Consider the following 55,267-nt stretch of genomic DNA (forward strand, 5'->3'; position numbering starts at 1 on the left):
GGATCAAACTCTCCGAAGAAATGTTTGAACTAGCACATGGATGTGCTGACATCGACGTTGTCACAGGACGTGACGTTCTTAGTCGATGTTCCTTACTCTACTAATAAAAAGAATTAACGTTGACGTTTGTTTTGTTCAGTTTTCAAAGTTCACATCTACATACCAAAAACAACTATATTAGAATAACATTTTTAATTGTTTTAGTCAATACTTTTTTCACTTCGCACCAAAGCGACGTTTTTAATAATAATATGCTTTTATGACAAAGTCAATACATATTATAAAAAATCCCCTTATACATTTTGTATATAGGATATGGTCAATTGTCCAATGAACTCTATATATCGTCTACTTTTCAACCTTGTTTCTTTACATAGACTAGCTGAGTTTTGATAATAATGGTTTTCGTATTGACAACCTCATTGAATTCTGTTGAACCATTAAATTGGATCTAGATAAAAAGCGACTCGTAAACAAAATGGACCTTTCGCTAAATAACCGGCTTTAAACCATTTAACGCAAAGGTCCATTTTGTAAAGTGATTTAAAGCACCAAAGGGTGCTTTAAATCACTTTACATTCGACAATATTGAATCACTTTTTTCACTGCCGCTTCTGCCTGGTCAATACAATCCGGCAGCCCTAAACCTTCATATGAGCTTCCGGATAGAAACAATCCTGGCAGCTCTGATTTAAGATGCTTGTTGATGCTCTCAAGTCTTTCTTTATGGCCGACTGTGTACTGAGGCATAGCGTGCTTCCATCTGGAAACGATAGAAAACTCGGGCTTCATGGCAATATCCATAATTCGATCCAAGTCATCCATTACCACCTTTACAATCTCATCATCGGATTGATCCACAATAGCTTCATCGCCAGCCTTCCCAACATAACCGCGCAGCAGCACTTTTCCATCAGGTGTTGTATGCGGCCACTTTTTATGCGTCCATGTACAGGCCGTAATGGTGTAATCGCTGTTACGGGATACAACAAAGCCTGTTCCATCAATATCGTTTTTAATTGCTTCTTTAGGAAAAGCAAGTGCTACCGTTGCTACAGATGTGGACGGCATATTTTTCAATGAATCGAGAGCTGCATAATGGGACAGCATCGACTGTGCAGCCAAGTGCGGAGACGTCACAATGACACTATCCACTTCCATCGTCTTACCGTTACTCATGGTTAGCCAATACTTGTTGCCTCCGCGTGTAACTTTTTCCACTCGTATTCCTTTCATGACAGCGGTGCTGTCCAACTTTTCTTCAACGGCCTCCACCAATGATTGCAAGCCGCTTTTTAATGTTAAAAAGGCCCCTTTTTTCTGCCGTTCAGACTTTGCTTTCGGCTGAAGAGCTTTCATTTTTTTCATTCCGACAATGACGCTGCCGTGCTTTTGTTCTGCATGATAGAATTGCGGGAATGTCGACATTAAGCTAAGCTGATCGATGTCACCTGCATAAATGCCGGATAAAAGCGGCTCAATTAAGTTTTCAACCACTTCGTCTCCTAGACGGCGGCGGAAAAATTGGCCAAGTGACTGATCTCCTTTTACATTTGTGCGGGGCATCACAAAGTCAGCAGCGGCACGCACTTTTCCAAGCGGTGAAAATAGACCGGTTGTAACAAACGGGGAGATTTCTGTTGGGACACCCATAACGGCCCCTTCAGGTATACGATGAAGTTTATCTTTCACTAATACATACGATTTACCTGTTGAGTTGTTGACAAGTTCCTCTTGAAGCCCTACTTCTTTTACTAATCTTGACGCACTTAACTTTCTTTCCAGAAAAGAGTCAGGCCCCCGCTCAATAACAAATCCATCGCGGCGAACGGTTTGGATTTTCCCCCCCAGCCGGTGACTCGCTTCGATTAATGTATATTCAAGAGGCAGCCCCTTTTCCTTGATCTCTTTTTGCAAATAATAAGCAACTGCAATACCAGTGATTCCTCCACCGATAATAACAACCTTTTTATTTTCCTGCTTCACGTTACATCGCCTTCTCTTATTAGATTAAAGAAAGAAGAAAAAATGAACCGTCATGAGAAACTCAGTAAAATCAAGGGTTAATTGACGGCCCATTTCAGTTAAAAACAAGATTACCTTCCTTTTCGGGACTTATGGATCAGCCTGTTCACCTTCTTATTGATTTTCCAATGTTTTTAGTACGACCGTTGCCATTGCATCAATAAACTCGGGATGGGCATTTGGCATTTCCGGACGATAGTAGTTAGCGCCAATCTCATCTGTTACAACTTTGCATTCGTAATCGTTATCATAAAGCACTTCCAAATGATCTGCTACGAAGCCCGCAGGAACGTATACAAATGATTGATATCCGTGATTCTCATACAGCTCTCTCGTTAAATCCTGTACATCCGGTCCAATCCAAGGCTCCGGTGTATTACCGGCACTTTGCCACCCGATCACATAGTTTTTCACATCGGCTGCTTCTGCAATTAGGTCCGCTGTCTCTTGAAGCTGCCGAGGATATGGGTCACCCGCTGCAATAATCTTTTCAGGCAGACTATGTGCTGAAACAATTAATATTGCTTTCTCGCGTTCTTGCTCGGACATGGAGAGGAATGTGTCTTTGACACGTTTTGCCCAATACTCCACGAATTTCGGTTCATCATACCAGCTTTCAACGGAGTAAATCACTGGACCTCCAAGCTTTTCTGCTGTTTCTTTTGCACGCCCATTATATGACTTCACGCTGAGGGTCGAAAAGTGCGGTGCCAACACAATGCTAACAGCTTCTTGAATACCGTCTTTATGCATTTGCTCCACGGCATCTTCCACAAACGGTTCAATATGCTTTAAACCCAGGTATGCCTTAAATTCAATATCATCCTGCACTTCGTTTAAGCGCTGTTCCAGACTTTCTGCTTGCTCCTGTGTAATTTTTGCAAGAGGTGAAATTCCTCCGATTGCTTCATAACGACTTCTTAGATCCTCTAACATTTCAGGAGACGGTCGGCGTCCGCGGCGAATATGTGTATAGTAACGCTCCAAATCCTCTTCTTTGTATGGAGTACCGTATGCCATCACAAGCAAACCCATTCTTTTTTTTATCATCTTTCTACACCCCGTTTATCTTGTTCATGTCTTGCCCTCATTTTGCCATGAACTGAAAATTAAATTCAAAGATAAAAGCTCTCACAAACCGTGACAATTTCTTGTCGCCAATTCATCCAGTTATTGGAGAGAGGTTTTATTTTTTTTGAGATGCGGAATATTCGTGAACAAATGCCGTCAATCGTTTTAATGTCTCTGGATTTACTTGCGGGAATACGCCATGGCCAAGATTGAATACATAACCTGGATGTGCCATTCCCTGATCTAGAATCGCTTTTGCACGTTCTTCAATGACTTCCCATGGAGCAAGAAGAACGGCTGGATCAAGATTACCTTGGACAGCTTTCGTAATGCCCATTTCTCTCGCTTCTTGTATTGGCAGACGCCAATCAAGCCCTACGACATCAAGCGGAAGGTCATGCCACTCTTTTGCGAGATGACTTGCGCCTACTCCAAACATAATAAGCGGGACATTCTTTTCTCTTAATTCAGAGAATATGCGCTCCATCACCGGCTTAATAAAATAGCGATAATCCGTTACATTTAATGCTCCAACCCAGGAGTCGAAAATCTGAATGGCTTTTGCTCCTGCGTCGATTTGTGCCTTTACATATGTAATGGTCATGTCTGCCAGTTTGTCCATTAATGCAAACCACGCTTTTGGCTCAGCATACATGAATGCCTTTGTTTTGTTATAGTTTTTGGAAGGGCCGCCTTCAATCATATAGCTTGCCAGTGTAAACGGTGCACCGGCAAAACCGATAAGCGGAACATTTAACTGTTCTCTTGTCAGCAGTTTAATTGTGTCCAATACATACGGTACATCTTCTTCAGGCGAAATTTCACCCAGCTTTTCGACATCCGCCAATGAACGAATTGGGTTGGCAATAACCGGTCCGATTCCTGTTTTAATATCTACATCTACCCCAATCGCCGGAAGCGGAGACATAATATCTTTATAAAGAATGGCTGCGTCTACATCATACTGCTCAACAGGAAGACGTGTCACATAAGCACACAACTCCGGTTGATGAGTAATTTCAAATAATGAATACTTTTCTTTTAATTCGCGATATTCCGGCTGCGAACGGCCTGCCTGACGCATATACCACACAGGAACATAATCTGTTTTTTCACCTCGACAGGCTTTTAAAAACGTATCGTTTATTCTTCGATGATCCATGACCCTCACCTTTCCCCCATTTGTATCATCTATACGCAATTATAGTATGCTTTCATTTTTCGAATTAGGCTCCAATTGAAACTATACCGATTATTTCTCCTGTTGTATAGGTTCCGGCGGAAAATGTCAAAAAATCGCCATCAGCACTCAATGTGCCGTTTCCTCGCTGAGAAAGGCCGGGACCACTTCATTGGATTTATCGCCTTGTTGTTTTGTAAGCTGATTATATGGGACAATGTAAAATGACGGAATGTTTAGGACATTGATTCGCTCTACATCATACCGCCCTTCTCCTTTCGCTTTCCCGATTAGGCGCGCCCTTCCATCTTTGAGCTCGTACACATGATACACCACCCGTTTATCTTCTGAAGGTGTCCATGTTAAACGAACCGTAAATAATCCGAGTGGTTTAAAAATAATATCGCTTTTTAAATCATCGATGGCCTGAAGATAAATGGGCTCAGGCAAATCTTTGACATTTGATGGCGGATTAAAAGCTGAAGCATGGTTTAAGGAAGACTTCGTTAAAATGTCTTTAAACAACTTCGTTGGATAGGAACTTCCCTTTGTTAAATAGTGTTGTTTATCAGTTTTATCATATCCCATCCAAACGGCCCCCACTACATTGTCCGTATAACCGACAAACCATGTATCTTTTGACGCCCCTTTTACGCTTGTATAAGAAGTTGTACCCGTTTTGCCGGCAAGAGCTCCTTGAAAGTTACCGCTCTTCGCTGTCCCATCTTTCACGACCGCTTCAAGCATTCTTGTCATATACCACGCTGTCTGCTTTGAAAATACTTTCTCTTCTTTTGGCTCTGCTTCTACAACCACTTTCCCCTGGCGGTCTTCCATTTTTTCAATAAAAAACGGGTCAATCGTTTTCCCGCCCGCTGAAAAAGCGCGATATGCAGACACAAGTGATATCGGGGATACTCCTTCTCTTAATCCTCCTAATGCCAGGGCTAAACCGTTATCCTGGATATGCAGACCTAACCGATTCAAATATTGTTTACTTACATCAATCCCCAGCTCATTCAAGGCCCACACGGCTGGAGCATTTTTCGACCGCTTCAGCGCATCATACAACGTGATTTTTCCGCTATATCGATCATCTACATTTCGAGGCGCGTATTCTCCGTACTTAAGCGGCTGGTCCTCTAATAAAGAATACGGTTTAAACTTTTTTTCTTGCAATGCGGGTCCGTAAACGGCAAGAGGCTTTATGGTTGATCCAGGCTGACGCTTAATATTGACGCGATTCAATCCTTTTTGTACATAATCTCTTCCGCCAATGACCGACAGAACACCGCCCGTTTCATGGTTCATTAAGATAAAAGCTCCTTGAACGGTTTTGTCCGTGCCCGGAAAATAAGAACCGGCTTTAAACAATTCATAGGCCGTTTTTTGGACATCCCGGTTCATTGGAACCGTAATTTTATAGCCCCCTCTTAATAACTCTTCATTTGAAATAGCGAACTTCTTTTCTGCCTCCTCCATCACCATATCAAGGTAAGTCAAAAAGGCTGGTTCTTTTACTTGCTGCCGTACATTCAATGCCAATGTCCGCCCTTGCAATCTGACCGCCTGTTCTGTCGTTAAATAACCGGCTTTGTTCATTAAATCCAATACAACATTCCGCCGTTCCAAGCTTTTTTGAGGATGCAAAATCGGCGAGTACGCCCCCGGAGCTTTTGGCAGGGATGCCAACAAGGCACCTTGTTCCACTGTCAGTTCAGATACACCTTTATTGAAATACAGCTTGGATGCTGCTTGAATGCCATATGCTCCGTGCCCAAAATAAATTTGATTCAAATACATTTCCAATATTTTCTGCTTGCTGTAGCGTTTCTCCAGATTTAATGCGATGATGACTTCCTTCGTTTTCCGCAGCCATGTTTTATCATTCGACAAAAAAACGTTTTTGGCTAATTGTTGCGTAATGGTGCTTCCACCTTCCACTTTACCTCCTGCTAATAGATCTTTATATAATGCACGTCCAACCGCTTTTGCATCAATCCCGTGATGTTCATAAAAACGGACATCTTCTACAGCGATAAACGCTTGCTGAACATGTTTGGGAATTTGTTTGATAGGTACAATATCGCGGTTCTCCACATATAACCTTGTAATCTCTTTATTATTTTCATCTACTAACTTCGTGGCTGAATTCATGACAAATTTTTTCTCATCAATGACATATCTCCCCAAAAACAAAATCATGATATATCCAATCAACGCAAATAAAATGATGGCGATAATAGATAAACCTGCAACCATCCCTTTTTTGCTCATCTTAATCACCTCTCGTTTCATCAGGATGATAGAAGGGTAAAACTAAATATACTACAGTCCACCCAAGACCTTGAGTACTCGGTTGATTTTCATCCATTAAATTACTGATGCTTTCACGTCTTTTAATAAGTAAAAAAGGAGAACATATATATATCAATCTCTGTTCATTTTTTAGCATCAGTTTTCACCCGTTATGCTATCTATAGCTTTTCTGCTTCCATATCTTATAATTTAGTATGAAGATAAATGGGAGAATGTATACAAAAAGAAGACGTTTATACGTGGAAAAGAGAGGGATTATCATGAACGTTTTTGTCACATTTGGAACGGCTGACTATTTACAAAAAGTAAAAGAACAGTATCCTGCAGAGAAAATGGTCTTAATGCAAAGTCCGAATAATGCGTTGCTCCTTCATGAAACGGAAGGAAAGACAGTATTTAACCAAGGAAAATATTATGAAGCAATCAATGCTGTCGGAGATATCCAACACGGCGGATTTGCTGTATTGAATAACATCCCGGTTCGAGATGAAGGCAGGCCTATCTTTGAATACCAATTCAATCAGCGAGCCGGCTTAATCGAAAAAGAGCCTGGATTTGCGGCCATTCGCGTACTGCGTCCCATGGATAGTGATACATATGTGATTTTAACAATGTGGGACAAAGAAAATTCCTTTAAAAATTGGCAGCAATCAAAAGCCTATGAAAAGGCGCATCAAAAAAGAGAAACTTCTGAAGGAATCGACCAGCAAAAGTCCATCTTCTCCGGCCCTTCCTACGTCACTACCTATCGCGTCATTTCCGAAGAGTAAAGCAAGAATCTTGTTCGAATGGGTTGACAAAGGTTCTCATATAAGCCTCCGCACACTTGTGCTGTCTTGTCATATTGTATAGTACAGTGACCTATTAGGAGGGATTTTTTATGGGAATCGAGCTGACGGCCCTTCATTGGATATACGTTAGTTTCATCGTTCTCATTATCGGCTTTATGGTCATGAGAAGAGATACAAGTCTCGTCTGTATAGTGGGCATTTTTTTATTAGCCATTACTGCCAGCGCTTCCTTGAGCAGTGCAATAAGCGATATTTTCAACAGTTTTATTTATGCTCTAACCGAACTTCTTCCTACCATTCTCGTTATCTCCATCATCGTCGCCATGAGTAAAGCGCTGACCGCAACAGGTGTGAACGATGTCATGATTTCCCCTTTTGCCCGCTTCATCAAAACTCCCGCATTAGCATATTGGATTACCGGTTTATTGATGATGGGCATTTCCTGGTTTTTCTGGCCTTCTCCTGCCGTAGCCTTATTAGGAGCCGTTCTTCTCCCTGTTGCTCTTCGTGTTGGCCTTCCTGCGTTGGGGGTAGCGATGGCAATGAACTTATTCGGACACGGGATTGCTTTATCGGGTGACTTTGTGATCCAGGCGGCCCCAAAGCTGACGGCGGATGCAGCAGGGTTACCCGTCAATGAAGTCGTGTCTGCAAGTATTCCGCTCGTCTTTATAATGGGAACAGTCACAACGATTGTCGCTTTCATCATGTTAAGAAGTGACATGAAAAAAGGAAAACTTTCAGCTGACTCTATTGAAGCAGTTTCTTCTTCTTATAAAGACGCTAAGCTTTCCCTTTCTCTTTCAGCACAACGCTTTATCGCCCTTGTCATTCCTCTTTTATTTACGCTCGATGTGCTGGCCATGTTCATGCTCAACTTACAAGGGGGAGATGCAACTGCATTAATCGGCGGTACATCTGTCTTTATTCTGATCCTTATTTCACTGATCGCGTATAAGGGAAAAGGATTAGAAAAAACGACTAGTTATTTAATTGAGGGATTTCAATTTGGCTTTAAAGTATTCGGACCGGTCATTCCAATCGCAGCGTTTTTCTATTTAGGAGATGCCGGATTTCAAGCCATCATCGGTGATTTCCTTCCAAAAGGGTCTCATGGAATTGTGAATGATTTAGGAATAGCACTCGCTTCCGTTGTTCCACCAAATGCACAAATCGGAGCCGTTACATTAACAGGAATCGGGGCCATCACAGGACTTGACGGATCAGGATTTTCAGGTATTTCACTTGCCGGATCTATTGCCCAACTATTCTCTACCGCTATTGGTGCCGGGGCTGCAACACTGACAGCACTCGGACAAATCGCAGCCATTTGGGTCGGAGGCGGTACTCCAACGCACACACTATACATATAGTCTCTCTGCTCATTAAAAACAAAAGAGCACAGCTGTTTAAGTCGTGTTGGTAGCACTTCTTAAACCGTCCGCCTACTCTCACTAGGCAAACACTTGCTGTACCCTTAGGTGTAGTTTATTACATCACGGGTTTCTTAGCAACGGTTTGCTTACATAGGGCCGTTGCTTTTTTGTTTCCAAAAGGAGACAGAGTGATGAAGAAGCGTATTGATGTTATTGCAAATGAAGAATCTTTCAACAATCTTTCCTCTTTCACAGATGTAGAGGATCTGAACAAGACAATTCGCAAATATAAAGAATTAATAAAAGCAGCTGTTAAGCGTTCTGATGTACAAGCTAGACTTATTGCCCTATTAGAACTTTTGAAGCGTCACAGCTGCAAGCAAATCGGCGTGAGTTATATGTGTAAAAATACGATTGCAGATAAAATGGAGCTTTCTTATAAAACCATTCAGCGTCTTATAAAGAAATTAGAGGATTTCGGCATGATCCGGCAGATTGCCATGAAGCGTAAAAAAGATATGTTGCAGACAGCAAATGCTATTGTCATTCAGCCCGTGGAAGATAATATGTCCGACAAGACTTCTCCTAAAAAGTTCAAGAAGTGTCCGACCATTAAGACAACTACTTATTCTTTAAAACAAAAGATTAATAATAAACGTAAAGCCGTGTCTTTATCATCACATGTGGATAATTCTGTTGATAACAAAGAACCCAACTTTGTAGCTCATTGGGTTCCAGAACGTTTTATTGGTTTAGTTAGCTGTTTTTACAAAAAGGCTGAAACTATCCAAGAGTTTTGGAGAGTAGTTAAGCAATGCAATAAAGTCGTAAACCATGTGGATGGAGAAAGAGCCTTTTCCGAAGAACAAGAACTGCACATTGCTATCACAGCGTTCAAGGAGTTTGTGATGAAAGTTAAGTCTGGCAAAAAGATGAACAAGGGTATCTTTGCTTATTTCAATGGGATTGTAAACAAATTAATGGACAAGTTTTACTTCGATTCGGACTTTATGTGCGATTAGATGTAGCAAGTAAATTTTAAAGTGGATTAAAGCGTGAGGGTTTTTAAGGTATGTAAAAAAGCCCCTCTCAATTTTGAGAAGGGCTATTCTTTTACTAAAGCTGGATGAACGAAATATTGAGGTGAAATACCCTCAAAATTATTAAAATCGAAGTTTTTCCAATTAATTTTATTTGCGGTCACTCGATCTAATCCTACCTTCACAACTGTGCCAACCTTTTCATTTCCATACTGATCCACCAAAGGCAATTGCCATATTAGTGTTACTTCAGCTATATCTTTGTTTTTAAATAACGGCTCCATTAAACCTTTGGTTTTTATTAGAATGCTTTCTCTTGTAAGATTCTCTGTTAGACTTTCATCTGCATGAAGAGTAGCAACAACAATTTTATCCCCTTCCTGCTGAGTCCCGATGTGATCATTTATTTCTAAATTAATAATACGCTTTGCCTTCATGTTCGTTTTCTTGCCGACTTCCTTATCGATTATAGATGTCACAATTTCCTCAAGCGCTTTTGGTTTTTCCTCCTTCTGCACTTCTTTCGGTTGAGCAGCCACAGGTTGCGCTTCTTGCTTTTCCTCTTTCGGCTGCCCTGCCGTTTCTTTTGAAGGTTCCGAGGCTACTCCAAATATCACAAACCCAATTATAGAAACTGCAAAGGCAACACCTGCACGAATAAACGCCTTTTTAGCATTTTCTTTTTTCTTTACTAATCCTATCAGTCCTTTAACTATGTAAATTACAAACACTACAATAGCTATAAGACTGATTATTAACCCTAGGTTATCCAACGTTATCCCCCTCTTTTGTTTTATACTATGTAGTTACTAATATGGAAAAAGTTTTCAATACCAGAATATCATGCGCAGGAAAAACGTTCCATAAAAAATGAAAGAGCCCCTCTTTAAGAGAAGGGCTTTTCATGTTAAATCCTTTTCTTCATACCGCACTGGCGACACTCTCTAATAAATTCAAAGTTCTTTACTGTACTTTTAAATAACGCATTCCCGCAATTGTCGCAACGGCCGCCGACTTTATCTGGCAAATCTTTATAATCGTATATCTTGTTTAAATCAATGTTTGCGTAGCTATCCATTATGATGATCCCCCAGTTGAAATGATGCTCTTTTATGATATCAAAAATAACAAAATAAAAAAGCCTTACTTCCTCAAATTAGGTTTATAAAGAACCATTTCATTTTACTGAAATTCTCTTTCAAAAAGTATTGCTTTACTGAAGATATAATTATCTATTAATCTATAAAAAACCTAGTAAAATATTACCAATGGTATTAAAATAAAATCATTGTCCTCGTAGTTAGTATCGGTTTGAATCAGACAGTAATTCCCATAGAAAATCAGATGCTGTCAGTGATTTGGATAAAAAACACAACAGAAGAAGAATTTTATCGTTAAAATAATCAAATTATTCTGGAGGCCTTAATTATGAGTACTACATCATATTTTAAGCAAACAAACACTTTTATCACGACAAATCTATCTTTACGTAAGCCGCAAAGACTAGCTCATAAAAAATTAAAAGAATCGTTTAAAGGTGAGAATTTTTCTCACAAATTAATTGTCCTGCCTACCGGAACAGGTAAAACAGGATTGATGGGGATAGCCCCTTTCGATATTAGTGATGGTCGTGTTTTAATCGTCACTCCAAGTTTGGTTATTCGAGAAGGAATCTCTGATGAATTCGATACACGTACTCAATTCAACTTTTGGACTGAACGAAATGTAATTATTAATGATGATCACCTTCCTACTGTTTATCGTTATGCTGGTCATAGTGGCACAGCCGGAGATAAAGCGCGTGTAAGAAAGTATCTAGAAAATGCAAATATTGTCATCGCTAATATTCATAAAGTGTACAGTTCTACTTCCACCAAAACGTTAACAAAGATGCTAGATCCTGATTTCTTTGACATGATTATTATTGATGAAGCTCACCACTCGGCTGCTGAATCATGGCAAAAAACGCTAGAGCACTTTAATGCAAAAAAAATTGTCAAATTAACAGCTACACCCACCAGAAACGATTATAAAGAAATTGAAGGTGAATTAGTGTATGAGTATTCAATGGCTGACGCTATTAATAACAAATACATTAAGAACGTTATGACTGAAGATTATACAACAGAAAAGCTTCATTTCGTAGTAAATGGTGAAGAAGTGGATAAAGAAACCGCCTTAGATTTAATGGATAAAAAATGGGTTAGTAGATCCGTTGCTTATTCTCTAGAGTGCAGTAGAACAATTGTCGCAATGAGTATTGAAAAATTGAAGGAGAAAAGACAAAACGGAAATGCTCATCATCAAATCATTGCTGTAGCTTGTAGTGTGGAACATGCCAAACAAATTATGGAATTATATCAGGAGTTTGGATATCGCGCTGATTATGTAACAAGCGAACGACCGACAGAAGAATGCGAAAAGGTTATTGTTGAATTTAAAAAAGCTCAAATAGACGTATTAGTTAACGTAAATATGCTTGGAGAAGGATTTGACCATCCTAATATCAGTATTGCTGCTATCTTCCGTCCTTTCCGTTCTCTTCCTCCCTATGCCCAATTTATTGGCCGGGCTTTAAGAAGAATACAAGGAGAAAATATGATTGATGAGGTTGATAACGTAGCTCATGTGGTATATCATAAAGAATTGGATTTAGACAGCTTATGGGATTACTACACTGGCCAAAAAACAAAAGCTCGAATTCGTGAAGCAATTGAGCGAGAATATCATGAACAATTCCCGAGCCGTGACGTTGGAGAAATTAGAACTGAAGGTGCTGTTGTTTCCACTACAAGAGAATTCCTCAGTGATGGAATTGGTTTAAAATACAAAGGCACCTTACAACAAATCATTCGCGATAGAGAAAAACAATGGGAAGATACCGCAGCTGGCATGCGTAATATTGGTATCCCAGAGGAACAAATTACAGACTTCATTAAACTCCAAAAACAAAAACTTGAAGGAGAAATCACGGCTAGACAAGATAAGCTCAGGGAAGAATTAATCCGAGAAGAACTTCATGAAGCACATAAAGAACACATTGCACAAATGGTAGAGGCTTTATTTGAGCAAACAGGAATTGACCCGAAGGGTGTAGAATTACCCAATAACACTACAAGTGCTATATATAAGTCAACAAAAACAAATGATGGATATATAATGAGATATATTCATACTAATTTAAAACAGAAGCTTAAACGTGGGATTGATGAATGGGAAACTTATGATTTCGAGCAAGCTCGTTCAACATTACCTGTAATAATTCAAAAACTCAAAGAAAAAATAGAAAGGATAGATGATTAAAAATGCGTGATACTCTTGAACGTGTCGCTGATTTATTAATGTATTCTGGTCCAAGTATATCTGATGTGATAAAAAACGCTATATTGGATGGGCATGATTTCGAAACTTTACAATTGGGTAAACAGACGGTAGTTCAGGTCACTTCTGAAATTCCATACGATATTAAGGTTTTGGATTCATACTTCTTTAATAATTGCGGACAACTTATCAAGCATATTGTAAAAGTTAACAATAAAGAAAAAATTGTTTTTGACAAATATAGTGAAGCAACAGCATTATTAACTACGTTAGAATGCCCAAATTCCTTGGTATCATAACAATAAAAAGCCTATTATGGGCTTTTTATTTTACTACCATATACGAACGTTCATTCGTATAATTAATTGAGGTGATTCGTTTGGAACGTGTAGGCATCTATCTGCAGAAGCCACGGATTGATATAGAGGATGAAACGCGTGGTGAAGGTGAAACACTCGCCAAATATAAGATGCCCTTACTCCATTGGAGCAAGGGCCATTGTTATGCTTCTTTAATATACACCCACCACTTGTAGGTCTGCTTCCATTCTGTTTTGTATTTCTGGACAACAGCAGCATCTGTCCATGTACCAGTAACAAGCTTTTTCCCTTCTCGGCGAATAATCCATAAATACTTCTGTTTTAGTTTATTCAGAGCCTCTTCCGCTTCTTCTTCCGTCTTAAAATTGCCTGTTTCCAGGCGAAATTTTTGAGGTGGTTGATTATCAATATAAGTAGACACCCCGGCCACTCCCTGTCTTGGGTTTTCAATTACTTTTGGTTGCAACCCTAAAAACTTAGCAATCCCACGGGCATACGCCTCTGCCATATCACGCAAAAATGAATCATCCTTTAGAAGAGCAGCATCTTTCGAATCAATATACGCTGTCTCCATGAGGATCGCCGGCATATTTGTTTCCCGGATAACTGCTAAGTTTCCACGCTTTGCGGGTGTACCGCCGTGAGCATCTAAGCCATATTTTTTTGCTACAGCTAAGGCTTCCTCATTCACAATCTGCTGCAGGGAGATAGATCCAGAAGAGGCCTTTGTATAGATAAAGGACTCATATCCGGTTCCGCCACCGGCATTGATGTGCAAGCTCATAAATACGTCAGCATCCCAGGTATTTGCCCGGTCAGCACGTTTATCCAAGGTTTCAAATACATCCGTTGTCCGGGTTGCTTCTACTACAAATCCTTTATAAGATGATTTTAAATAATCAATGAGATACACTTGCATTAGTAGAACTAGAACTTTCTCCAATAATCCATTTGCAACCGCCCCTGGGTCCTTCCCGCCGTGGCCTGCATCAATCCAAATTCTCAAAAGTCGTTCCATTAGTATCTCCTCCCTTACAATAATCCTTTATTTTTTAATACTTCTTTTTGTTTTCGAGCCTTTTTAGAGACAAAAGTGTTCTTCCACACGGCATAGAAATTGATTGCTAAGGCTACAAATGCAGCCACCATTACGACAAAGGCATTAATACTTGCCTGTGTGAACCAATCAAGCTGAATATGAATCGTGCCCAAAAATAAAAGAACGGCTGTTAAAAAGCCGCCCAATAAAGTAAAAATGTCTTTTTTCATCTTCTGTTCCTCCCTCATTTAAAAAATGTGACGACAGCAGCCACAATTCCAGCCAACCCGCCGGTCCCGAAAATACTTAAGAATATCTTTTCTCTCGTATCCATTTTCTTTAACTGGATATCCTTTTCAGTTTGTGACTCAAATTCCACCTGCTTAAGCACATGATCGGCAAAAGGTTTCAGCAGCTCTCTTGTTTCTTTACCATCTTTCATCACAGTTAGTTCTAATTCCTTTTGCCCTTTTTGCACTCCCATTAAGTCTGTTTTCAAGCTTGCCATTTCCTGCTTAAATTGTGCATGCTCAAGCTCTAATCCCTCGAGTCGAGGCAAAATATTATCATTGATGACCGCCTCATGCTCATATATCTTTTTCTCCAAAGCCATCTCCTCCATTTCTATGACCTCCCCCTTTATTACAAAAATAAAAAGACACGCCGAAGCCTGTCTTGATCACTAAATGGTTTTTACTGATATTCTCTTTCTAATAAGGCTTGGTGTACGATTAATGGTTGCTAACCATTCATAAATAAATTCACCTTCATTAAAGATATAATCATAATAGTAAGCCCCAATAGACGTCCTATTTTCAGTTTGTATCTCACGCTCATCAAGCTTATTATAACGATAATCATAAATAATCAGTTTTATAGTTTCAGGATCAACATTCTCCCCATCCCAATCTTTAAATTCGGCCGCCAATCTAACGGTATTACCTGCCTGGTATGTGGTCAAACTCACTCACCTCAATTATCCTGGTAGTTTCACGAGATTGGACTTCGCGAGACTGACTTGATAATACAATTCCTCGTGCTTCTTCAGAGAGAGAAATGCTGCGATATACCTCCTCAGAGCGTACCATTCGCTGAAAATCATTAATTGTAATGTCTAACTTTATCGCACTTACTACATTTACATAGTAAATAGCTGTATTAGACAGATTGTTCACTTCATCCATTAAACGGGCATACATGGTCGCAATCCCAGGGACGAACAAACTGAAATAAACGACTCCTACAAACTTATTCGTTTGATAACTGAAAATCACATCGTGACGGGTACCAGCTGCATCAATGAAATAAATATCCTGATAATCGGCCAAGGTTTCATTTGCTTCAATTATTATGGTTTCGGGATAAAGATTGGTTGCATAGGAAGGGCCGAAAGCTTCAATGACAGGTCCCGTCGTATCTAATTCTAATATGAAACTAGCTCCCATACGCTGACCATTCTCCTAATGCATTAGCTGCGTAAACATTTATTTGATACTCTCCATCCTGCTGCAGTTCCGTATAATCGACTTCAAATTGAATCTCCGTATTGGCAGCAACACTATAATTGTCAGGGTAAAAAGAAGTGCTTGGGTAAAGAGAAGAGGAAGGGAATGGACCTCCTCCACTCCCAACTAACAGGCCGCTTCCCGGAAACATCCCGCCGGCTCGGGCTTCCCACGCAATAATCGCTTGATTTACTTTAAATTTCACTATGCTTTGTGTCGCCCCCGACTCATCGCTGATTTTCGTTCTGCTTATCGATGTAATGGTGACGATTGGTGCGGCCATTCATCACGCCCCCTTACACGCTCCAGTTTCCGGCAGCATCCTTAACGAATACTTTAATAACCTTCGCCCCGTCACCGGCGCTTGCCGCTTTCAAGTCGCTTGCATCAATCGTACAGTTGATAGCCGTACTTGCGGCATAGTTGCCAGCCGTACCGCTCATATTCGTTGACCCGTTGGTTGTTCCAATTTGTGTACCTGTGTTTTCAGCGCTTCCGCTTGATGAAACAACTTTTACTTTATACTCAACAAACGCAGAATCCACAGTGAAACTAAATGAAGCAGCATCTTTTCCGGAAACCTCGGAAATCTTGGCAACGTCCGGACCAGAAATGGTCACAACCGGGCGCGTGGTATCTAAGTTAATGCTATCGCTCGCCTGGGCGCTTTCATTGAAAACATCATCCCGAATTTTGACGTTAATCGTTTTGGCTCCATCACCGGCAGATAATTTCACTTGTTTAGATGTGGAGAACGTGATCCAGGAACTCGCGGCCTCTGTCGCTTGTACATTGGTATCATAAGCAGTATCAACATCGCCCCATATTTTCATTTGGTAACCTGTTGTTGCTCCATCAGATGTTCCAATTGCCAAATCGACTAATTGAGCTGTTGCATAAGTAGCTCCTGCGTTTATGGATAGACTGGGATTAGCTGGGCCGGTCGTATCCAATGTGAGCGTAAAATAACTAGGCATACTGTTCACCCTTTCCTTAATTTAGGCATAAAAAAAGAACCTACGCTGTGTACGGTTCGTCTGTTATAAATATTAAATTGCTTGCGGTGTAGCCAGAATTGCGTCTTTTTCATCAGTCGTAATGTAACCTAAATTATAAGCATTATTTACATACGTTTGGTCTTTTCCCATAATCCACATATTTAAAATAAACGGGTATAGTCTGCTCATCTATATCATCCTTTCTATAATCCTAATAAAAAATTAACTGTTTCTTCTAAGGATTTGATTCGTTCTGCATCTGTTGGTGGTTGCGGTGGTTCCGGTTCCTCTGTATGAATAACAGGTAAATCTTCTTCTTTATATAAACCAAAAAGTCTTGGCGGGATGCCTTCCGCAATTTCGGGAACGGCGTTTTCCTCTGCCATTTGTTGAAATTCTTCGATTTTACCAGAAGGGACAATTAAAATTTTTCTCATGTTTTCACCCCTTAGAATAATTTAATTTTCCTTACACTGCCCACTGTTCCTGCCACTCCATTCCCTGTTGAACTGTACGCCGTACCGCCAGCTCCGCCGCTTACGTTTGGTTCGTTCCCTGTGAATGTGTTGTGTACAAGCAGAACGAAACCGCCGCCGCCACCACCGCCGCCACCAGACCAATAACTTGCGTTCATAACGCCGTTACCACCGTTGCCGCCTTTCGCTTCGATGGAGCCGGAATTTATTATATTCCGGGCGTATATTAAGACGCGTCCACCGCCAACACCACCAGACCCACCCGAATAATACGGGTTACTATTATAAGTGCCTCCTGCTCCGCCGCCGCCACCTTGAGGGCTAATGTTATAAAGATTGTGGATTAATTCAAATGATTGCAATGCCGCCACTGTATAACTGGCGGCCCCGCCTGTTTTTACAGTAGCATCATAAACCGACCTACCACCGTTACCACCATTCCCGCCAAATCCGGGGGATGTGCCACCACCATTACTTGTAGAACCTCCCCCACTCCCTCCACCATTGTTGCTATACTGCGTATAAGTGTCTGTACTGCTCCCATTCGTTCCGTTCGGGCCGTTCGCTTCGATAATCCCGTTATTGGTCAATGTACCACGAACAAAAATTTTGTATCCATTTGTTGACAGTTTAATGCCGCTGTTTATGGTTAAATTCTCATAATACATATCCCTTGTAAGGTTTGTATTAGCTGAAATCGTTACGTTTCCGTCCATCCCGTTCCCAAATAGGAAATTTACACTGTTACGGGAAAATTCAAACGCATCCTCCACCCCTTGCCCCATCTTATTGAGTTCTTCGGCAGATAGGGCGGGTGCTTGACCATTAACAAATACCGTTTTTGTATATGATTCCGCCACAATTACAACCTCCCTACTACATCAGTACGAACAATGTTAATACTCTCTAATTCATCTTTGTCTCTGTCATAAAATACACGAGCTACTAAAATACCTGTGTTTATGTCACTTGTTGCGTCACTTCCCGCAAAAATGCCAATCTCCTTAATGTGAAAATTTCCTTGGTCGCTGTTAATATTCACAGTTCGTTTCACCCTGCCCGTACCATCTGTTTCAATCTTGGTAAAGCTTTTTCGCTCTACTTCATTTCCTAATCTCGTATTACTTGGAGCCAAAGGTAAAATGGTTCCATCGTCTTTACCTAACCCAATATATTTAATCTGTAAATCTAACGGCGTGGCGCTCATGGTGGCATCTCTGACCAAATTAAGCCATGCGTCTGTAATAAGATTGGGGAACTTCACAATCTCAGGTTCTTGCCCTTTTCGCATGATCTGCACCTCAAAAGTTCCCATCCAACCTGCTAAACCATTTGATTCCATTTCCTCACCTCTAACAAGGTATAAAAGTATTTGAAGGGTAAACATCGTACCCAGGGAACTTACAAGCAAACGGCTTATAGCTCATTTCCTCAGCGAATCCAACACGCTCCAGCTGCGTTGCAAGACGGATTAATACTTCATTTTCGCGAATAACGTATGTCTTTTGACTTCGGGCCAGCTGCTTGAAGAAGTTCTCCCAGCCGCCTACGTCATCGCCATCCACGCATTCGATCGAATATAAGATGAAGTCATCATTGAATGGTTTGATTTCAACGGATGTGATCAAAAACTCATCATTTACGTCATAATCAGGACGGTTAATCGGCAGCAATTGCCCTGCCTGCAGCCCTTTTTTGACGGTGTCAAACCTTATCCTTGTATTGATTTTTGCGTACTTCTGAAGCTTACTGTTAGCAAACTCTAAAGCTAAATCACTATCATCGATATTTTCATTTTCCTCTACATCTTCGTAAAGGCCTGTATCGCCTGTTCTAGCTTTCATTTCTTCAATAGCCTCTGCATCCTCTGCCACGACGATAATCGGGTAAAAACCGTAATATTCAACCCTCAAAATATCTGTAGAGGAAAGAGGTGTTGCATTCTCATCTTGAGTGATTTCTTTTTCATTTTTGGACCAATAGAACGCTTTGTTTTTATCAACTTGCCTAATCCCTACGGTTTGCTCTACTTCATTTAAGAAAACAACTGGTCGCTGTGCGATTTTATAACCCACCGGGAATGTGCGCTTGGATCCATCGCCTTTCATGCTCTCCGTCTGCAAATCGGTAATGTCTTGCCCGGCCCTTAGATACTGCCGGTTTCGGTACTCACTCAAATCTGTTTCGACTTCAAAGTTTTGTGTCGGGGAATGCTCAGGGGTAATGCTCCAAGGCGCTTTAAATTCGTCGCGCGCTACATAGTGCAGCACTTTATCCGACGTGACCCACCAAACAGCGCCTGAAAGCTCACAGATTTCGTCAAATGCCTGACTTGCCTTGACATAGTTAAACACAGCCTTTCGTATGTGCGTGCCGGCTGTTGTCTCTAATACGTATCGTATTTCCTTTATAGCAGGTGTTTTAGTGGTATCGGATGTCTTGAGTACCGTCTTTACATCTACACCCACAGCACCATTTACAGAGCGCCTAATTACATTGTCAGCTGCTAATTCCCATGTTTCCTGATCATCCAAGCTATAATAAAATTCAACACTTGTTCCTGCTGGTGTTTCCCCATCCCATTCAATACGAATGGTTTTAATCGCGTCAGAAGTGCTGGTGATCTTGGGGGCTATTCGCTCTCCTTGTGAGGGATAAACAAGCCCCTCCCACTCTTCAAACACAATTTGATCAACTAGAGCGCGGTCATATCCACGGTCAACCGATTTATCTTTGTCATAAATAAAGGTGATTTTATAACTACCAGGATCTAATGTTTTTGAAAAATATCGCCATGTTTCATCAATACCAGATGCTTTTAAAAGTAATGTTTGTACATCATCTTTGGTCGCCCAAACTTCGAAAAAGTCCTCGTTTTTCTCCGAACTTACCCAATAAAAAAACGATAGTTTACCTATCGCTCCTTCTCTAACCGTAATATCGAAATCAGACATTGAACTTTCTCTATGATCGATTGAATCACTTCTGAACCCATAGGTTCCTTGATAAGCACGAAAAGAGCTGCGTTCCCATGTTCCGTTAAAATTAAAGTTATACGTAATATCCTCAAAATCCTCAACGACCCGGCTTATAGGCGGGTTGTCACTGATGTTTTCCAGTGTCATCGTTCCGCCATCATCTATTTCAACTCCAGATAAAACACCGGACATAAAATCTGCTTTCGTGGTTTCAATCTTTGTTTCTGTTGTGGCATCCCCTGAATTGGAGGCAATAACACCGAGTTTAATCCCATCTTCTTTCAAATAGCGTTCATGAATATCTTTCACAATATCATGATCTACCCAATCTACATAGGTTTCCGCTACTATCCTACGATTAGCAATATCCGTATTATCGACTAATTGGACTTGTATGACTGATAAGCCGCGGTATGACTTGATTTTAGGTTTTTTAGCAAAGCCGCCGAAAATATGCGAACCTTCTACATCGTAAATATCGACTTTCGCGCCGCTCTTAATAGCTAACCCATTTTCTCTTATAAATTTAATGCTGCCTGTAGAACGTTTCCCGGTATCGTCATTAAGTGACAGGGAGTTTAGTACATATCTGGCTTCAACGCCATTTATAAAAGCTTTCAAGTTATCACCGCCCCACACGTAACACAATCTCTTCTGCAACTGGATCCACTAATTTACTTCCAAGTGTTTCTCCATCCACATCAAATGTAATATAAATTGGTCTACCTGCCACCGCTGCACCTGATGCACTATTAACGGCTGGAATTGTAGCCTGTGTCATTTGATTGGTCGCCTGGATTACGGCTCCCATTTGAGCCTTCATTCCTTCCGCTAACCCTAATGGAATCCATTGACCCAGTTCTTTCATTACACGGGATGGAGAATGAATATCCAAGGCTTTTTGAATCGTTCTTCTGATTTCATCGGCCATGGCCCTTGCCTGATCCATCAATGGACCGACCATCTCGTCCATACCCTTCATTAAACCTTCTACAGCGTTACGGCCGATTTCAGGTAATGTAGAAGACAGAGCATCAAACTCTGCTTCCGTTCCATGACGGATGTCTTGTGCCGTCACGACAAACTCATTCTTAAGCTCTTCCAGCTGTTCAGCTGAACGAGTGTGCAGCTCCTGAATCTGCTGATCCGTGTCCTTACGTAATCCTGCTAATTCTGTAGCGGCCTGCGTTCGCGCTAATTGATTTTTTGCTTGCCATAAGGATTGATACTTTGAAAGTTGTTCATCTGATAGTTTAACAAGGGCAGCAAGTTCTTGGCCGGCCTTCGGTCCCATATCCTGTAATTCTTTCAATAATCCCTCATCAATACCACGATTGGCTAACTCTTGGACATTCTTCGTCCAATCTTCCAAGTAGCTCACTTGGTCTTCAAGATTGTTTAGAAGATCTGTTCCGACAACGTCCTTATCTAACTTAATTTCATCAAAGATACCGGCAAATCCCTGAATAGATTTAACCCTTTGCTCAACCGCCTGATCATATGCCTCATTTAAACGCTGCTCTTCCTTAGCAACGTTATCGTTAACTTCTTTAACCTTCGCTAAGTAATCATCACTTGCTTTTTTTAGTTGATCGTAAATCGCTTTACGGACATTGGCCGCTTGCTGTTCGGCTTCCAAGCGTTTATTTGAGCCCTCTGCATATCGTGAAGCAACCTGTTCCCAGGCTTGTAATTCTTGTGTGAGGGAAAGCTGATTCAATCTTTTTCGTTCCTCAATCCAAGCTTTCTCATCATTGAAGATATCTTGATCAATAGCTCTTTTGGCATCACGTAACTTCAATTGAGCCTTTCGCTTCTCATCAGCATTAAGAATAAATTTTCTTGTGACAAAATCCCAGACAGCTACTTCATTTTTTGCGCTAATATTCTCTAGCTCTTTCTGCTTAGAAAGCCATTGTTCAACCGCCTGATAACGCTCCTTAGCTCCCAATTTGGCTATCTTCGTTATCTCACCAAATTGCCATTGACTTAGCTTGATTTTATCGCGTAAATCAGGAACGGCTACTTTTGCTAAATCCTCTGATGAATCTTTCACGGCATTTTCGTGTTGAGAGATCCCCGCAGCCAATCCAAGTGACACCCACTTACCGACTTCCATCATTACGCGGGATGGAGAGTGAATCCCCAGCATTTTTTTAGCCCACTCCGGAATTTTAGAAGCAATTTCTTCTATTTTGGATTGCACGGAGCCCATTAAAGAACCAATTCCATTGACTAATCCTTGAATAATATTCCTACCAATAGAAGTTAGGTTGACTCCTTCTAAAAAAGCCTTGGCCTTATTCCACCCTTCTTGGACCTTCCCTTTTACTTCACTCATTTTTGAGGCAACAGCCGAAACTAAGGCCTGAAATTTACTCTGAGCAGTGCTCTTTATTCCTTCTACAAGATTACTTGTCAGTGTTCTGGCAGAAGACCACATTTCCGAAATTTTATTTCGTGTTGCAGCTAATTTTTCACTAACCGTACTTCTTAAAGCCTCAAATTTTTGACTTGCCGCACTTCTAATTCCCTCTACCAAATTCGAAGTAATGGTTCTGGCTGCCGTCCAGGTTTCTTGAACTTTATTTTTGGCAGCTGTGAGTTTTTCAGAAACCGTTGCCTTCAACGCTTCAAATTTAGTGCTGGCTGTAACACGTATACTCTCCACAAGATTCCCTGTTGAGGTCTTGGCCTGAGTCCAAATCTCGGAAATTTTATTCTTTGCCGCTGTCATTTTTTCAGAAACAGCTGTTTTCAATTCTTCGAATTTAGCCGCAACATTATTTTTGAGATCAGCAGCCTTTGCCATGATTTCATCCCAGTTCTTATAAAGCAGCACACCTGCTGCCACCAATCCCGCTATAACAGCTACAACTATACCAATCGGTGCGGCAATCGCTCCTATACTTAAACCTAATACCCCGGCAAGACTTGCAATGGCAGTGAAGATAGGAGCTAAAGCCATACACGCACCCAGTAAAACCCCAATAGCTGTCACAACAGCTGTAATAGTAGCAGCTAAGGTGGGATTATTCGATACCCATTCAGCTATCTTGGAGACAAAGGAAGCAATGACCAATAATAATGGTTCTAAGGCTGTTTTTATGTTGGTGAATGCTTGTTGCAGTTGAGTAGCAGCATCTGCATTTATCATACTAACTGAATTGTTTACATCGTCTACCCCAGCTTTTAAATCCGCAGTCCCTTGTTCAGCTTTAAGGAGAGTATCCACTACTTTCATGCCTTGATCTTCCCACATGGTGCCAAACATTTGAGTTCCCAACTGATTCCTTACTGTTTCATCTTTTACGCCGGCTAACGCTTTAGTAACTTCCAACATGGCTAGTTGTCCGTCTTCTCCGCCTTTTGCGATAGTTTGTCCCCATGTTTGGAACTGCTTTGCAGATATATCGGTTTGCGATAGGATCCCCGTCAGTTCTTTTGAGAGTCCTGAGCCGAAGTCAGCCATTTGAATTCTTCCCTCTTTAATACCATCGAGGAGGTTGTCTATATTCCAGCTTTTAGCGTCTATTCCCGCCGCAAAAATATTTTGAATCTGTTCTGCATCGTAACCAGCCATTTTCAGTTGAGTTCCATACTCGGCAATAATATCTATTTCGCCAGGCGGAAACCCTACTTTTAATAGTGAATTTACTAACCCTAACGCTTCTTCATTAGTAATTCCGAGACTTGAAGCAATTTCGTTTGTTTCTTGAATTAACTCTGAAAAATCAATTTCTGAGAAAGTAGCCGAAATAGTAGCTGCTCCAGCAACGATAGCTGCGTTTGCCTCATCAGAAGCATCTTTATTTAATGCCCATTGTTTTCGAACACCTTCAAGAGCCGCCTCTTGATCACCGATATAGGACGTAGCAGTATTTATTGCATCTTTAACCGCTGCCTTTGACTCCTCCGGAACCTCCATTGAAATATTAATTTTAGTATTTAAGCTAGAAGTATCTAAAGCCGTCTGGACTGCTCCAGCGATACCACCACCCGCCACTAATGCACCTGCTACCCCCTCAAGCGCACCCTCCAAACCGCTGACTGACTCTTCGGCTGATTTGGCTTCTTTAGAAAGATCACCTAACTCTTTTTTTACGGATTTTAAAGAAGCCCCATCATCCACAGATGACAGAGCTTTTTTAAATTTATCTATATCAGCGCCGACACCCAGCGCTTCTTGTCCAATTTTACTTATTGCTGCTTCAAGCTGTTTGGATGAGGCGGTTCCGTTTTTTATAGCATTCGTGAGTGAACTTCCCAGTGAATTGGCGAAATCATCCACACTTTTGCCTGTTGCTTTAAAAAATGTTTCTAGCTGTTTAGTTGAATTTGCCGCTTTCTCCTGTTCAGCTTGCAAGTCTGATAGCTTATTTCTCAGGCCATCCAATGAACCTTGAGTGAATTCAATTTCACGGCGAAAAGCCCTATAGGTTTCCTCTGATATTTTCCCGGCCGCAAACTGCGCATCTACCTGCGCCTGAGCTGCCTTTAATTGATTTAATTTTTCCGATGTGACTGCTATCTGATCAGACAGCAGTTTTTGTTTCTGGGCAATCGCTTCGGTATTGCCGGGATTAAACTTTAATAGCCTTTCAACTTGCTTTAATTCTTGCTGTAAAGAGACAGATTGTTTATTAACATTCTTTAATGCCTTATCTAAACCGGTTGTCTCTCCGCCTATCTCAATTGTAATTCCTTTAATTCTCTTATCAGCCATGGTTTCACCTCACTTTTAGAAAGCATCAAAATCATTTTGTGTGGCTTGACGAACCTGATTTTGGGTGTTTGGATTCTGAAGATCTACAAACTCGTGTATATAGTCCAGGCACATACCGACGGTCATATCCTCTAAATCACTTTTAGTAAGTCCCCACTTATAACAAAGAGCAAGGAACGTTTCAGTAGAAAATTCTCTACTGCTATTCGTCCCTTGCCCTTTGTTTTTATCTATTTTTTTTTACCCTGAATCGTAGACATGATTAAATCCATTAACTCCGGGAGGATGTCTAGAAGTGGAAACTCCTCAAAATCATCTAGCCAAGTGATTGGATCAGAGATAGATGGATCGGCTGTTTTCGCCAGCGTCCAAGCAATGTTATAAAACACTTCAAAATCTAAATCGTTAATATTGCCGGAATCGATATTTTCTTTATCCAATTTGCCTAATGAATTTAATTTTATTATTTCAACAAGATAGTCTTTATGGAACTGAGCCTTGTATCGCAAAGGAGTTGCTGCGGTACTTTTAAATCGCACCTGCTTACCATCTATAACAATTGTTTTTTCCATACTCAATCACCCTTTATACTGTTGGAGTTTTTTCATAAACTTTTGTATACCATGCATCATAAACGGCAGCCGGTGTGGAGGCAGTTGTTTTTGTTTTAACCGCGCGATCTGTCTCACGAGGCGCAGCTACAAATGTCAGTTCATTAGCATTTGGCTCTGCTGTGTTTGTTTTTGTAGAAGATGCGATGGTAGGACGATTTGCTGTGCAATTGTAAAGAACATGACGGGTAGCTTTGACATCCCCATCGAACTCAAATAAGAGTGCAAAAGGCTTCCCTTTGCTAGACGACTTCTCTGTCAATACCATGTCAGTTGCGTCTTTTTCTTCACCCAGAGCATCTATAGCGAATTGTTCAGGAATATTCGCAAGAGAAACTGTACCGTCATATCCTTGATTGTTACTTGCTGAATAGTAAAGCATATCATCCGCATAAAATTCCGTCATATCTCCCCTTGGTTCAATGGATAGCTCAATTCCCCCTGGTAATGGAATAGGAGTTTCATAAGTGATAACGCCATTTGCAACTGTATAAGGTGCATAATGTACATTTTTAAGACCAAAAGTAACTTTATTTTCCGGCATATTAGATCAACCTCACTTCGTATATTTTTTGAAATAGTTTTTCAGATTCTATAAATGTCTCAGTAGAGTCATAGGGGATATTATTCTCATCTAGTACCGTTTCAAGCTTGCTTTCAGCAATTAAATCCTTCTTAGTCGTGTATAGTTCAATTTGAATGTTGTCGATTTTCTTATACACCTTGCCATCAGCCATGAAGTTTGATGAATAAGTGAACAGATAACAAATATAAGGTGGGGAAGGTACGGGATTGTTTTCCGTTGGCGTAAAATGTGAATACGTGACAGGATACCCCGTTTTATCAAGTATCTTTTTTAAATCAACTAATGTCATGATTTAATCGCCTTCTCTACACGTTCCTCAAATTCCTTAACCATCTGTTCTTCTACAGGACGAATATGAGGAATGCCAACCACTCTTCCACCTCCTGCTTTTGCATGGCCATGCTCAAGCAGATGAGTAAGCTGGTAATCCGTACGATTGTGAACAATGATATCTTGCCCTACCTTCTTCCGGGTCCAGCCTTTGGCATAACTTCCTGTTTCTTTAGGACTGGCTGCCTTTAATGCAGTAACGCCTGTTTTAGTCACATCTTCTTTTGCGTTTTCTAACTCTTCTTCTACCGAGGTGGTATATTGGGCAAGCTGCTTCGTTAGCTCTTTTGCAATATCGTCGATCCTAACCACCAGCTCTCACCTCACAATAAAGCTCTATCCTCTCATCCGACCTCTCATAGGTACGATAAACGGAATAAATATCATTTTCGTATTTCAATCTTGTTTCTTTTTGGTAGTCGAATAAATTAATGATTAAAACACAACTGGCTTTAATGCCGTTCTGGCCTGCCGAAAAAAACTCAGCCCGTGAGGCACTGTTTTTTTCACAAAAAACTTGCCTGCTGTAATCTTCAATTTCCTCTTTCTGACCAAGCTCATCTTCCACAGTGGTGACGACAGGGAAAAACAGAATGTCATTCACTTGTATAATCACCTGCCAGTGTTAAATGCTGCTTAAGCATGTCATAGGATTTTTGGAATCTCTCAGCCGTAACATTATCGGCTATAAAATGTGCTTTTGCGTAGGTTTTGATGGCACGCTTAATCAAAGCATCTTCATCATCATTTGCTTTTGCAGAAGAAAGGCCCGCCAAGATTAAATCTTGCCGGGCCTCATCTATTAGATCCGATATATCAGTATCTAATGCATCATGGGAAATCCTTAAAGCTGTTTTCACGTCAGCAAGCATACTTACTCACCTTCTTTTTGCAATTCCTTTTCAGCAACAGCTGCTTCATCTTTCCCTTGAACTTTTTCACCGTTTGAAAGCTCGTACCAGCCTCCCCCAGTGTGTTTAGGAAATTTTTCTTCACCTTTAACTTCCGCAGCATCCAGGTAGCCTTGCTTAACTAAAAAAGCGATCCTTTCAGCATTTTCATGCGTGTAAGAATCGCCTGTAATATATAGCTTTTCATTGTTTTCTTTGTCTCGGAAATTTTTAATAACCTTATGTGTAGCCATTAGAATCATCCCTTCCTTTAATTTTTAATGGATTAAACTGTTGGAGCCGAAGGTCCTAGGATAACAAATGCTTTATTGTCTCGTGGTCCGCCGTCAACGATAGCATAACCCATATAATCAGTCTTACGAGCCCGGACATGTTCTTCACGATACATAGTAATATCCTCATTGATGTTAGCTACATAACCAGCACTAAGGTTTCCAATAAGAATTTCTCCATCAGGAATTGCAGCATCCGGTTGTACTGGACGGCCAAAAATTCTTCCCACGCCTCCGGCAGTTACATCAGGGATGAAATAAGGACGGCCTTGTCCATCTTTTAAATTTGCAAGAGTGCTCCAAATTGTAGTGGAATTAGCATAGATTGTTGCACCATTAGCATATGAAGAATGAAGTTTCCCCATTGCTGCTGTAAGATTTTCATAAACAGGTGCATCTGTATACCCTATAAATTGAGGAGTGCCAGTTTCGGCCATAATAGCCCTTCTAATTCCGAGTGGTTCAGGTTTAAAAGTGTCCGATGCGCTTGGTTTACCTCTACCGTCATACACTGCATTACCCAGTGCGGCCCCCATACGAAGTCCGATTTCTTCTTGAATATAAGCTTCAAAGTCGGATACTGACATTTTACGCAATTTCCAGGTTACTTCAATTGCTTTCGCCAATTCACAACCTGTTAAGTTTAGTTCTCCAAATGCAAGTTGATCAGTTACGACAACTTCATCTTCATCATACCAACGACCGTTCGCTGAATTTCCTTCGGAACGTTTCATTGAAAGTTCGCCTTTTACGCGTAGTTTGCGTACAGCTGTCCACAAAGAAGATTCTTCTTCGGCCCGTTTCCAAATACCATCTGCCACTGTTTTAGGAATAAGAACCTGAGTATTTTCAGTAGTATGAAGGAAGTCTCTATATTCATTGTTTACTTTGTCAAAGAATTCTCTTTCCTCATCATCCAGCTTCATTCCCATCATGTCTTTGGCCCATGCAGAACGATATTCCTGGGTTTCAATGGCTGCATCCCATTTCAAGTCTCGAAGTTCAGGATTTTGAGAGCGCCCTTCTACAGGTTTTTCAATTGTACGAGTTTCAACTTGGCCAAGCTGAATGCCTTCCGCAAGCTTACGCTTTTCAATAATCTTTTCTTCTTCTTGCTGCAGCTGGCGAAGCTCTTCTTCAATCGCCTTTACATCTACTTCCTGATCACTTTCAAGCAAAGACCGGATTTCTTGTTTTCTTTTTAAAATTTCCTGTAAACGATTCATGAATTTTCCCCCTATAGGTAAGTTTGTAAAATTAATTGTTTGCGTAATTCTCTGTTTTGCAGATTCTCTTTTTCTTCTAAATAAGCTTTATATGGATCATCACTCCGAGCACTGACCTGGCTATCCGGATAAGCCGGGAAGCCCACAGGACTAATTTCAAATAAATCTGCCTGTGTAATAGTCCGGACGATATTATCCGGATCCGCCTCATCCCATTCCTGCTTCCGCATGCTGAAACCAAAAGAAACGCCGTCAACATCACCGCGTTTAATCGTTTCGTATGCGTCATTTCCAAGTGTAGTATTAGGTAAATCCAATTCAAAGCGCAGCCCAATGTCATCCTCATATAAACGCAGAGTGCCGTTCTTAGTCCTACCCAACACCTTTGATGTATCATGAGACCAAAGTGCACGCTGATCATCCTTATTAAGTGATTCAGTGAAAGCACCTTTCTTAAATTGCTCCCTGAACCTCGTCCAATACCCCATTTTGTGAGACTTCATTTCCCATTTAACCGCATAACCGGTAAGAGTACGCTGACCGTTCTCACTTTCACGCAATTCAATTGTGGATTGAGGTAATTCACGTTTCTCCGTCATCGGAGTCTGCATCTTCTTCGTCATCTGTTTCACCTCCTTTCGGTTCCCCTACTTGGTACTGATCAGCCTTTGCTGCATTGACAACATTTAATGTCTGGATATATTCGTCTCCACCTTCAATAGGAGAAAGATTAAAAATTTCCCTAGCTTCATTTTTGGAAAGAATACCAAGCGTCATCGTTTCTTTAATCAAACTAACCTTGGTTTTGGTAGAAGCATACTGAAGGCGATTTGCCTCAAAGATTATTTCATTACCAAATCCTTGTTCCCTGTCCGTGAAGAGTTTAGAAGTGAATTCTAAGCTCATTTGGATAGCTATAGGCTCCAGGACATTCTCGTAAAAAGCATTCCATTCATCCTCAGTGTAATTACTCATAATAATTTTTTTATTGACGTTGAAATACTTATGGACCTTTTCTTCAATTGTAGCCATTTGCTTATCATCAACCATTTTGGGATCATTCTTTAATTCCTGATATTCTGCCTTCGCATCCAGAGCCGCGATTCCGCCATTATTGGATACATCCATATAATCCTGAACAAAAGCATCACGCTGCTTCTTAATATCTTCTGGCTTCAACATGGAATTTGTAAATTTAATTAAACCACGCAAAAAAGCCGATGATTTCACAGCATTAGAAATGCCTTCATCGGTTGTATGAATTAGTTCCAGAGTAGGTAATAGTGCTTTCGCATTTGATTCACCAAATATATCGTTTTGGTTATAGAACTTCCTGAGATGGATGAAATCCGAATACGGTGCAGTAAGTTTTTGTCCATTAGGAAATTGGAATTTAACAAATAAAATGTCCTGGGCTTCTACTAACTCCATGCTTGACATATCGACCGGATAAAAGCCTACTACTTGATTGCTAAGAGGATCCCATTTGATATAAACAAATGCATTGTTGAAAAGTTCCCTCTGAGTAACGACTTTATAAATAAAATCATATGCACTCATAAACTCATTTGGCCGAACGGTTAAGAGCCTTTCTAATTGGCCATTCACATGGGAAATTTCTTTGTTTAATCTTCTTATGTGTTTGGGCTTTAATTTGGCTGCATTCGAGGCGATTACATGGATGGCACTCCTTACCACATCAGATGTGTAGGGATCCTCTCCAAAATGACTGAAAACAGGTGTGAACCCGTTCATAAATTTAAATTGAGTTTCGTTTGTCAACCGCTTAGGTTCTTTTCCAAAAATCCTGTCCCAAATGCTTCTCTTTTGCATTAATTCACCCCCTTTTAAGCAATAAAAAAACACCTCGTAGGCGTTTAGATAATGGCAGTATAGTCATTGTAATGATTCTGGAGGACAACGTAAGCAATGATTAAACTCACCGCTCCATCGATCCTCATTTTCTGGCTCAGACCTTTTACAGGACGGATATTTTCATTTTCGTCCGTCTTAATGGCTGTATTAGATAAACACCATTTAAGAACAGGATTATTATTGTAATTTACTTTCTTGGCCTTCAAGGCTGCTGCCAACAATTTCATTGGTTGAGACATCGTTTTTGCCCCTTGCCTTACCTCTTCCATTTCAAAACCAAAATCGATCATTTCTTTGGTCCAGTATTGAGAATTCCAACTATCGTAACCCAGCCACAATGGACGGATATCATAAACATTAATCATTTCCATATACCAGGCTGTTACTCGTGAGTAATCCACCTTGTGGCCTGGTGTGGCTTCCACATATCCTCTTTCAATCCAGATGTCATAAGGGATTTTATCTTCCTGGATTTTCTTCTCAATGAGTTCTTCCGGGATAAAATATTTCTGAAGAACATAAACCATGTCACTATCGGGCTTTTGAATAATTAAGGTGGCTGCTGTTAAATCAGTGGTGCTACTTAAATCCGTGCCGGCGACTGCATAACAGCCTCTCAGCTCTTCTATATCAAATGTTAAATCGTTGTTGATATCATCGAAAGAAAGCCATGATTCTGTGGAAGTCTCTCTGATATTAAAATCCTTGGTGAGCAAATTCTTTACAAGAAGAGGGTTAGCTTTTGCCTTATTTACTTTAGTAGCTAACTGATCCGTTTTCTTTATACTCCCTAATCCCGGATTGGCTTTTTTCCAACATTCCGGATTCAGCCACTCTTTCCGGTTGTCCAACTCATAAATAATTGGTAGATAACGATCATCTTTATAACCTTCTGGATCATCAAAACCATTCAGCAGCATTTCTGCCTCGTCGTATTTCATGTCATAAACCGATTCCCGGACGGTGCCGGCTGTCGTGATCATAAGGATGAGAGGCTGTTCCCTCGCCGATGTGCCATCCACAATAACATCATAAAGATTTTTATCCTTCCAAGCATGAATCTCATCTAAGGAGGCTCCATGGACGTTCAAACCGTCAAGTGTATCACTATCACTTCCTACCGGTTTAAATACACTATCGTTGAAGTCCGCATTCAGTTCTTTAACAAGCGCCTTTATCCTCTTGGAGAGCACGGGCGATTTTTTGACCATCCGTTTTGATTCCAACCAAACGATTTTTGCCTGTTGCTCCTTTGTTGCTACGGCATAAACTTCTGCTCCACCTTCCCCATCAGCCACTTGTAAATATAAGCAAATGCCAGATGATAAAGTGGACTTTCCATTTTTCCGAGCAACGACCAAAAAGACCTCTCGATATTTTCGAGTGCCGTCAATTTTATGAATGAAACCAAAAGTGGCCGCGATAAATGCTTTTTGCCAAAGCTCTAAATTAATAGGCTGGCCTGCCCATTTTCCTTTGCTGTGCTTGCAAAAGTTTTCAATGAATTCAATGGCATGATTGGCCCTTTTAGGGTCATACTCATATTCAGAATCCTTATCGTATACATCATTTGCAAGTTTTTTATAAATCCTTCTGACTTTGTTTCCAACAATCTCTTCTCCAGATTCAATACGGTTGTAATAATCAATGATAGGGTTATAAGTCATAGGATAATTCTTGCGCATCTTCATTTGTTCATCACGAATTCATCGAACCCGTCGCTTTCATCTTCCACAGTTAGGCCCTCTTTAGGGAGAAGACTAAACAGTTTTTCATATGCAGAGGTATAACGATTAATCATGGCGTTATAAGATTTTTGAGCCGGATTTTCAACTATCATTTGCTGAGAGCCTTGTTTAAATAAATAAACGGGTCCCTTAGTCTTAATTGCATCCTCTAAGATCTGCAGCGTAATAGTCATAAAAGCAACTCGTTCAATCAGTCGTTGCGCCACCTGTCGTTTATCTTCCTGTAAATATTTAAAAATATGGTCATATCTCTTTATCTCTTCCTCAATCAACTCATCTTGTTTTTTCTTACTCAATTTCGCCATAAAATAGATACCCCCCCTCATACGAAAATGGCCTGTGTATTTTTCGAAGCTCCCCCATCGGTCCCTAAATGCTTTGTATTGAATTTTAAGACTGGGGGGTTATATCGATATTAAATTTCCGTTTTCGTCAAACCTCAGTCCATTTCTGACCACTTCCGACTTACCATGATGCTCCTGGTTATGACAGGTCTGACACAATAATTCAAGGTTCTTAGGATTCAATGTGATTGATGGATCATTAATGTTCTCAGGACTGATGTAGATCTTATGATGAACAATCAAGCCAGGATCACTGCATCGCTCACACAATCCATGCTGACTGAGGAAGTAAGCATCACGGCATTTACGCCAGGCTGCTGACTTATAGAACTTCCTCGCATAGTCCTTCATTCATTTTCCTCCAAATAAAAAGACCACTAGCTAGTGCTAGTGATCTTCAATCTAATTCATCAATTTTTAATGCCATGTTGTAGTAATATGATGTAGGTCTTCCAAGAGTTTTGAAATCGAACCTTCGGTAAAACTCTACTGAGCTATCCAACGCTTCAATTGTAATAAAGCTACACCCACTGATCTTTGAAGTTTGATGGCAAAGATCGATAGCCGAAAGCATAATAGTAGTTCCATTCCCCTGGCCTCTATATCTTTCATCTACACCAAGATAGTGAATTCTGATAGCCGGATAAAAATCTGCGGATATTAAATCCCAGTTTAGTTTTTTTCTTTTGTCTCTCCCAATCCTTTGCAACATATCATTAAATACAGTAAAATACCCGACCAAGTTTTGATTACCATCAAAAAATAATCGGGTTATCGCCATATTATATCTTTGTAATGATAATGCTTCTTCTTTTAAAAAGGTTTCAACGGAAGACTCATCACCACATTTAAAGGTCTGTATAACCTCGTAATGATCTTCAGTTAATAAATCTTCCCTTAGGTCATCTCTGATATTGACTGACTGTCCTAAGTCGAACAATGATGTTACTCCTTATTTTTCATCTTTCTATATTGGGCAAGCATACTTTTAACACTAAGCCCTTCTTTATTAGAAGGATTTTTACCTCCTGCCCAATTTGCAAAACGTTGCTCTTCTGCTTCGTTATTGAACTCCACACGCATCGGTCTGATCGGTTTCACCATTGTAGCCATAACGTTTTCCTCCCCTGTTTTACGCTGCATTAATGTCACACCCTTTACAAAATCCTATGGTAACATTATGCCTAGTATGAATTGATTCATACTTTTCTCTCTCTGTTTTAAGAAGAATTTACTCTTCACCTTTTTATTCCCCTGAAGGGATTGGGTTAAACACAATAACTTATAATAGCTACTCAGTAGCTATTATAAGTTATAACATATGTTATACATTAATTGTTAAAATTCCTTCTTGTTTTTTTATTTTTTTTATAAAATTTGAAAACATTCATAGGCTAACGGGATAGAAGCTCGTTTTGCTATCGTTACACCATAGACGCATAATAAAAACCGTCCAAAAGGACGACTGCGCGCGTTCTGTGATGGAATCGAACCACATCTAATGCGTATCAGTCATTCGCTTTGCCAATTAAGCTACACAGAACATAATAAAACGCCACATTCAAATGAACGTGACGTCCGTAAAAGAAGAAAAATAATCATCTGACTTGTGTTTCCGCACAGAGTCTATTCGTGAGTAATAAATAATCAGTGAAAAGAATTATGCTGCCATTACATTGTTCTCACCTCCAATAAAAAAGCACTCCCAAAGGAATGCTTTTACTAACTAAATACTGTATTCTTCTGCTTGTGCATCTTGGAACTCTTCAAACTCTTTAGATGCCTTCAAGGAACCCAATAAAAATTGATAGAAACTATAGTTTGTTCTAGTATCCAATGCCTTGAATCTTTCTTTAGCTTTTTCTGTAACTACAGATCCTTTTTGATAATTTTCCAAATAAAGCATTGCTTTTGATGCCCATGTCTCAAATCTTACTGACTTAAAAAACTTTCTTCCCATATTTTCTTGGACATCAGATACTAAAGATTCCCCTTCTTTAATCAGATTGTCAATCATTCCAACCCCTCCTTTCGTCCTATTAATTATACAACAAAAGGAGATATTTTCCTGCATTATTCTACCCAACAAAAAATCGCCCTTCAAATGAAGAACGCTCAATGTCTTGCTTATCGTCTTATCGCTTAATACCATATTAACACCCTTAAAACCTAATGCTCATTCTTTATTCTTTCAAAATTCTTTTATTTGTCTTTCATACCAAAAAAATGAAAAAGGCACCTACATAACGGGTGCCTCCTCATCTTTATAAACAACAAGTTGCAAACTGAATGCTAATTTATAAAATGCTTTCTCACGAATCCTGTAATAAGTCGTTTCACTAACGCCCATTTCATTATAAACATCGTAATCATACACATCCTCATGAGTCATGTAGCTCTTAGTGATCAGCTCACGTTCCCTCATGCTCAATCGATTCACAGCTCTATGAGTACGTTCTATGAATGCATCACGTTTTCGTTCAAAGTCAACTCTCTCAATCGCAATACTCTCAGTGGTAGAATGGAATGCATTTGTATTACTTGGTGGAACCAATGAGTAAGTTTGTGTAATCTTAGGCAGCAACTCATCTGGAACGGTCAACATATACATGCGATACTTCGCAAAATGCTTTTCCACTTTGGATTTTGTCTCTTCCCCATCTGTATCACGAAGTAATGATAATTGTTTACCCACCAAGATCCCTCCCTATGCTATAATCCTTTTAGCAGAAGTTTATCGCCGGGAGAAATCCTGGCTTTTTTTATTTGATTAAAATTCCACATTTACAGTTACTTTCATCGGTATTTCTTGGGATAAGATAACATCATGATGTCCATTACGATATAACTCTTTTACAAGATCCTTTGCTTCATCTAACGTTTCAAATTTTTGAACAGAAAATCCTCCGAATAACGGTGCTTTGAATGTTACTAAGTACATTCCGACTCCCCCCTAATAAACTGATTTATCTTTTTTCTTTCTTCTTTCCCCGTATTTATGAATGTCATCGAAAGCCTTTTTCTTCTTGCGTTTTTCTGCAGGCTTGATCGGATGCTTTTTAATATAAGCCAATCGTTCTTCCTCAGTCATTCGCCAAACAGTTACTTCTCCAGACATACTCACTATCTCCACTCCCTGTTTATGAAATTATAATTTTATGGATAAATTTAACTTTCATATTTCCTCTCCGATATAACTAATGGAGGAGAGTTACAATGTTTAATGTAGACAACAATATTGTTACCGGATTAGCTTTATCGTTAGGTTCACTTATCATATTGATTTTATTGTTTTGCTTAGTTCCAGCCTTAATCCTCGATCGTATGGGAGCATCTAAAAAAATAATCGATAGCACTATTGGCTTATTCGGTCTTTTAGGATTTGCTTGTTGGATTTATGCCATGTTTTACTTAAATTTATCTGAACTATTTATTTGAGAGCACTTCTAATTGCTCTTTTTATTTTGAAAACAGAAATTATTTCAAGATACCTGCACGTACGAAGATGTTACGGAACGCCCTATTCACCCGTTTTTCCTCTTCCTGTTTTCGCTTTTTTCGATCAGCTATGTCATCGTGTCCACAGACCGGACACAGGTGGAGAATTCTTAGCTGAAACCAATGATTACATTTCTTGCAATGGTACCCCTTCATTTCCCTACCTTCTTTCCTAACCTCTTATTTTCGGAATAACATCTCCACCGAATTTTTTACACTGGCTGCCGACTCTTGTTGAACATTTTCTAAAAAGAGGACAGCGCGTTCGACACGCCATCCAATCATCTTCTTTTTTCATCCAATCCGGACGATCATCAACAATAACGACCTGATTACCAATCATTACTGCACGCTTTCTTCCGGCTCTTTTTCTTCTTCTGGTTGTTCCACATCATCCATAGACAATTGATTAGGATCCACGCTCACAGTTCCGTCTTTTCCCACTTTATACTCAATACCTTCATGTTCGTCTTCGTCATAAAACTCTTCTATGCTCATTTGAGATTCCACGATGTTTAGCGTCACATCAGAGCCTGCTTTTTTGTAAAAATTAAATGACTGTTCCGCAGAGGTATCACCTTTAACGATAAATTCCAAAGTTGTCTTTTTACTATCCTTAGTTGTTTTACTAAATTCGCAAGTAAGCTTCTGATCTACACCCTCAATCTCCAACTCTACTACTTCACGAGTCATTTGGTTAAGCTCTTGTTTCTTTTCATCCTCGCCTTTCACATAAAATTGAACGAGTTCTTTTTTGCTATCCTTTGTCTGCTTATTAAAATGCGCTTTTACAGTTACTTGCATTTCACTTCACTCCTTCTAATATTGTTTTTATGACTTCCAACTGGTGAGAAGGCGCTTTGACTGCTCCTGTCTCCTGTGCTAAAAAGCATAGCGCTGAAATTTTAGCGATAATAAATGCATCCACCACGTTATCGCTCTTGTGTACAAATCCAAAATGATTTTCGACTGCTGCCATCACTGCTTTTTTCTTGTCTTTGCCAGTGAGGCGTTTTTTACTGCCTTTTTCACCAACCCAACCTGTTACATTCACAAATTTCTTTACTGCATTAGGTGCTACTTCGTAGTAAGGTAATTTACGCTTGTAGAGCTCATTTCTTATCCCGTGATGCAATCCGCCGGCAAACATAGCTTTTTGGGTGTCATAAGGGAAACCCTCTATACAAATGACATCACCTGGTTTCAGATGAGCAACTACCTCGTTAATGAGAGTGACCATGCGTTTTGGATCCTCAGAGCCAACACCGGTTAATTCCTTTGCTCGAAGTACCTCTCCATGCTCGTCCAATGCAACAAACCCTATTTTTGTTGATGGGTCAATTCCAACAAATCTCAACTGATCAGCACCTGCCTTAACACTTTAGCTGCATATTTTAACCCTTGTTTTCTTCCGAGAAAATAAGCTTCACTGACATTGTGAATCGGTATTGTTTCTAACGTTTCGCGCTCTCCCTCAGCCTTCGTTTCAAAATCGTCTATGATTCTTTCAATCTCTTTGGGGTCAACTTTCATTCATAACCCTCTCTTCTTTCACTTGTTCAGCGATTGCTACCGCAACAGCTGCTACGTGAATCAATTCTGTGTATAAATCATCGGCGTCCGATTCTTTCCCCCAACCTTTTTGAGCCTGCATCGCTTGAGCAACTTCTCCTACTTCTTCAACGAGGATCTGTAACCAGGTTCCCATATCATGTCTCTGTATGCTCTACTTTGCATCTTGCCTAGCTCGTTCACCACTAACCTCAAGTAAAACTTGAGTCTTAAGTTCGTTCATCCTTCCTTGCCCTCCGATTCAAAATACTCTTTGCCAAAATGCCGGACGATTAACTCCATTGTCTTCGGACCAATTCCTTTAACTTTTTCCAGTCCTTCAAACTTAGAGGCAAAAGTATATAAGGCTGTATGTTTACCATGCTCAAATCCGACCTTCTGTCCAGCAAGGAACCCTTCCTGTCTTGCTTTTTCAATGACCGGATTTTTCTTCTTACTCATACTGGTTCATTTCTTTCCCAAATTTACATTTCACTTCAATATGAGCAGTCTCAAGCTCTGTTAACGTTAGTTCATATAACTGTTTGCCTTCTGGTGTTTTAAAATATCCAAAATTCATCAACTGATTAATTAAATGCTTTTTACGATCTTCAACTGCTTGATGTAGAATTGCCATTTCTATCCCCCTTAACGTTCATTACATTTTTCCTTGATAAATCCAAAATCTTATTTTGCTCCTTCAGGTAAAGAAGCTCTACAACACCTGTTGGGCCATTCCGTTGTTTGGCAATATCGATTTCAAGGATGTTTTTCTTGTCTGAATCTTTGTTGTAATATTCATCTCGGTATAAGAAAGCGATAATATCCGCATCCTGTTCAATGCTTCCTGATTCACGAAGATCCGACATCATCGGACGCTTATTGGCTCGACTTTCAACACCGCGTGATAATTGAGCAAGCGTAATGACTGGATTTTTAAATTCTTTGGCCATTGCTTTAAGTGCTGCTGAAATCTCTGATACTTGTAAATGAGCATTTCCACTATGATCATGCTGCGGCCGAATCAGAGTAAGATAATCTATCAAAATAAGAAGCTTGCGACCAGGAAAATCTTTTTTCACTTGTCGTACTTGGGCGCGCATTTCGTTTACGGTTTGTCCTGGCTTATCGAAGATTTGAGGGTTTACCTTTGAAAGTAGCCCAATAGCTTGAACCCATCTTGTACGATCATCGTCATTAAAGTAATGGTACGGATTTTTCATCTTATTCCCGTCAATTCCACCCAACATGGACAACATACGTTTAATTAAACTATCTGCACTCATCTCAAGGGAAAAGATGACGGGAATAGCACCTTTTAAACCTGCATTGGCAGCAAGGTTGAGGAGGAAAGCTGTTTTTCCCATACTCGGACGAGCCCCGATAATAATTGAATCCTCATCTTGCCAACCGTCCGTCATATCATCAAGGTCCTTATATCCAGTTGGAATCCCCGACAACCCAACAGGAACCGGAATATCCGGTAGTTCATATAGATTAGCCAGCCGTGATGTTAAATCGAATCGTTCTCTTGTGCCGGTAACGTCAATTCGGTTTAATTGTTGAATAATGCCTTGAATGTCTATCTCATCACTTGGCATGCCTTCCTCAAAAGACTTTAATATGTTCTGAATAGCTCTCTGCTTCCACATTTTCATGATGACATCGGCGTAATATTCATAGTTGGCTGTACTTGGTACTGCATTAGTCAGTTTCATGAGGTATGTAACGCCGCCAACGTTTTCAATTTTTTCATTGCCAGCTATTTCAACCATAGCTACAAAGTCAATAGGTTTTTTCTTTTCAATGAGCTGCAGCATCCATTTGAAAATTTGACTGTTTCTCGGATCATAGAAGTGCTCCGGTTTTAAAGAAATTTCCTGCAAGATTGCTGGTTCAAGAAAAATACTCCCTAACAGCGTGCACTCTGCCTCAATGCTGTACTTCGTTTCCAAAGTTTGTTGCATAATATTCATCACCTCGCAATCTCCGCATTTTCTCTAAATGCTTATAATTAATGCGTGATTTCTCTGGTTCAACGTAAACTTCCGCAATAGTAGGTGCAAACTTACATTGCGACACATGTTTTTTTACTTTAGCTAGTGCCGGCTCATATTCAACAGGGCTCAGCTGCTCAATCCATATAGCGACGCGTTGTTGTGTTATTTCGAAATTCGGATAAGCTTCAGCAATATAGCGAAGAATGCTTAATACTTGCTTGCTTGTCATCAAAGTCACTCCGTTTCATACTTGCTTGCAATTTCATCTAATGCATCAAGGTTGCTTCTTTTCTTCTTGTCGTTGTGATAACGGTCCAGCACGCCCTTTTCTACATATTCAAACTTTGCTATATAGTCCAGTCGATGCTTTGGTTTATATTCATCGAATACCACATCGATCAAGGAAAGGATTTTGTCTAAAGGAATGTTATCTTCTATCAATCTATTAATAGACTCTTCATCTTTTTTAGATAAAACTAATCCCCTTGCTCTTCGCTGAATAAATTTATCTGCAATTTTTTGAAAAGCATCATGATTGTTCAAGCTCTTCTCCTCTTCTTCTTTTTTTATATCTTTTATATCTTTATTAGATAGGTCATATGTTGTCTTTCTCTCGGTCATATGTGACCTATCTCTCTTTTCAGATAGGTCATTTTTGGTCTGTCTCTTTTTGAATTTTTTAGAGTTTTTGACTCTATAAATTTCTCCATACGGCGCTCGCTTCGCTTCGATATACCCATGTTGTTTTAAACGTGCGATATTTCGTTTAACGGTACTTTCACTTATGCCGATTTCTGTTGCGATTTCCGATTGTTTTACCGGTCTACCACCAAGGACGATGCCCCAGGTTTCATCATCCTCCTCAATTTCTTTAGTGGTCTTTGAAATAAACCAGATGAATTCCCATAAGGCAGGACCAATCTTTTCTCTATGTTCTTTCGTGAGTAGACCTGAATATATAGGAAAATAGAAACTTTCGGGCATCGTATCACCTCGGCTTTCCTATTTCCTTTCACATATTGCAAAACCGTTCTTCATAGCCTTCACCCTATAATGTGGGTAACGTTTCATATACTCCAGGATTAAACGTTTTAAATGTGCTTTATCCTTCGCTTCTTTCCATATTCGTTTTGGAAGCAAAACAGGATATCCAACTTTATCTGTTGTGAGCATTATTCAATATTGAAATTCTCTTGATTGAAGACACTTGGCTTTTCTTCATCAGCAGGGACATCAATCACTTCAGCTTCGATGTATTCAACTTCCTGAGCTTCTTCTGTAATGTCCTTTACTTCCTTCGGTTCTTCATCCTCTGAATAGGCTTTCTGCATCTCAATGGAGAGAATCCCCCACTTAGAGAGCATTGCTTTAAGGACCGTCTTCATAGCCATTGCATCGTAATCATTTTTCCAACCAAAATCTGATTTAGAGAATTTCTTACGATGCTTTTCAACTTGATCCCTTGTCCAGTAGACTGTTTTTCGAAAACCATTCAGTAATTCAAAATAAGCAGCATATCCAATGATCACGTCAGATTGTCGAGCATCAAAATCAATTTCAATTTCTTCAGTCAGAGGGTTCCACTTCATTAACTCCCCTTCGTGTACTGGAGTAACATTGATAAAACGGTATTGAGATGTTCGCAACGCCAACTGAATGTATCCTTTGTAACCGAGCTGAAAGGATGCTGTATTTTTGTAGGGAACAATCCACGCATATCCTAAATTTTTATCAACCGGCAAATCCAGAGTCGCTGCCACCATAGCTGAGGAAATAACACTCATTGGTTCACACTTTTGAAGCATTTTCTCACTGTTGTACAAATTAACAATACTTGTCATAAACTGGACTGAGCGTTTATCAAGTACCTCTTCAAAGCGCTTTTTCACTGTTGGACTTGATAATAAAGCTTTTAATGAACTTGATTGTTGTGCTGGAGCACCAACGTTTTGTCTGCTTTGTAATTGATTTTTTAAAGATTGATTTGTCGCCATTCAAAGCCCTCCTAGTCTAATTGTTTTATAGAAAAGTAACGTGATACACTTTGCTTCACCACTTGTTGATACACGTCAGGAAATTTTTCTTTCAAAGCCTTGCTATCCACTCGACTTGATGCTCGAGGCTTCCATAAGACTTCATAACCATTTGCGAAACCAACCTCCGCATCCTTTAGTTCGTTTTTCATTTCATTTTCAAGCGCCTTTTTCTGCTGTTCGAGTTGAGAGATAGTAGTTTTAAGTGAGTTGTATTCTTCGATTTTTGATTTAAAATCCGCATTTAGTTCCATGGTTTTCTCTGGATTCGTTTCTTTATAGCGCTCTTTCAAAAACTGCTCAGCTGCAGATGAACCATCAATAGCCGGCGGTATATTTTGCATGACATGGTATTCCCAAAAGTGTTTCTCCTGTTCGATAATATATTGAATGAGCTCTTCATCTCGATTAACAGGCTTCCACTCAAATTTGTTGCCTCCCATTAGCACAGCAATGTAACCCTGTTGATAGCCAGTAACAGCCAGATAGTGCTGAACTTGTACTAGGTAAGGACCAGGTACTTCGTCACCTTCCCATTCCTTTTTCTTGAATTCACTTGCCGTCTTACATTCAAGAACAGCTTTTTCACCAACTACTTCACGGTCAATGTTAGCTAGCATAAACGTATACTCAGGATGCTGAAGGATTCGATTACAGCGACGTACTTTTTTGTTGGTACGAAGGGAGAATTCTTTTGCAACTACATCCTCCATTTGATTGCCCCAATATGCTGCTTCACTTTGAATATCTTCCGAAATAAATTGGCCAGTTTTTTCAAGCCATAATTCAAAAGGTGTTTTCCATTTGTTAAGCCCCAGAATAACGGAGGCATCTGAACCGCCAATCCCTTTTGTACGTGCTTCCAACCATTCCTCACGGCTCATTTCAGCTGTTGAAGTAAATATTGAAGCTTGCATATATTCACTCTCCAATTGATTGTTTGAGGTGACTTATGTAAAATAAATCTAAGGTTTTTACATGAATTCACCTTTATTGAATGACTCGTGTTGCAGCACGGGTCATTCATTCTTCGCCGGCCACCTTTCTAATGGCACTTAAAACATCCACTAGATAGTCAATTGCATTGCTTTCAAGAATGACTTCACCGTTAATTTCTAAAATGTAATCGCCTTTCAAAATCTCATCTCCGCATGCATCGATACCTTCATGTCTATCCTCTTCTTGCGGATCCTGAATGCCATAGCCATTTTTCTCAACCATTTGATTCTCAATCGACATTTTTATTCACCAACATTCCTTTTTGCTGCAAAGCATAGATTTTACCCCCAACTGATTTCGGGCTTCTTTTAAGCTTACTGGCCATTTTAGCCAATGACATACGACCTTTGTTTTCGATTAAAAATCTCACCTCCTTATCTGTCCATCTCCGATTGACACCACCTTCTTGTCCACCAACCGGTCTTTTTGCTTCACTCTCAACCTTTACAACCTCTTCTTGTCTTTTTAAGGATCTAGATAATTCCAACAATCTTTGCCCCACCTGACATTTCGTATAGCAATATGGATTGTTGCTTCTGCTGAACTTCCTGGCTTTCGAACACGATTTACACTCTTTATCCAAAATGCTGATAATTTCTAAACGAACGGCCTTTCTTTCTTGCCGATTCAACTTTCTTTCTCACCTCCTTAAAGTGATTTAGGACACGGCTGCCGTCCTGGCAGCCTTTATAATCTCTGGAGCATTTCTGTATTGAAACTCTTGTCGAATATCATCTATTTGATTAGAGAAATCCAAGTAGAGTAATTGTTCAGCGCGTTTTCCCATCTCCATGAACACCCTAGACCGCCACGTTAGGGCTGTTACTACACAAATCATTTCCATTCCATCCAAAGTTGGAAAGTGAGCCTTTTGTATTTTTTTAAATGTCATTTCAAACAAGGGTTTTTGCGGGCTCTCTACGTTTTGTATATAGCTCTTCATGGCTGTTAAGACGATGCCGCGCTCTGCCATGTTGAAAAATAAACGTTGCTTCACTTTTCTCCATCCTTTCCGCTTTTTCGACTTGGTTCCTCAGCATTTTTCGCAATCTTTGTCAAAAAAAGTGCGCTTAACGAACATGTCGTTTTACGCTTTTGAAGTTGCTTCCTTTTTAACCTCTACTGTAATGTTTCCTATGCTTAAATCTGCAAACTTTATTTCCTTTCCATGCTTCCTTGATAAGATTTTTTCAATAATTGGCTTTAACTTCAGAACCTTTTCTTCTGTTAATTCAAACTCAGTAAGATTCATGTATTCTCACCTCAATACAACATATGCGCTTGGGCCGGTAGGACAATATATCTTTTTCCGAAATCTTCGTTCCTATTTAGGAACATCAATCTCAAAAAAATAGGCACTTGGTATCCCTAAGTGTTCTGCCATTAATCTCGCCTCTTGCAATGAGAAATCACCACCGGTACCATTCAATTTTTGATTAACGGCACTTTGGCTTTTTTTTAGCAATTCCCCCAATTCCTTTTGAGATATGCTGTTTTCAACCAAGAAAGCTTTAATTTTTCTATAAGGGTGGTGTCTGCGGGACGTATGTTCATTAATGTTAGCCATTTTTTCACCTCGCTTTTAGAGTTCCTAAATAGGAACAAATTTAGTATATGGTAACGAAGTTTAGATGTCAATAAAAGTTATTCCTTTAAAGGAACATTTTTTCTTGTTTTTGTTGCATGAAAGGAACTAACAAGATATTATATTAGATATAAATAACATTCAGGGAGCGAAATAAGTTAATGTACTCATTCGGTTCTATCTTAAAAAATTTGAGGACTTCTAAAAAACTTAGTATTGATCAGTTGGTAAAGCAAATAAATGAAAAGTATAATATGAAAATTAGTAAAAGTATGATTTCAAGATATGAAAATGATGAGGCTGAACCTAAAATGAACATGGTTCGTATATTTGCTGATTTTTTCGATGCTTCACCAGAATACATCATGGGACTTGAAGAATCTGATAAAAAATCAGTAAGTAAGAATAGTAAAGCCATCGAAACGATTGCAGCTCATTTAGACGAGAAAAATATTACCGATGAAAAAATGAAAAACATAATTAAATATATTGATTTTATCTTTCAAGATGAAGATTGATGGGGTGATATACGTTGCATTACGAGGCTTTACTAACAAAGTATTCACATATACCCGTTAAAGAAAAAAATCTTCAATACGGATTTAAAGGTCTATATAGAAACGGAAAAATCATTATAGAAAAACGTTTAGACACAGTTGAAAAGGGTTGTATTCTCGCAGAAGAAATAGGACATCATTTTAAAACCGTAGGTAATATTCTCGATCAAAGCAACGTGAATAATGTAAAACAAGAAAAAGTCGCAAGGCAATGGGCTCACAATGAACTCCTTCCCCCAGAGTGCTTTATTGATGCCTATCATCATGGCTGCACTAATCGTTTTGAAGTTGCTGAATTTTTAAATGTGACAGAAGATTTTTTGCAAGAAGCATTAGATCGGTATGTTGAGAAATATGGGGATTATATTTATTTCGGTAATATCATGATTCATCTTAATCCCCTAAATATATTCCATGAAAAAAGGTTTGGAATGTAAAGATGTTCTGAAGGAGTTTTTATTATGAAATGCATTGTTTATGTCAGGGTATCGACAGACGAACAAGCAAAACATGGCTATTCTATTGCTGCTCAACTTGAAAAATTAGAAGCCTACTGCATCTCCCAAGGATGGGAGTTAACAGAAAAATTTATTGATGAAGGTTATTCTGCGAAAGACCTAAACCGTCCACAATTTGAAAAAATGATAGACAGAATGAAACAAGGCAATACAGATATCTTATTAGTATATCGTTTAGACAGGTTAACCAGATCAGTTGTTGATTTATATGAAATATTAAAAGTTCTAGATGAAAATAATTGCATGTTTAAAAGCGCTACGGAAGTTTACGATACGACCAACGCAATGGGCAGGTTATTTATTACACTGGTGGCAGCAATTGCACAATGGGAAAGAGAAAATCTTGCAGAGCGTGTTAGATTGGGAATGGAAAAGAAAACAAAACTAGGAAAATGGAAAGGCGGCACTCCCCCCTACGGTTATAAAGTTGTTGATAAAAACTTAGTGATCAATGAGGATGAAGTTAATGTTGTTAAAACGGTTTTTGATTTAGCCAAAACACTCGGTTTTTATACGATAGCAAAGCAACTGACCAATCAGGGCTATTCCACAAGAAAAGGTGGGGACTGGCATGTCGATTCTGTCAGAGATATTGCAAATAACCCTATATATGCCGGCTATTTAACGTTTAATGAAAGCCTAAAGGATTATAAAAAGCCTCCAAGGGAACAAAATTTATATGAGGGACATCATGAGCGGATCATCTCGAGAGAAGAATTTTGGAGGCTGCAGGATATCCTAGATAAACGAAGGATCCATGGAGGGAAACGTGAAACAAGTAATTATTACTTTTCGTCCATTTTAAAATGCGCACGGTGTGGACATTCTATGTCAGGCCATAAGAGTGCCGGTAAAAAGACATACAGATGTTCAGGGAAGAAAGCAGGAAAGAACTGCTCCAGTCATATTATTCTGGAAGAAAACTTGACAAAAACTGTTTTTCGTTTATTTGATGAACTTGTAGGAAGCATAATTGGATCTACAAATGTTTCCGATTATCCAAGTGAAAAAGTATCTGGATTAGAAAGTGAATTAAAAAGTATTGATAAGCTTTTAAAAAAACAAAAAGCCATGTATGAAAATGACATCATTGATATTGATGAATTAATTTCTAAAACCACAAGCCTCCGAGAGAGAGAAAAAGAAATCAGCCGTGAATTAAAAGCTGTAAAACAAAGTACTAAACAAAACAATAAAGAAATCCAATTCATAGTAGAAAATATTGAATCATTGTGGACTCATGCAAATGATCATGAACGAAAACAAATGCTAACTACAATCTTTTCTCAGATTGTTATTGATACTAAGGATGAATATAAAAGAGGAACAGGTAAAGCCAGGGAGATTGTAATTGTATCAGTGAAATAGATTTATGTCTTTTGCGGGTGGAGGTACGCTTGTTCCGTGGGCACTCATTCCTGCAGCTGCCATTTGCGGTGTCGATCCATTCGAACTCGCACGCCGAAACTTGATTCCTGTCACAATCGGTTTAGTGGTTACAACCATTGTCGCTATGTTTCTTATGTAAGTCAGAGACATTTTCAACGAGATTAGGTTTCATAAAATTCAGGATTCATCTCTACCTCCAAACTTTACAGAAAAATACATTTTAGGGGGAGCTGACTCAAAAGCCTTCCGGGAAGGACAATAATCTATTAATGCAAGCTCCACATCAATCGTAGAACAAACGGTGAAAGGGAAATGGTCGCAAAACTTGGATGAAGCAACGAAACAAAAGGTTCAAGCAATCATGGATCAAACAAAAACTGAATTAGGTGAGCTTGGTGTCGATTTTCCCGCTAAAGGTGAAAGAAAAGACATGTTCGCAAAGCTGGATGACGCTACAAAACAAAAAGCCCAAGCCATTATGGATCAAATGAAAACTCAGTTAGCTGAGATTGGTGTCAATCTTCCAACTAGAGATCAAGGACATCCAACTAAAGCCGCAGAATAACCTGTATATTCTTAGTTAAAATGCATGGGTAACCAACCAAAGAAGCCCCGTAATTAAAAACACGGGGCTTCTTTGGTGTTAGTGTAAGAACATCTGTTACATAATGTTCCCGCAAAGCAATTCGGCTGATTCCAATTATGAGCATCGGCATGGTTAAAGTTGAGATTCCTACAATAGCCGGCTTTGAAGCTAACGGTCATACCACCTCTAACACCGGCATCCATTAAGATGAACAATCCACATTTTTCTTTATGAAAAAATCTTCCCCAATGTTATAATTATAAGAAATGTCTAAATTTTAGAAACAATGCCCAAAGTTCACTTTATTTACATTTTCAAACCCATATTACAAGGAGGTTTATGAAATGCTCTCCCCTTTTTTGAAAGCCCTTGAACAAAAATATGATCAGATGGTGGAAACAAGACGCTATCTCCATCAATATCCGGAACTTTCCTTTAAAGAGTACCAAACCGCTGCGTACATCCGTTCTTTTTATGAAAAACTCGGAATCAAAGTGCGGGCCAATGTTGGCGGAAACGGCTTAGTCGCTTTTATCGAAGGGGGCAAACCGGGAAAAACGGTAGCGCTGCGTGCCGATTTTGATGCTCTTCCAATTCAAGACGAGAAGGAAGTTCCTTATAAATCAACCGTTCCCGGTGTCATGCATGCATGCGGACATGATGGGCATACCTCGATACTTTTAGCACTTGCAGAAACTTTCCATGAAATGAGGGAACATCTTCACGGCAACATTGTACTGATCCATCAACACGCAGAAGAATATGCCCCCGGCGGCGCAAAAAGCATGATCGAAGATGGGTGTCTTGAAGGAGTGGATGTGATTTTTGGAACACATTTATGGGCAACAGAGCCTACCGGCGTGATTCAATACCGGGTCGGCCCAATCATGGCCGCTGCCGATCGCTTCGAAATCACCATTAAAGGCTCCGGCGGACATGGAGCCCAGCCCCATAAAACGAAAGACTCCATCGTCATTGCTTCGCAGCTTGTGATGAACTTACAGCAAATCGTCAGCCGCCGCGTCAATCCAATCGATTCAGCCGTTGTCACTGTAGGATCGTTTGTGGCAGAAAATGCTTTTAATGTCATCGCTGACAGCGCACAGCTTGTGGGGACTGTTCGTACCTTTAATGAAGAGGTAAGAGACCAGATTGAGCATGAAATTGAACGTATTGTCAAAGGGACATGCCTCACTGCAGATGTCGATTATGAATACGTCTATACACACGGCTATCCGGCTGTTGTCAATCACAAAGAGGAGACGGAGCTTTTAATCAGTGTAGCTCAAAACATAGATGATGTCACTAAAATTGAGGAAACGGAACCCCATATGGGCGGAGAGGATTTCGCTTACTATCTTCAACATGCAAAGGGGGCCTTTTTCTTCACTGGAGCTAAAGCTTCTGATGTGAAGAAGCCTTACCCGCACCATCATCCGCGGTTTGATTTTGATGAAAAAGCGATGCTGATTGCAGCAAAAGTCCTTTGCTCAGCTGCCTTGACTTATTTAGAGAACAATAAGCGAGTTGACCAAGAAATAACCGCTGACCATTAATAAAAATCGGAGGGTCATTTAGATCCTCCGATTTTTTATTGCTCTTTCAATAAGCGAAGTCGATAGACATTCATGGCAGTTTCACCGAGATGGTCGAGCAGTCGATAATTGGCGACAGCACCGACCACTGCCCCGATCCCCGGCATAAGCTGCAGCATTTTTACAAAGTCAATATAGTCGCGATATTCTTGTTGGAAAGTTCGCCAGTTCACTTCTGTTGCTTCCTGTTGTTCATCCCATTTTTCCAATTGCTCCAAGATAACCGGCCGCAGCTCATCACTGCAAAAAGCCAAGTGAAAAATATATAAAAGATAGATACGCTCTTCCAGTTTTTTAATATCAAAACCATAAATGGAGGCAATGTCAAATAAACACTTCATTTTAATGGACAATAAGAGCGGAAAATCAGCTAACCCCCATAAGAACCCTCCCGCTCCCGTCCCTGCTCCTTCTACTGCGGCTGTCTTTTTATATTGCTCAATCGTTTTCAGCACAAGCTGGTCTTTTTGCTCCAATGACAAATGTTCTGTATGTTTTACTTTCGTTGTTAAATTGGAACCAATGATGGTTCCCTGGACCATCTTTTTAATACTCTCCGTCACGACTTGATGAACTTTTTCCGGAATTTTATCATTGATTTTCACTTGAAGCTGCTTTGTAAATCGTTGTAACAAGGGGGATTTTTTATCCATTTTCCCCTTCCAGATCATTACTTCATGAAACACTTTTTGTTCATATGCATTCATTCGCATATCATCCTTTTCTTTAATCATTACTAGTTATACGAATAAATGCTTCGTTTGTTTCATTCCTTTTATACTTTCTTGATTCTTGACCGAACATATGCCTTGACAAACAATTGACTGAAAATGAGCCCTGCTATGCAGGCTGCTACACCAGTAAGCACGTCCGTAAACATCACAAATAATGTCAAAAGAATCGTTTGAACACTTAAAATGATCTGCAACAAAGCTAAAAATGCCTGTTCCCGATCTTTTTCCTTTACAGGATATAAAGATACCCATAGTTTGTATGCATGATGTTTCCATAAAGGAATAAGCTGAAAACCCGTTAAATAAAGGGTGATGATAAGAACGACAATATTTCCATATTGTAAAGGAGCAGCCAATAATACGATTCCTCCAATAATCGTCAATCGGACAACCAGCCCTGCATAATCTCCTGCTCTTAAAAAGGTGCGAGCATATAAGAAATGGTAAGAGGCGGATTGAGAAAACGAAATTCGGGCAAGCATCCAGTCTGCGTAAGCGCGCCGCTTTACTTTGTCTTTTATGTTTGGAACATCTGTAAACAAATTGGCCATTCGATAAAAAAACATCATCCGCTTCGTTTCAAGATCGATTAAATGCTCCCATTTGAGCGGTTTTTTCTTAGTTATGACATAATAATAGCACGCCAGACTAAAAATAATTGCGGCTACCGCCAATAAGAAAGCAAGATGAGCCCCAGCGAACAACAGATACGCAAATGCTCCATTTAAAACAAACCGCACTAAAAAGTCCATCCATTTTGCTGATGATTCTTCAAAATAAGCCATATGCCATGCCATCCAAAAGTTCACAAACTTTATCATCAAAAACATAAAAAATATACTCAAAACCGAACCATATGGATGCCCCGTCGCCTTCACATAAAGCGGTGCCAAAGCGGCCGTTACAATTAACAACAGGTAAACCTGATAAGCAAAGCTAAAGAAGAAAGACTTGATAAAATACGGGCGCATCCTCGTTTCCAGCGGCAGCAAAAATACAATATCAGCCGGCTTCAAAAACGTTCGAACTCCTCCTGCGGTTAAAACCAGTCCCACGATGACTGCCATTAAGAAAGCAGCAGGAAATGTAGGAGACAGTCCTTTCAACCATAACTGATAATAGTACGCAGCCCCGCCGAGAATGAAGATCAAGACAATTTTTAAGTGATCGTTTAGCATATACTTCAAGTATTTTCTCATATCGGCTGCATATTGTTGAATACGCTGCTTCCAAAGGTTATTCGTATTATTCATAGGCTTCTTCCTTTGTTAACTGAATATAAATTTCATCCAAGGTGGCATTTGGCATCGAAAACTCTGCCCGCAAATCACCTAATGTTCCTTTTGCCCGCACTTCCCCATTATGTAGAATAATGAAACGGTCACAATAGCGCTCGGCTGTGGCCAAAATATGAGTGGACATGAGAATGCCCGCCCCCTGCTTTTTCATCTCATTCATTAAATCTAGAAGAGACTGGATACCAAGAGGGTCAAGCCCTAAAAAGGGTTCATCGATAATATAAAGGGAAGGCTGCACTAAAAAAGCGCACATAATCATAACTTTTTGCTTCATCCCTTTTGAGAAATGGGCAGGAAACCACTTAAGTTTTTTATCCATTCTAAATTCTTTCAATAATTTTGGCAGACGTTCCTCATATGTTTGTTTACCTACATTGTAAGCCATCGCAGTGAGTTCAAGGTGTTCTTTCAGTGTCAATTCATCATACAAAACAGGTGTTTCCGGAATAAACGTAAACTGGGAACGATAACGATCGGGATTTTCTTTAAATGTTTTTCCATTAATGGAAATGGTTCCGCTTTTCGCTTCCATTAATCCAATAATATGCTTAATGGTCGTACTTTTTCCGGCACCGTTCAGCCCAATCAGGCCGACAAGCTCTCCGCTTTTCACCTCAAAAGAAATATCCTTTAAAACAGGCTTTTTCGTATAGCCTCCCGTTACACTTTGCAATTGTAATAAAGTCGTCATGGGCTCTCCTTCTTTTTCATTAATTTATCCCGTTCTAGCGGGCGATGCTCTCCTGATTTTATTTTAACAAATCTTCTCCTTGAAGACAGTTTTCTTGTTCACTCATTATTTTTCACTACATAACTTTTCGATTCTCGGGCAATCTAATTAACGAAGAGGGGGACAAGATAAAAAGCAATGTTGATAATCATTTCGTGGTGATTCACACTTTTCAGCATTGAAATGAGGTGTCTACGAAAGACAATATTGTCAATAGACCATATACTTCTTTCTATACGTTTTTCAAAAGGGGATGTGCCTCTTGAACAAAGTGAGTAAATACGAACAACAATAGTTTACTTTATTGTAAATGAGGTGTTTGTCGCAGGCCATAAAGCTGATTGCTTATAAAAGGTCACACTCACTAAATTCTTTGCTTAAAATGAGGTGTTTGTCAAAGACATTTAGCCAAAAAGTAAGCAAACAATTTACACGCAAATGAGGTGTTCCCTAAACGTAACGTAAGGTGAAGTAGAAAATGTTTATCTACCCCTTCTTCGTATGGGAGGATGCATCATTCGATTGCATCCTCCTTTTGCTTGAACTCATTTCCTTCTATATTGTAATTTGTGATAAAATACCAATAATTACATCATATAGAAAGGATGATAAATTGATGAACCCACATGATGAACAATGTATTTTTTGTAAAATTATCCGCGGTGAAATCCCATGCGCAAAAGTGTTTGAAAATGAACATGTTTTAGCTTTTTTAGACATTAGTCAAGTAACGAAAGGACATACACTTGTCATTCCAAAAGTACATAAAAAGAATATTTATGAGCTAACACCCGACATAGCTTCACATCTTTTTGAAGCTGTCCCCCGCATTGCCAATGCAATTAAGGAGCAGTATGAACCAATCGGTTTGAACCTTTTAAACAATAATGAAGAACCTGCAGGGCAAACCGTATTCCATTATCACCTCCATCTTCTTCCACGCTATGGTGAAGGTGACGGATTTGGTGCCGTTTGGAGATCTCACCAAAGTGAATACACACCTGATGATTTACAAACAATCGCCGCGGCTATTTCGGAAGCAATTCGTTAGCTTTTATCCAACCTGAATAGAGGCCATTGTGGACAAGCTGCCTTTGCATGTCTATAATAGCCTCTTTTGAATTTTTTAAAAATTAACACTATACCTTGGAATTTCATTGTACTATAATAATTATTATTTTCAGTTAAAAAATTGAAGGAGGAATTGGAACATGAAAAGAGCCTACAATTTCAATGCCGGCCCCTCTGCTCTCCCCTTGCCGGTTTTGGAAAAAGCACAAGCAGAGTTTATCAATTACAATAGTACCGGGATGTCTGTCATGGAGTTGTCCCACCGCAGCAAAGATTTCGAACAAATTTTAGAAAATGCTAAAAACTTGTTGAAGGAATTGCTGGATATTCCGGATACATACGAAATTTTGTTTCTCCAAGGTGGAGCAAGTTTACAATTTTCTATGGTGCCGATGAACTTTTTAGGTACCGATCAAACAGCTGCATACGCTTTGACAGGCTCATGGTCTGAAAAAGCCTTAAAAGAGGCAAAAAAAGAGGGCAAAACTGCTGTAGCGGCTTCTACGTCTGAAGGAAAATACCGCTCTATCCCTAAACAAGCGGATATTATTTTGCCAGAGGAAGATATTGCTTACCTGCATATCACATCCAACAATACGATTTACGGTACTCAATGGCATGAATATCCTTCCTTTGAGGGAGTTGATTTAATTGCTGATATGTCCAGCGATATTCTTTGCAAAAAAATCGATATCAATCAATTCTCTCTGATTTATGCAGGTGCTCAAAAGAACCTTGGTCCATCGGGAGTAACGCTCGTCATTTTAAAGAAAGAGCTGCTTGACCGTATTCCTGACAACTTGCCAACGATGCTGGATTACCGAACGCATGTAAAAAACAACTCTCTATATCATACCCCTCCTACATTCGGCATCTATATGCTGTCACTTGTATTAGAGTGGGTAAAAGAACAAGGCGGCGTTGATGCCATTCAAAAGCATAATGAACATAAGGCCTCCCTCCTTTATGAATGCATGGAATTATATCCTGATTTTTATCGTCCGCATGCTGATAAAGACAGCCGTTCCATCATGAATGTAACCTTTACCCTTCCAAACGAAGAGTTAACAAAGTCCTTCTTACAACAAGCGAAAGAAAAAGGGTTTGTGGGTCTTGCAGGCCACCGTTCTGTAGGCGGATGCCGTGCTTCTATCTACAATGCGGTGCCGTTGGAAGCCTGTGAAGCGCTCGCTTCATTTATGAAGGAATTTCGTCAAGCAAATGTAACTGTTTCAGAAATTTAATTTTCACATTTTGATTGATTTTTGCTATAATGTTGTTACAAGTTTATGCAATGGGCAAAGAGTGCACTATTGGTAAACATGTAGCTAAAAAGAGTTCAGTTTAGAAGAGGAGAGATGAGAAGTGAATACAAAGGTATTAGTTTCATTAGCATTATTAGTCGGAATTGGGGCAGTTTTACACACTGTGGTACCGCCCATTTTATTCGGTATGAAGCCTGATATGTTGCTTACCATGATGTTTTTGGGTATCCTTTTATTCCCAAATATCAAAAGTGTCTTACTGGTTGCTTTAACGACAGGTGCGATGGCGGCTTTAACGACAAGCTTTCCTGGCGGGCAAATCGCCAATATGATTGATAAACCGATTACAGCTTTGGTGTTCTTCGCTTTAGTCATGGCCGTTAAAAAAGTAGCGAAATCCACGATTACGGCAGCTGTCTTAACAGCAGTCGGTACGATCGTTTCAGGTGTTGTCTTTTTATCCGCGGCTTTCTTTTTAGTAGGCCTTCCAGGTGAATTCAGCTCCCTTATAAAAGTAGTTGTCTTGCCAGCGGCTGTTGTGAATACCATTGTGATGATTGTTGTGTACCCAATTGTCCTTAATGTGTTGAAACGCACGAAAATCACATCTGAAATCTCAGCATAACAACGAAAAGTCCGATTTTTATCGGACTTTTTTATTTATGTGGATTCATATATTAGGTTTAGATTTTGGATACTAGGTTACATAATATAATATAAAGGCTAAGAAAAACACCATGACTGCTGAAAAACCAAATGTGGCCGCTCTTTTCCTTAATACATGTTTGGG

73 protein-coding genes, 1 tRNA gene and 1 pseudogene (1 of these 75 cut by a window edge) are annotated in these 55,267 nt (G+C 39.7%); 15 read left to right on the forward strand and 60 right to left on the reverse strand.

The window, feature by feature from the left end; translation table 11 throughout:
• Positions 1-573: 573 nt before the first annotated feature.
• The 4 genes from hemY to ACFOU2_RS09490 all read right to left on the reverse strand — a co-directional run bounded on the left by hemY (position 574) and on the right by ACFOU2_RS09490 (position 6,553).
• Complete coding sequence (hemY, locus tag ACFOU2_RS09475; RefSeq protein ID WP_377914493.1) at positions 574-1,986, reverse strand: protoporphyrinogen oxidase; 1,413 nt, start codon at positions 1,984-1,986, stop codon at positions 574-576.
• Positions 1,987-2,139: 153 nt separating this feature from the next.
• Positions 2,140-3,075, reverse strand: a complete 936-nt coding sequence (gene hemH, locus ACFOU2_RS09480; protein WP_377914495.1) for a ferrochelatase — start codon at positions 3,073-3,075, stop codon at positions 2,140-2,142.
• Between the two features lie 136 nt (positions 3,076-3,211).
• Positions 3,212-4,258: a uroporphyrinogen decarboxylase gene (gene hemE, locus ACFOU2_RS09485; RefSeq protein WP_377914497.1), complete on the reverse strand. Its 1,047-nt coding sequence runs from the start codon at positions 4,256-4,258 to the stop codon at positions 3,212-3,214.
• A gap of 147 nt (positions 4,259-4,405) precedes the next feature.
• A complete protein-coding gene (locus tag ACFOU2_RS09490) occupies positions 4,406-6,553 on the reverse strand; it encodes a transglycosylase domain-containing protein (protein WP_377914499.1) in 2,148 nt (715 codons plus the stop codon).
• A gap of 302 nt (positions 6,554-6,855) precedes the next feature.
• Here ACFOU2_RS09490 and ACFOU2_RS09495 point away from each other — a divergent pair, with 302 nt between their 5' ends.
• The 3 genes from ACFOU2_RS09495 to ACFOU2_RS09505 all read left to right on the forward strand — a co-directional run bounded on the left by ACFOU2_RS09495 (position 6,856) and on the right by ACFOU2_RS09505 (position 9,784).
• Positions 6,856-7,365, forward strand: a complete 510-nt coding sequence (locus ACFOU2_RS09495) for an antibiotic biosynthesis monooxygenase family protein (RefSeq protein WP_377914501.1) — start codon at positions 6,856-6,858, stop codon at positions 7,363-7,365.
• 110 nt (positions 7,366-7,475) lie between these two features.
• Complete coding sequence (locus ACFOU2_RS09500; protein WP_377914503.1) at positions 7,476-8,759, forward strand: hypothetical protein; 1,284 nt, start codon at positions 7,476-7,478, stop codon at positions 8,757-8,759.
• Between the two features lie 194 nt (positions 8,760-8,953).
• On the forward strand, positions 8,954-9,784 hold the full coding sequence (locus tag ACFOU2_RS09505) for a helix-turn-helix domain-containing protein (RefSeq protein ID WP_377914505.1): 831 nt from the start codon (positions 8,954-8,956) through the stop codon (positions 9,782-9,784).
• An 83-nt stretch (positions 9,785-9,867) separates the two neighbouring features.
• On the opposite strand, the gene ACFOU2_RS09510 is transcribed toward ACFOU2_RS09505, so the two are convergent.
• A complete protein-coding gene (locus ACFOU2_RS09510) occupies positions 9,868-10,575 on the reverse strand; it encodes a hypothetical protein (RefSeq protein ID WP_377914507.1) in 708 nt (235 codons plus the stop codon).
• A gap of 134 nt (positions 10,576-10,709) precedes the next feature.
• A complete protein-coding gene (locus ACFOU2_RS09515; RefSeq protein ID WP_377914509.1) occupies positions 10,710-10,880 on the reverse strand; it encodes a hypothetical protein in 171 nt (56 codons plus the stop codon).
• 350 nt (positions 10,881-11,230) lie between these two features.
• Here ACFOU2_RS09515 and ACFOU2_RS09520 point away from each other — a divergent pair, with 350 nt between their 5' ends.
• Together ACFOU2_RS09520 and ACFOU2_RS09525 are read left to right on the forward strand one after the other, a co-directional pair.
• On the forward strand, positions 11,231-13,105 hold the full coding sequence (locus ACFOU2_RS09520; protein WP_377914511.1) for a DEAD/DEAH box helicase: 1,875 nt from the start codon (positions 11,231-11,233) through the stop codon (positions 13,103-13,105).
• 2 nt (positions 13,106-13,107) lie between these two features.
• Positions 13,108-13,422 carry a hypothetical protein gene (locus tag ACFOU2_RS09525; RefSeq protein WP_377914513.1) on the forward strand — a complete coding sequence of 105 codons (315 nt, stop codon included), beginning with the start codon at positions 13,108-13,110 and terminating at the stop codon, positions 13,420-13,422.
• Between the two features lie 202 nt (positions 13,423-13,624).
• Here ACFOU2_RS09525 and ACFOU2_RS09530 read toward each other — a convergent pair whose 3' ends face one another.
• From ACFOU2_RS09530 to ACFOU2_RS09690, 33 genes are all read right to left on the reverse strand, one after another.
• Complete coding sequence (locus tag ACFOU2_RS09530) at positions 13,625-14,461, reverse strand: N-acetylmuramoyl-L-alanine amidase (protein WP_377914515.1); 837 nt, start codon at positions 14,459-14,461, stop codon at positions 13,625-13,627.
• A 14-nt stretch (positions 14,462-14,475) separates the two neighbouring features.
• Positions 14,476-14,712 (reverse strand): phage holin, encoded by a 237-nt coding sequence (locus ACFOU2_RS09535; RefSeq protein WP_377914517.1) that lies wholly within the window; start codon positions 14,710-14,712, stop codon positions 14,476-14,478.
• Positions 14,713-14,726: 14 nt separating this feature from the next.
• Positions 14,727-15,104 carry a hypothetical protein gene (locus ACFOU2_RS09540; RefSeq protein WP_377914519.1) on the reverse strand — a complete coding sequence of 126 codons (378 nt, stop codon included), beginning with the start codon at positions 15,102-15,104 and terminating at the stop codon, positions 14,727-14,729.
• Between the two features lie 60 nt (positions 15,105-15,164).
• Complete coding sequence (locus ACFOU2_RS09545) at positions 15,165-15,443, reverse strand: hypothetical protein (RefSeq protein ID WP_377914521.1); 279 nt, start codon at positions 15,441-15,443, stop codon at positions 15,165-15,167.
• The gene (locus ACFOU2_RS09550; protein ID WP_377914523.1) at positions 15,421-15,927 is read right to left on the reverse strand and encodes a hypothetical protein; all 507 of its coding nucleotides are present in this window, start codon (positions 15,925-15,927) and stop codon (positions 15,421-15,423) included. Before ACFOU2_RS09550 ends, ACFOU2_RS09545 begins: the two co-directional genes overlap by 23 nt.
• The gene (locus ACFOU2_RS09555; RefSeq protein WP_377914525.1) at positions 15,917-16,270 is read right to left on the reverse strand and encodes a hypothetical protein; all 354 of its coding nucleotides are present in this window, start codon (positions 16,268-16,270) and stop codon (positions 15,917-15,919) included. Before ACFOU2_RS09555 ends, ACFOU2_RS09550 begins: the two co-directional genes overlap by 11 nt.
• A gap of 13 nt (positions 16,271-16,283) precedes the next feature.
• Positions 16,284-16,964 carry a hypothetical protein gene (locus ACFOU2_RS09560; RefSeq protein WP_377914527.1) on the reverse strand — a complete coding sequence of 227 codons (681 nt, stop codon included), beginning with the start codon at positions 16,962-16,964 and terminating at the stop codon, positions 16,284-16,286.
• A gap of 72 nt (positions 16,965-17,036) precedes the next feature.
• A complete protein-coding gene (locus ACFOU2_RS09565) occupies positions 17,037-17,174 on the reverse strand; it encodes a hypothetical protein (RefSeq protein ID WP_377914529.1) in 138 nt (45 codons plus the stop codon).
• 14 nt (positions 17,175-17,188) lie between these two features.
• Complete coding sequence (locus ACFOU2_RS09570; RefSeq protein WP_377914531.1) at positions 17,189-17,422, reverse strand: hypothetical protein; 234 nt, start codon at positions 17,420-17,422, stop codon at positions 17,189-17,191.
• Between the two features lie 11 nt (positions 17,423-17,433).
• Positions 17,434-18,321 carry a hypothetical protein gene (locus ACFOU2_RS09575; RefSeq protein ID WP_377914533.1) on the reverse strand — a complete coding sequence of 296 codons (888 nt, stop codon included), beginning with the start codon at positions 18,319-18,321 and terminating at the stop codon, positions 17,434-17,436.
• A 2-nt stretch (positions 18,322-18,323) separates the two neighbouring features.
• Positions 18,324-18,803, reverse strand: coding sequence for a phage tail-collar fiber domain-containing protein (locus tag ACFOU2_RS09580; RefSeq protein ID WP_377914535.1), 480 nt, complete (start codon positions 18,801-18,803; stop codon positions 18,324-18,326).
• A 10-nt stretch (positions 18,804-18,813) separates the two neighbouring features.
• The gene (locus ACFOU2_RS09585) at positions 18,814-21,060 is read right to left on the reverse strand and encodes a hypothetical protein (protein WP_377914537.1); all 2,247 of its coding nucleotides are present in this window, start codon (positions 21,058-21,060) and stop codon (positions 18,814-18,816) included.
• Positions 21,061-21,064: 4 nt separating this feature from the next.
• Positions 21,065-25,165: a DUF2207 domain-containing protein gene (locus ACFOU2_RS09590; RefSeq protein ID WP_377914539.1), complete on the reverse strand. Its 4,101-nt coding sequence runs from the start codon at positions 25,163-25,165 to the stop codon at positions 21,065-21,067.
• A gap of 230 nt (positions 25,166-25,395) precedes the next feature.
• Positions 25,396-25,737: a hypothetical protein gene (locus tag ACFOU2_RS09595; RefSeq protein WP_377914541.1), complete on the reverse strand. Its 342-nt coding sequence runs from the start codon at positions 25,735-25,737 to the stop codon at positions 25,396-25,398.
• Positions 25,738-25,750: 13 nt separating this feature from the next.
• Entirely contained in the window at positions 25,751-26,320 is a 570-nt protein-coding gene (locus ACFOU2_RS09600) for a major tail protein (protein ID WP_377914543.1), read from the reverse strand.
• Position 26,321: 1 nt separating this feature from the next.
• The gene (locus tag ACFOU2_RS09605) at positions 26,322-26,651 is read right to left on the reverse strand and encodes a hypothetical protein (protein WP_377914545.1); all 330 of its coding nucleotides are present in this window, start codon (positions 26,649-26,651) and stop codon (positions 26,322-26,324) included.
• A complete protein-coding gene (locus tag ACFOU2_RS09610) occupies positions 26,648-26,995 on the reverse strand; it encodes an HK97 gp10 family phage protein (protein ID WP_377914890.1) in 348 nt (115 codons plus the stop codon). The genes ACFOU2_RS09605 and ACFOU2_RS09610 overlap by 4 nt, the downstream gene beginning before the upstream one ends.
• A gap of 1 nt (position 26,996) precedes the next feature.
• Entirely contained in the window at positions 26,997-27,296 is a 300-nt protein-coding gene (locus ACFOU2_RS09615) for a phage head closure protein (protein ID WP_377914547.1), read from the reverse strand.
• Entirely contained in the window at positions 27,289-27,564 is a 276-nt protein-coding gene (locus ACFOU2_RS09620) for a head-tail connector protein (protein WP_377914549.1), read from the reverse strand. Before ACFOU2_RS09620 ends, ACFOU2_RS09615 begins: the two co-directional genes overlap by 8 nt.
• A gap of 2 nt (positions 27,565-27,566) precedes the next feature.
• Entirely contained in the window at positions 27,567-27,836 is a 270-nt protein-coding gene (locus ACFOU2_RS09625; RefSeq protein ID WP_377914551.1) for a hypothetical protein, read from the reverse strand.
• Positions 27,837-27,868: 32 nt separating this feature from the next.
• A complete protein-coding gene (locus ACFOU2_RS09630) occupies positions 27,869-29,101 on the reverse strand; it encodes a phage major capsid protein (RefSeq protein WP_377914553.1) in 1,233 nt (410 codons plus the stop codon).
• 11 nt (positions 29,102-29,112) lie between these two features.
• The gene (locus tag ACFOU2_RS09635; RefSeq protein ID WP_377914555.1) at positions 29,113-29,724 is read right to left on the reverse strand and encodes an HK97 family phage prohead protease; all 612 of its coding nucleotides are present in this window, start codon (positions 29,722-29,724) and stop codon (positions 29,113-29,115) included.
• Positions 29,684-30,934, reverse strand: coding sequence for a phage portal protein (locus tag ACFOU2_RS09640; RefSeq protein ID WP_377914557.1), 1,251 nt, complete (start codon positions 30,932-30,934; stop codon positions 29,684-29,686). Before ACFOU2_RS09640 ends, ACFOU2_RS09635 begins: the two co-directional genes overlap by 41 nt.
• Before the next feature lie 44 nt (positions 30,935-30,978).
• Entirely contained in the window at positions 30,979-32,661 is a 1,683-nt protein-coding gene (locus tag ACFOU2_RS09645; RefSeq protein ID WP_377914559.1) for a terminase large subunit, read from the reverse strand.
• A gap of 2 nt (positions 32,662-32,663) precedes the next feature.
• Complete coding sequence (locus tag ACFOU2_RS09650; protein ID WP_377914561.1) at positions 32,664-33,029, reverse strand: hypothetical protein; 366 nt, start codon at positions 33,027-33,029, stop codon at positions 32,664-32,666.
• 99 nt (positions 33,030-33,128) lie between these two features.
• The gene (locus tag ACFOU2_RS09655) at positions 33,129-33,419 is read right to left on the reverse strand and encodes an HNH endonuclease (RefSeq protein ID WP_377914563.1); all 291 of its coding nucleotides are present in this window, start codon (positions 33,417-33,419) and stop codon (positions 33,129-33,131) included.
• Positions 33,420-33,465: 46 nt separating this feature from the next.
• A complete protein-coding gene (locus ACFOU2_RS09660) occupies positions 33,466-34,008 on the reverse strand; it encodes a GNAT family N-acetyltransferase (RefSeq protein WP_377914565.1) in 543 nt (180 codons plus the stop codon).
• Positions 34,009-34,013: 5 nt separating this feature from the next.
• Positions 34,014-34,211: a hypothetical protein gene (locus ACFOU2_RS09665; protein WP_377914567.1), complete on the reverse strand. Its 198-nt coding sequence runs from the start codon at positions 34,209-34,211 to the stop codon at positions 34,014-34,016.
• 330 nt (positions 34,212-34,541) lie between these two features.
• A tRNA-Ile gene (locus ACFOU2_RS09670) sits at positions 34,542-34,611 on the reverse strand.
• 183 nt (positions 34,612-34,794) lie between these two features.
• The gene (locus tag ACFOU2_RS09675) at positions 34,795-35,085 is read right to left on the reverse strand and encodes a hypothetical protein (RefSeq protein ID WP_377914569.1); all 291 of its coding nucleotides are present in this window, start codon (positions 35,083-35,085) and stop codon (positions 34,795-34,797) included.
• Between the two features lie 222 nt (positions 35,086-35,307).
• Entirely contained in the window at positions 35,308-35,763 is a 456-nt protein-coding gene (locus ACFOU2_RS09680) for an ArpU family phage packaging/lysis transcriptional regulator (protein ID WP_377914571.1), read from the reverse strand.
• Between the two features lie 75 nt (positions 35,764-35,838).
• Positions 35,839-36,009 carry a hypothetical protein gene (locus ACFOU2_RS09685; protein WP_377914573.1) on the reverse strand — a complete coding sequence of 57 codons (171 nt, stop codon included), beginning with the start codon at positions 36,007-36,009 and terminating at the stop codon, positions 35,839-35,841.
• A 12-nt stretch (positions 36,010-36,021) separates the two neighbouring features.
• Positions 36,022-36,186: a hypothetical protein gene (locus ACFOU2_RS09690; RefSeq protein WP_377914575.1), complete on the reverse strand. Its 165-nt coding sequence runs from the start codon at positions 36,184-36,186 to the stop codon at positions 36,022-36,024.
• A 98-nt stretch (positions 36,187-36,284) separates the two neighbouring features.
• Between ACFOU2_RS09690 and ACFOU2_RS09695 the strand changes: the two genes are divergently transcribed.
• On the forward strand, positions 36,285-36,506 hold the full coding sequence (locus ACFOU2_RS09695; RefSeq protein WP_377914577.1) for a hypothetical protein: 222 nt from the start codon (positions 36,285-36,287) through the stop codon (positions 36,504-36,506).
• A 232-nt stretch (positions 36,507-36,738) separates the two neighbouring features.
• Here the strand turns inward: ACFOU2_RS09695 and ACFOU2_RS09700 are convergent, their stop codons facing one another.
• From ACFOU2_RS09700 to ACFOU2_RS09780, 17 genes are all read right to left on the reverse strand, one after another.
• Entirely contained in the window at positions 36,739-36,909 is a 171-nt protein-coding gene (locus ACFOU2_RS09700; RefSeq protein WP_377914579.1) for a hypothetical protein, read from the reverse strand.
• A complete protein-coding gene (locus ACFOU2_RS09705; RefSeq protein WP_377914581.1) occupies positions 36,909-37,370 on the reverse strand; it encodes a hypothetical protein in 462 nt (153 codons plus the stop codon). The genes ACFOU2_RS09700 and ACFOU2_RS09705 overlap by 1 nt, the downstream gene beginning before the upstream one ends.
• 1 nt (position 37,371) lies before the next feature.
• Positions 37,372-37,923 carry a hypothetical protein gene (locus tag ACFOU2_RS09710; protein WP_377914583.1) on the reverse strand — a complete coding sequence of 184 codons (552 nt, stop codon included), beginning with the start codon at positions 37,921-37,923 and terminating at the stop codon, positions 37,372-37,374.
• Positions 37,920-38,099 carry a hypothetical protein gene (locus tag ACFOU2_RS09715; RefSeq protein ID WP_377914585.1) on the reverse strand — a complete coding sequence of 60 codons (180 nt, stop codon included), beginning with the start codon at positions 38,097-38,099 and terminating at the stop codon, positions 37,920-37,922. Before ACFOU2_RS09715 ends, ACFOU2_RS09710 begins: the two co-directional genes overlap by 4 nt.
• On the reverse strand, positions 38,089-38,274 hold the full coding sequence (locus ACFOU2_RS09720) for a hypothetical protein (protein WP_377914587.1): 186 nt from the start codon (positions 38,272-38,274) through the stop codon (positions 38,089-38,091). Before ACFOU2_RS09720 ends, ACFOU2_RS09715 begins: the two co-directional genes overlap by 11 nt.
• Before the next feature lie 83 nt (positions 38,275-38,357).
• On the reverse strand, positions 38,358-38,579 hold the full coding sequence (locus ACFOU2_RS09725) for a hypothetical protein (protein ID WP_377914589.1): 222 nt from the start codon (positions 38,577-38,579) through the stop codon (positions 38,358-38,360).
• Entirely contained in the window at positions 38,572-38,754 is a 183-nt protein-coding gene (locus tag ACFOU2_RS09730) for a Fur-regulated basic protein FbpA (RefSeq protein WP_377914591.1), read from the reverse strand. The genes ACFOU2_RS09725 and ACFOU2_RS09730 overlap by 8 nt, the downstream gene beginning before the upstream one ends.
• Positions 38,729-40,084: a replicative DNA helicase gene (gene dnaB / locus ACFOU2_RS09735; RefSeq protein WP_377914593.1), complete on the reverse strand. Its 1,356-nt coding sequence runs from the start codon at positions 40,082-40,084 to the stop codon at positions 38,729-38,731. The genes ACFOU2_RS09730 and dnaB overlap by 26 nt, the downstream gene beginning before the upstream one ends.
• A complete protein-coding gene (locus ACFOU2_RS09740; RefSeq protein ID WP_377914595.1) occupies positions 40,050-40,346 on the reverse strand; it encodes a hypothetical protein in 297 nt (98 codons plus the stop codon). Before ACFOU2_RS09740 ends, dnaB begins: the two co-directional genes overlap by 35 nt.
• A gap of 5 nt (positions 40,347-40,351) precedes the next feature.
• Positions 40,352-41,101, reverse strand: a complete 750-nt coding sequence (locus ACFOU2_RS09745) for a winged helix-turn-helix transcriptional regulator (RefSeq protein WP_377914597.1) — start codon at positions 41,099-41,101, stop codon at positions 40,352-40,354.
• A gap of 188 nt (positions 41,102-41,289) precedes the next feature.
• Entirely contained in the window at positions 41,290-42,111 is an 822-nt protein-coding gene (locus ACFOU2_RS09750; protein ID WP_377914599.1) for a recombinase RecT, read from the reverse strand.
• Positions 42,112-42,122: 11 nt separating this feature from the next.
• Positions 42,123-43,067 (reverse strand): YqaJ viral recombinase family nuclease, encoded by a 945-nt coding sequence (locus tag ACFOU2_RS09755; RefSeq protein ID WP_377914601.1) that lies wholly within the window; start codon positions 43,065-43,067, stop codon positions 42,123-42,125.
• A gap of 106 nt (positions 43,068-43,173) precedes the next feature.
• Positions 43,174-43,389, reverse strand: a complete 216-nt coding sequence (locus ACFOU2_RS09760; RefSeq protein WP_377914603.1) for a YqaI family protein — start codon at positions 43,387-43,389, stop codon at positions 43,174-43,176.
• Positions 43,379-43,780, reverse strand: coding sequence for a hypothetical protein (locus ACFOU2_RS09765; RefSeq protein WP_377914605.1), 402 nt, complete (start codon positions 43,778-43,780; stop codon positions 43,379-43,381). The genes ACFOU2_RS09760 and ACFOU2_RS09765 overlap by 11 nt, the downstream gene beginning before the upstream one ends.
• 27 nt (positions 43,781-43,807) lie before the next feature.
• Positions 43,808-44,146, reverse strand: coding sequence for a hypothetical protein (locus ACFOU2_RS09770; protein ID WP_377914607.1), 339 nt, complete (start codon positions 44,144-44,146; stop codon positions 43,808-43,810).
• Between the two features lie 90 nt (positions 44,147-44,236).
• A complete protein-coding gene (locus ACFOU2_RS09775; RefSeq protein ID WP_377914609.1) occupies positions 44,237-44,401 on the reverse strand; it encodes a hypothetical protein in 165 nt (54 codons plus the stop codon).
• 72 nt (positions 44,402-44,473) lie between these two features.
• The gene (locus ACFOU2_RS09780) at positions 44,474-44,716 is read right to left on the reverse strand and encodes a helix-turn-helix domain-containing protein (RefSeq protein WP_377914611.1); all 243 of its coding nucleotides are present in this window, start codon (positions 44,714-44,716) and stop codon (positions 44,474-44,476) included.
• Positions 44,717-44,895: 179 nt separating this feature from the next.
• Between ACFOU2_RS09780 and ACFOU2_RS09785 the strand changes: the two genes are divergently transcribed.
• From ACFOU2_RS09785 to ACFOU2_RS09810, 6 genes and pseudogenes are all read left to right on the forward strand, one after another.
• Positions 44,896-45,252 carry a helix-turn-helix domain-containing protein gene (locus ACFOU2_RS09785; protein ID WP_377914613.1) on the forward strand — a complete coding sequence of 119 codons (357 nt, stop codon included), beginning with the start codon at positions 44,896-44,898 and terminating at the stop codon, positions 45,250-45,252.
• Positions 45,253-45,266: 14 nt separating this feature from the next.
• Positions 45,267-45,728 (forward strand): ImmA/IrrE family metallo-endopeptidase, encoded by a 462-nt coding sequence (locus ACFOU2_RS09790; protein ID WP_377914615.1) that lies wholly within the window; start codon positions 45,267-45,269, stop codon positions 45,726-45,728.
• A 24-nt stretch (positions 45,729-45,752) separates the two neighbouring features.
• Positions 45,753-47,177 carry a recombinase family protein gene (locus tag ACFOU2_RS09795; RefSeq protein WP_377914617.1) on the forward strand — a complete coding sequence of 475 codons (1,425 nt, stop codon included), beginning with the start codon at positions 45,753-45,755 and terminating at the stop codon, positions 47,175-47,177.
• A gap of 10 nt (positions 47,178-47,187) precedes the next feature.
• A pseudogene (locus ACFOU2_RS09800) lies at positions 47,188-47,337 on the forward strand (hypothetical protein); the annotation flags it as partial.
• 186 nt (positions 47,338-47,523) lie between these two features.
• Positions 47,524-47,763: a hypothetical protein gene (locus ACFOU2_RS09805; protein WP_377914619.1), complete on the forward strand. Its 240-nt coding sequence runs from the start codon at positions 47,524-47,526 to the stop codon at positions 47,761-47,763.
• A 365-nt stretch (positions 47,764-48,128) separates the two neighbouring features.
• On the forward strand, positions 48,129-49,340 hold the full coding sequence (locus ACFOU2_RS09810) for a M20 family metallopeptidase (protein WP_377914621.1): 1,212 nt from the start codon (positions 48,129-48,131) through the stop codon (positions 49,338-49,340).
• Between the two features lie 35 nt (positions 49,341-49,375).
• Here ACFOU2_RS09810 and ACFOU2_RS09815 read toward each other — a convergent pair whose 3' ends face one another.
• The 3 genes from ACFOU2_RS09815 to ACFOU2_RS09825 all read right to left on the reverse strand — a co-directional run bounded on the left by ACFOU2_RS09815 (position 49,376) and on the right by ACFOU2_RS09825 (position 52,102).
• Entirely contained in the window at positions 49,376-50,086 is a 711-nt protein-coding gene (locus tag ACFOU2_RS09815) for an EcsC family protein (RefSeq protein WP_377914623.1), read from the reverse strand.
• Between the two features lie 68 nt (positions 50,087-50,154).
• Positions 50,155-51,366 carry an ABC transporter permease gene (locus ACFOU2_RS09820; RefSeq protein WP_377914625.1) on the reverse strand — a complete coding sequence of 404 codons (1,212 nt, stop codon included), beginning with the start codon at positions 51,364-51,366 and terminating at the stop codon, positions 50,155-50,157.
• Complete coding sequence (locus ACFOU2_RS09825; RefSeq protein ID WP_377914627.1) at positions 51,359-52,102, reverse strand: ABC transporter ATP-binding protein; 744 nt, start codon at positions 52,100-52,102, stop codon at positions 51,359-51,361. The genes ACFOU2_RS09820 and ACFOU2_RS09825 overlap by 8 nt, the downstream gene beginning before the upstream one ends.
• Positions 52,103-52,757: 655 nt before the next feature.
• Between ACFOU2_RS09825 and ACFOU2_RS09830 the strand changes: the two genes are divergently transcribed.
• The 3 genes from ACFOU2_RS09830 to ACFOU2_RS09840 all read left to right on the forward strand — a co-directional run bounded on the left by ACFOU2_RS09830 (position 52,758) and on the right by ACFOU2_RS09840 (position 55,102).
• A complete protein-coding gene (locus ACFOU2_RS09830; protein ID WP_377914629.1) occupies positions 52,758-53,192 on the forward strand; it encodes an HIT family protein in 435 nt (144 codons plus the stop codon).
• A 160-nt stretch (positions 53,193-53,352) separates the two neighbouring features.
• Positions 53,353-54,456, forward strand: coding sequence for a 3-phosphoserine/phosphohydroxythreonine transaminase (gene serC / locus ACFOU2_RS09835; protein ID WP_377914631.1), 1,104 nt, complete (start codon positions 53,353-53,355; stop codon positions 54,454-54,456).
• 121 nt (positions 54,457-54,577) lie between these two features.
• Positions 54,578-55,102: a tryptophan transporter gene (locus tag ACFOU2_RS09840; RefSeq protein ID WP_377914633.1), complete on the forward strand. Its 525-nt coding sequence runs from the start codon at positions 54,578-54,580 to the stop codon at positions 55,100-55,102.
• A 72-nt stretch (positions 55,103-55,174) separates the two neighbouring features.
• On the opposite strand, the gene ACFOU2_RS09845 is transcribed toward ACFOU2_RS09840, so the two are convergent.
• Positions 55,175-55,267, reverse strand: partial view of a hypothetical protein gene (locus ACFOU2_RS09845; protein WP_377914635.1) — the end only. 99 nt of this gene lie beyond the right edge of the window; only the last 93 of its 192 coding nucleotides appear in the window; its start codon lies off the right edge, out of view; it ends in the stop codon at positions 55,175-55,177.

The sequence above is a fragment of the Bacillus songklensis genome, assembly GCF_042649685.1.
Taxonomy (GTDB): domain Bacteria; phylum Bacillota; class Bacilli; order Bacillales; family Bacillaceae_H; genus Bacillus_BA; species Bacillus_BA songklensis.

Coding starts and splice junctions, on each gene's coding strand:
- hemH (WP_377914495.1), bottom strand. CDS start 3,075: ATGATAAAAAAAAGAATGGGTTTGCTTGTGATGGCATACGGTACTCCA.
- hemE (WP_377914497.1), bottom strand. CDS start 4,258: ATGGATCATCGAAGAATAAACGATACGTTTTTAAAAGCCTGTCGAGGT.
- ACFOU2_RS09490 (WP_377914499.1), bottom strand. CDS start 6,553: ATGAGCAAAAAAGGGATGGTTGCAGGTTTATCTATTATCGCCATCATT.
- ACFOU2_RS09495 (WP_377914501.1), top strand. CDS start 6,856: ATGAACGTTTTTGTCACATTTGGAACGGCTGACTATTTACAAAAAGTA.
- ACFOU2_RS09500 (WP_377914503.1), top strand. CDS start 7,476: ATGGGAATCGAGCTGACGGCCCTTCATTGGATATACGTTAGTTTCATC.
- ACFOU2_RS09505 (WP_377914505.1), top strand. CDS start 8,954: ATGAAGAAGCGTATTGATGTTATTGCAAATGAAGAATCTTTCAACAAT.
- ACFOU2_RS09515 (WP_377914509.1), bottom strand. CDS start 10,880: ATGGATAGCTACGCAAACATTGATTTAAACAAGATATACGATTATAAA.
- ACFOU2_RS09520 (WP_377914511.1), top strand. CDS start 11,231: ATGAGTACTACATCATATTTTAAGCAAACAAACACTTTTATCACGACA.
- ACFOU2_RS09525 (WP_377914513.1), top strand. CDS start 13,108: ATGCGTGATACTCTTGAACGTGTCGCTGATTTATTAATGTATTCTGGT.
- ACFOU2_RS09530 (WP_377914515.1), bottom strand. CDS start 14,461: ATGGAACGACTTTTGAGAATTTGGATTGATGCAGGCCACGGCGGGAAG.
- ACFOU2_RS09535 (WP_377914517.1), bottom strand. CDS start 14,712: ATGAAAAAAGACATTTTTACTTTATTGGGCGGCTTTTTAACAGCCGTT.
- ACFOU2_RS09540 (WP_377914519.1), bottom strand. CDS start 15,104: ATGGAGGAGATGGCTTTGGAGAAAAAGATATATGAGCATGAGGCGGTC.
- ACFOU2_RS09550 (WP_377914523.1), bottom strand. CDS start 15,927: ATGGGAGCTAGTTTCATATTAGAATTAGATACGACGGGACCTGTCATT.
- ACFOU2_RS09555 (WP_377914525.1), bottom strand. CDS start 16,270: ATGGCCGCACCAATCGTCACCATTACATCGATAAGCAGAACGAAAATC.
- ACFOU2_RS09560 (WP_377914527.1), bottom strand. CDS start 16,964: ATGCCTAGTTATTTTACGCTCACATTGGATACGACCGGCCCAGCTAAT.
- ACFOU2_RS09565 (WP_377914529.1), bottom strand. CDS start 17,174: ATGAGCAGACTATACCCGTTTATTTTAAATATGTGGATTATGGGAAAA.
- ACFOU2_RS09570 (WP_377914531.1), bottom strand. CDS start 17,422: ATGAGAAAAATTTTAATTGTCCCTTCTGGTAAAATCGAAGAATTTCAA.
- ACFOU2_RS09580 (WP_377914535.1), bottom strand. CDS start 18,803: ATGGAATCAAATGGTTTAGCAGGTTGGATGGGAACTTTTGAGGTGCAG.
- ACFOU2_RS09590 (WP_377914539.1), bottom strand. CDS start 25,165: ATGGCTGATAAGAGAATTAAAGGAATTACAATTGAGATAGGCGGAGAG.
- ACFOU2_RS09595 (WP_377914541.1), bottom strand. CDS start 25,737: ATGGAAAAAACAATTGTTATAGATGGTAAGCAGGTGCGATTTAAAAGT.
- ACFOU2_RS09600 (WP_377914543.1), bottom strand. CDS start 26,320: ATGCCGGAAAATAAAGTTACTTTTGGTCTTAAAAATGTACATTATGCA.
- ACFOU2_RS09605 (WP_377914545.1), bottom strand. CDS start 26,651: ATGACATTAGTTGATTTAAAAAAGATACTTGATAAAACGGGGTATCCT.
- ACFOU2_RS09620 (WP_377914549.1), bottom strand. CDS start 27,564: ATGCTTGCTGACGTGAAAACAGCTTTAAGGATTTCCCATGATGCATTA.
- ACFOU2_RS09625 (WP_377914551.1), bottom strand. CDS start 27,836: ATGGCTACACATAAGGTTATTAAAAATTTCCGAGACAAAGAAAACAAT.
- ACFOU2_RS09630 (WP_377914553.1), bottom strand. CDS start 29,101: ATGAATCGTTTACAGGAAATTTTAAAAAGAAAACAAGAAATCCGGTCT.
- ACFOU2_RS09635 (WP_377914555.1), bottom strand. CDS start 29,724: ATGACGAAGAAGATGCAGACTCCGATGACGGAGAAACGTGAATTACCT.
- ACFOU2_RS09640 (WP_377914557.1), bottom strand. CDS start 30,934: ATGCAAAAGAGAAGCATTTGGGACAGGATTTTTGGAAAAGAACCTAAG.
- ACFOU2_RS09645 (WP_377914559.1), bottom strand. CDS start 32,661: ATGCGCAAGAATTATCCTATGACTTATAACCCTATCATTGATTATTAC.
- ACFOU2_RS09650 (WP_377914561.1), bottom strand. CDS start 33,029: ATGGCGAAATTGAGTAAGAAAAAACAAGATGAGTTGATTGAGGAAGAG.
- ACFOU2_RS09655 (WP_377914563.1), bottom strand. CDS start 33,419: ATGAAGGACTATGCGAGGAAGTTCTATAAGTCAGCAGCCTGGCGTAAA.
- ACFOU2_RS09665 (WP_377914567.1), bottom strand. CDS start 34,211: ATGCAGCGTAAAACAGGGGAGGAAAACGTTATGGCTACAATGGTGAAA.
- ACFOU2_RS09675 (WP_377914569.1), bottom strand. CDS start 35,085: ATGATTGACAATCTGATTAAAGAAGGGGAATCTTTAGTATCTGATGTC.
- ACFOU2_RS09685 (WP_377914573.1), bottom strand. CDS start 36,009: ATGTACTTAGTAACATTCAAAGCACCGTTATTCGGAGGATTTTCTGTT.
- ACFOU2_RS09690 (WP_377914575.1), bottom strand. CDS start 36,186: ATGTCTGGAGAAGTAACTGTTTGGCGAATGACTGAGGAAGAACGATTG.
- ACFOU2_RS09695 (WP_377914577.1), top strand. CDS start 36,285: ATGTTTAATGTAGACAACAATATTGTTACCGGATTAGCTTTATCGTTA.
- ACFOU2_RS09700 (WP_377914579.1), bottom strand. CDS start 36,909: ATGATTGGTAATCAGGTCGTTATTGTTGATGATCGTCCGGATTGGATG.
- ACFOU2_RS09705 (WP_377914581.1), bottom strand. CDS start 37,370: ATGCAAGTAACTGTAAAAGCGCATTTTAATAAGCAGACAAAGGATAGC.
- ACFOU2_RS09715 (WP_377914585.1), bottom strand. CDS start 38,099: ATGAAAGTTGACCCCAAAGAGATTGAAAGAATCATAGACGATTTTGAA.
- ACFOU2_RS09720 (WP_377914587.1), bottom strand. CDS start 38,274: ATGGGAACCTGGTTACAGATCCTCGTTGAAGAAGTAGGAGAAGTTGCT.
- ACFOU2_RS09725 (WP_377914589.1), bottom strand. CDS start 38,579: ATGAGTAAGAAGAAAAATCCGGTCATTGAAAAAGCAAGACAGGAAGGG.
- ACFOU2_RS09730 (WP_377914591.1), bottom strand. CDS start 38,754: ATGGCAATTCTACATCAAGCAGTTGAAGATCGTAAAAAGCATTTAATT.
- dnaB (WP_377914593.1), bottom strand. CDS start 40,084: ATGCAACAAACTTTGGAAACGAAGTACAGCATTGAGGCAGAGTGCACG.
- ACFOU2_RS09740 (WP_377914595.1), bottom strand. CDS start 40,346: ATGACAAGCAAGCAAGTATTAAGCATTCTTCGCTATATTGCTGAAGCT.
- ACFOU2_RS09745 (WP_377914597.1), bottom strand. CDS start 41,101: ATGCCCGAAAGTTTCTATTTTCCTATATATTCAGGTCTACTCACGAAA.
- ACFOU2_RS09750 (WP_377914599.1), bottom strand. CDS start 42,111: ATGGCGACAAATCAATCTTTAAAAAATCAATTACAAAGCAGACAAAAC.
- ACFOU2_RS09755 (WP_377914601.1), bottom strand. CDS start 43,067: ATGCAAGCTTCAATATTTACTTCAACAGCTGAAATGAGCCGTGAGGAA.
- ACFOU2_RS09760 (WP_377914603.1), bottom strand. CDS start 43,389: ATGTCGATTGAGAATCAAATGGTTGAGAAAAATGGCTATGGCATTCAG.
- ACFOU2_RS09775 (WP_377914609.1), bottom strand. CDS start 44,401: ATGAATCTTACTGAGTTTGAATTAACAGAAGAAAAGGTTCTGAAGTTA.
- ACFOU2_RS09780 (WP_377914611.1), bottom strand. CDS start 44,716: ATGGCTAACATTAATGAACATACGTCCCGCAGACACCACCCTTATAGA.
- ACFOU2_RS09785 (WP_377914613.1), top strand. CDS start 44,896: ATGTACTCATTCGGTTCTATCTTAAAAAATTTGAGGACTTCTAAAAAA.
- ACFOU2_RS09795 (WP_377914617.1), top strand. CDS start 45,753: ATGAAATGCATTGTTTATGTCAGGGTATCGACAGACGAACAAGCAAAA.
- ACFOU2_RS09810 (WP_377914621.1), top strand. CDS start 48,129: ATGCTCTCCCCTTTTTTGAAAGCCCTTGAACAAAAATATGATCAGATG.
- ACFOU2_RS09815 (WP_377914623.1), bottom strand. CDS start 50,086: ATGAATGCATATGAACAAAAAGTGTTTCATGAAGTAATGATCTGGAAG.
- ACFOU2_RS09820 (WP_377914625.1), bottom strand. CDS start 51,366: ATGAATAATACGAATAACCTTTGGAAGCAGCGTATTCAACAATATGCA.
- ACFOU2_RS09825 (WP_377914627.1), bottom strand. CDS start 52,102: ATGACGACTTTATTACAATTGCAAAGTGTAACGGGAGGCTATACGAAA.
- ACFOU2_RS09830 (WP_377914629.1), top strand. CDS start 52,758: ATGAACCCACATGATGAACAATGTATTTTTTGTAAAATTATCCGCGGT.
- serC (WP_377914631.1), top strand. CDS start 53,353: ATGAAAAGAGCCTACAATTTCAATGCCGGCCCCTCTGCTCTCCCCTTG.